57 protein-coding genes, 2 tRNA genes and 1 pseudogene are annotated in these 55,280 nt (G+C 59.2%); 29 read left to right on the plus strand and 31 right to left on the minus strand.

Annotated elements, in window-relative coordinates; all coding sequences use genetic code 11:
• The first annotated feature begins 584 nt into the window (after positions 1–584).
• The 5 genes and pseudogenes from nirB to PMI21_RS30145 all read left to right on the plus strand — a co-directional run bounded on the left by nirB (position 585) and on the right by PMI21_RS30145 (position 5,737).
• Positions 585–3,146 (plus strand): nitrite reductase large subunit NirB, encoded by a 2,562-nt coding sequence (gene nirB / locus PMI21_RS21400; protein WP_007935592.1) that lies wholly within the window; start codon positions 585–587, stop codon positions 3,144–3,146.
• Positions 3,146–3,532: a nitrite reductase small subunit NirD gene (nirD, locus tag PMI21_RS21395; protein WP_007935594.1), complete on the plus strand. Its 387-nt coding sequence runs from the start codon at positions 3,146–3,148 to the stop codon at positions 3,530–3,532. Before nirB ends, nirD begins: the two co-directional genes overlap by 1 nt.
• Before the next feature lie 31 nt (positions 3,533–3,563).
• The gene (locus PMI21_RS21390) at positions 3,564–4,004 is read left to right on the plus strand and encodes a CBS domain-containing protein (protein WP_007935595.1); all 441 of its coding nucleotides are present in this window, start codon (positions 3,564–3,566) and stop codon (positions 4,002–4,004) included.
• A 119-nt stretch (positions 4,005–4,123) separates the two neighbouring features.
• Positions 4,124–4,879 (plus strand): annotated as a pseudogene (locus PMI21_RS30140) (MCP four helix bundle domain-containing protein); the annotation flags it as partial.
• A gap of 132 nt (positions 4,880–5,011) precedes the next feature.
• On the plus strand, positions 5,012–5,737 hold the full coding sequence (locus PMI21_RS30145) for a methyl-accepting chemotaxis protein (RefSeq protein ID WP_443200757.1): 726 nt from the start codon (positions 5,012–5,014) through the stop codon (positions 5,735–5,737).
• Between the two features lie 30 nt (positions 5,738–5,767).
• On the opposite strand, the gene PMI21_RS21380 is transcribed toward PMI21_RS30145, so the two are convergent.
• Positions 5,768–6,541 carry an L-iditol 2-dehydrogenase gene (locus PMI21_RS21380; RefSeq protein ID WP_007935597.1) on the minus strand — a complete coding sequence of 258 codons (774 nt, stop codon included), beginning with the start codon at positions 6,539–6,541 and terminating at the stop codon, positions 5,768–5,770.
• A gap of 170 nt (positions 6,542–6,711) precedes the next feature.
• On the minus strand, positions 6,712–8,022 hold the full coding sequence (locus tag PMI21_RS21375) for an ABC transporter substrate-binding protein (RefSeq protein ID WP_007935598.1): 1,311 nt from the start codon (positions 8,020–8,022) through the stop codon (positions 6,712–6,714).
• 301 nt (positions 8,023–8,323) lie between these two features.
• On the opposite strand from PMI21_RS21375, the gene PMI21_RS21370 reads away from it, so the two are divergent.
• The 4 genes from PMI21_RS21370 to PMI21_RS29450 all read left to right on the plus strand — a co-directional run bounded on the left by PMI21_RS21370 (position 8,324) and on the right by PMI21_RS29450 (position 10,155).
• On the plus strand, positions 8,324–9,226 hold the full coding sequence (locus PMI21_RS21370) for a helix-turn-helix domain-containing protein (RefSeq protein WP_007935599.1): 903 nt from the start codon (positions 8,324–8,326) through the stop codon (positions 9,224–9,226).
• 241 nt (positions 9,227–9,467) lie between these two features.
• Positions 9,468–9,541: transfer RNA gene (locus PMI21_RS21365), tRNA-Cys, on the plus strand.
• A 195-nt stretch (positions 9,542–9,736) separates the two neighbouring features.
• Positions 9,737–9,823: transfer RNA gene (locus PMI21_RS21360), tRNA-Leu, on the plus strand.
• Positions 9,823–10,155: a hypothetical protein gene (locus PMI21_RS29450; RefSeq protein WP_157214294.1), complete on the plus strand. Its 333-nt coding sequence runs from the start codon at positions 9,823–9,825 to the stop codon at positions 10,153–10,155. The genes PMI21_RS21360 and PMI21_RS29450 overlap by 1 nt, the downstream gene beginning before the upstream one ends.
• A 62-nt stretch (positions 10,156–10,217) precedes the next feature.
• Here the strand turns inward: PMI21_RS29450 and PMI21_RS21355 are convergent, their stop codons facing one another.
• The 4 genes from PMI21_RS21355 to PMI21_RS21340 form a co-directional block, all read right to left on the minus strand.
• Positions 10,218–11,216: an NADP-dependent oxidoreductase gene (locus tag PMI21_RS21355; protein WP_007935600.1), complete on the minus strand. Its 999-nt coding sequence runs from the start codon at positions 11,214–11,216 to the stop codon at positions 10,218–10,220.
• Positions 11,217–11,283: 67 nt separating this feature from the next.
• The gene (locus PMI21_RS21350; protein WP_007935604.1) at positions 11,284–12,153 is read right to left on the minus strand and encodes an alpha/beta fold hydrolase; all 870 of its coding nucleotides are present in this window, start codon (positions 12,151–12,153) and stop codon (positions 11,284–11,286) included.
• An 84-nt stretch (positions 12,154–12,237) separates the two neighbouring features.
• Positions 12,238–13,026, minus strand: a complete 789-nt coding sequence (locus PMI21_RS21345) for an SDR family NAD(P)-dependent oxidoreductase (protein ID WP_007935606.1) — start codon at positions 13,024–13,026, stop codon at positions 12,238–12,240.
• Between the two features lie 52 nt (positions 13,027–13,078).
• A complete protein-coding gene (locus PMI21_RS21340) occupies positions 13,079–14,179 on the minus strand; it encodes an alkene reductase (RefSeq protein WP_007935608.1) in 1,101 nt (366 codons plus the stop codon).
• 149 nt (positions 14,180–14,328) lie between these two features.
• On the opposite strand from PMI21_RS21340, the gene PMI21_RS21335 reads away from it, so the two are divergent.
• Positions 14,329–14,916 (plus strand): TetR/AcrR family transcriptional regulator, encoded by a 588-nt coding sequence (locus tag PMI21_RS21335; RefSeq protein WP_007935610.1) that lies wholly within the window; start codon positions 14,329–14,331, stop codon positions 14,914–14,916.
• Positions 14,917–15,104: 188 nt separating this feature from the next.
• On the opposite strand, the gene PMI21_RS21330 is transcribed toward PMI21_RS21335, so the two are convergent.
• On the minus strand, positions 15,105–16,187 hold the full coding sequence (locus PMI21_RS21330; RefSeq protein WP_007935611.1) for an NAD(P)/FAD-dependent oxidoreductase: 1,083 nt from the start codon (positions 16,185–16,187) through the stop codon (positions 15,105–15,107).
• Positions 16,188–16,450: 263 nt separating this feature from the next.
• Here PMI21_RS21330 and PMI21_RS21325 point away from each other — a divergent pair, with 263 nt between their 5' ends.
• Positions 16,451–17,287 (plus strand): AraC family transcriptional regulator, encoded by an 837-nt coding sequence (locus PMI21_RS21325; protein ID WP_007935613.1) that lies wholly within the window; start codon positions 16,451–16,453, stop codon positions 17,285–17,287.
• A gap of 99 nt (positions 17,288–17,386) precedes the next feature.
• A complete protein-coding gene (locus PMI21_RS21320; RefSeq protein ID WP_007935615.1) occupies positions 17,387–17,878 on the plus strand; it encodes a helix-turn-helix domain-containing protein in 492 nt (163 codons plus the stop codon).
• A 93-nt stretch (positions 17,879–17,971) separates the two neighbouring features.
• Here PMI21_RS21320 and PMI21_RS21315 read toward each other — a convergent pair whose 3' ends face one another.
• Positions 17,972–18,658 (minus strand): phytanoyl-CoA dioxygenase family protein, encoded by a 687-nt coding sequence (locus PMI21_RS21315; RefSeq protein ID WP_007935617.1) that lies wholly within the window; start codon positions 18,656–18,658, stop codon positions 17,972–17,974.
• 16 nt (positions 18,659–18,674) lie between these two features.
• Entirely contained in the window at positions 18,675–19,559 is an 885-nt protein-coding gene (locus tag PMI21_RS21310; RefSeq protein WP_007935619.1) for a LysR substrate-binding domain-containing protein, read from the minus strand.
• A gap of 159 nt (positions 19,560–19,718) precedes the next feature.
• On the opposite strand from PMI21_RS21310, the gene ydiJ reads away from it, so the two are divergent.
• Positions 19,719–22,748, plus strand: a complete 3,030-nt coding sequence (ydiJ, locus tag PMI21_RS21305; protein WP_007935620.1) for a D-2-hydroxyglutarate dehydrogenase YdiJ — start codon at positions 19,719–19,721, stop codon at positions 22,746–22,748.
• Between the two features lie 280 nt (positions 22,749–23,028).
• Here the strand turns inward: ydiJ and PMI21_RS21300 are convergent, their stop codons facing one another.
• The 6 genes from PMI21_RS21300 to PMI21_RS21275 form a co-directional block, all read right to left on the minus strand.
• Complete coding sequence (locus PMI21_RS21300; protein WP_007935621.1) at positions 23,029–23,277, minus strand: hypothetical protein; 249 nt, start codon at positions 23,275–23,277, stop codon at positions 23,029–23,031.
• A gap of 131 nt (positions 23,278–23,408) precedes the next feature.
• Entirely contained in the window at positions 23,409–23,669 is a 261-nt protein-coding gene (locus tag PMI21_RS21295; protein ID WP_007935622.1) for a hypothetical protein, read from the minus strand.
• 81 nt (positions 23,670–23,750) lie between these two features.
• Positions 23,751–24,830 carry a molybdenum ABC transporter ATP-binding protein gene (modC, locus tag PMI21_RS21290; protein ID WP_007935623.1) on the minus strand — a complete coding sequence of 360 codons (1,080 nt, stop codon included), beginning with the start codon at positions 24,828–24,830 and terminating at the stop codon, positions 23,751–23,753.
• A 3-nt stretch (positions 24,831–24,833) separates the two neighbouring features.
• Entirely contained in the window at positions 24,834–25,514 is a 681-nt protein-coding gene (gene modB, locus PMI21_RS21285) for a molybdate ABC transporter permease subunit (protein WP_007935624.1), read from the minus strand.
• Entirely contained in the window at positions 25,515–26,273 is a 759-nt protein-coding gene (modA, locus tag PMI21_RS21280; protein WP_007935625.1) for a molybdate ABC transporter substrate-binding protein, read from the minus strand.
• A 249-nt stretch (positions 26,274–26,522) separates the two neighbouring features.
• Positions 26,523–27,587 (minus strand): NAD(P)H-dependent flavin oxidoreductase, encoded by a 1,065-nt coding sequence (locus PMI21_RS21275; RefSeq protein ID WP_007935627.1) that lies wholly within the window; start codon positions 27,585–27,587, stop codon positions 26,523–26,525.
• A gap of 177 nt (positions 27,588–27,764) precedes the next feature.
• Between PMI21_RS21275 and acuI the strand changes: the two genes are divergently transcribed.
• A complete protein-coding gene (gene acuI, locus PMI21_RS21270) occupies positions 27,765–28,748 on the plus strand; it encodes an acrylyl-CoA reductase (NADPH) (protein WP_007935628.1) in 984 nt (327 codons plus the stop codon).
• Between the two features lie 54 nt (positions 28,749–28,802).
• Positions 28,803–29,291: a GyrI-like domain-containing protein gene (locus PMI21_RS21265; protein ID WP_007935629.1), complete on the plus strand. Its 489-nt coding sequence runs from the start codon at positions 28,803–28,805 to the stop codon at positions 29,289–29,291.
• Here PMI21_RS21265 and ada read toward each other — a convergent pair.
• From ada to PMI21_RS21245, 5 genes are all read right to left on the minus strand, one after another.
• A complete protein-coding gene (gene ada / locus PMI21_RS21260; protein ID WP_007935630.1) occupies positions 29,255–30,328 on the minus strand; it encodes a bifunctional DNA-binding transcriptional regulator/O6-methylguanine-DNA methyltransferase Ada in 1,074 nt (357 codons plus the stop codon). The two genes, PMI21_RS21265 and ada, sit on opposite strands and share 37 nt — an antisense overlap.
• Positions 30,329–30,415: 87 nt before the next feature.
• Positions 30,416–31,096, minus strand: a complete 681-nt coding sequence (gene alkB, locus PMI21_RS21255) for a DNA oxidative demethylase AlkB (protein WP_007935633.1) — start codon at positions 31,094–31,096, stop codon at positions 30,416–30,418.
• A complete protein-coding gene (locus tag PMI21_RS21250) occupies positions 31,086–31,796 on the minus strand; it encodes a 2OG-Fe(II) oxygenase (protein ID WP_007935635.1) in 711 nt (236 codons plus the stop codon). Before PMI21_RS21250 ends, alkB begins: the two co-directional genes overlap by 11 nt.
• Positions 31,797–31,923: 127 nt before the next feature.
• A complete protein-coding gene (locus tag PMI21_RS29680; RefSeq protein ID WP_086776256.1) occupies positions 31,924–32,094 on the minus strand; it encodes a hypothetical protein in 171 nt (56 codons plus the stop codon).
• Between the two features lie 28 nt (positions 32,095–32,122).
• Complete coding sequence (locus tag PMI21_RS21245; protein ID WP_007900033.1) at positions 32,123–32,425, minus strand: DUF1883 domain-containing protein; 303 nt, start codon at positions 32,423–32,425, stop codon at positions 32,123–32,125.
• Positions 32,426–32,637: 212 nt separating this feature from the next.
• Here PMI21_RS21245 and PMI21_RS21240 point away from each other — a divergent pair, with 212 nt between their 5' ends.
• The gene (locus PMI21_RS21240; protein WP_007935639.1) at positions 32,638–32,994 is read left to right on the plus strand and encodes a hypothetical protein; all 357 of its coding nucleotides are present in this window, start codon (positions 32,638–32,640) and stop codon (positions 32,992–32,994) included.
• 72 nt (positions 32,995–33,066) lie between these two features.
• Positions 33,067–33,297: a hypothetical protein gene (locus tag PMI21_RS21235; protein ID WP_007935641.1), complete on the plus strand. Its 231-nt coding sequence runs from the start codon at positions 33,067–33,069 to the stop codon at positions 33,295–33,297.
• A gap of 13 nt (positions 33,298–33,310) precedes the next feature.
• On the opposite strand, the gene PMI21_RS21230 is transcribed toward PMI21_RS21235, so the two are convergent.
• Together PMI21_RS21230 and PMI21_RS21225 are read right to left on the minus strand one after the other, a co-directional pair.
• Positions 33,311–33,592, minus strand: coding sequence for a hypothetical protein (locus PMI21_RS21230; RefSeq protein WP_007935644.1), 282 nt, complete (start codon positions 33,590–33,592; stop codon positions 33,311–33,313).
• Positions 33,593–33,732: 140 nt separating this feature from the next.
• Entirely contained in the window at positions 33,733–33,921 is a 189-nt protein-coding gene (locus PMI21_RS21225) for a hypothetical protein (protein ID WP_007935646.1), read from the minus strand.
• 280 nt (positions 33,922–34,201) lie between these two features.
• On the opposite strand from PMI21_RS21225, the gene galU reads away from it, so the two are divergent.
• Together galU and gorA are read left to right on the plus strand one after the other, a co-directional pair.
• A complete protein-coding gene (gene galU, locus PMI21_RS21220; RefSeq protein WP_007935647.1) occupies positions 34,202–35,041 on the plus strand; it encodes a UTP--glucose-1-phosphate uridylyltransferase GalU in 840 nt (279 codons plus the stop codon).
• A 129-nt stretch (positions 35,042–35,170) separates the two neighbouring features.
• Positions 35,171–36,529, plus strand: a complete 1,359-nt coding sequence (gorA, locus tag PMI21_RS21215; RefSeq protein WP_007935649.1) for a glutathione-disulfide reductase — start codon at positions 35,171–35,173, stop codon at positions 36,527–36,529.
• Here gorA and PMI21_RS21210 read toward each other — a convergent pair.
• A complete protein-coding gene (locus PMI21_RS21210) occupies positions 36,526–37,545 on the minus strand; it encodes a DNA-binding protein (RefSeq protein ID WP_007935651.1) in 1,020 nt (339 codons plus the stop codon). The genes gorA and PMI21_RS21210 overlap by 4 nt on opposite strands.
• 178 nt (positions 37,546–37,723) lie before the next feature.
• Here PMI21_RS21210 and PMI21_RS21205 point away from each other — a divergent pair, with 178 nt between their 5' ends.
• The 3 genes from PMI21_RS21205 (at position 37,724) to ahpF (ending at position 41,074) form a co-directional block, all read left to right on the plus strand.
• Positions 37,724–38,662 (plus strand): site-specific integrase, encoded by a 939-nt coding sequence (locus PMI21_RS21205; RefSeq protein WP_007935653.1) that lies wholly within the window; start codon positions 37,724–37,726, stop codon positions 38,660–38,662.
• 138 nt (positions 38,663–38,800) lie between these two features.
• A complete protein-coding gene (gene ahpC / locus PMI21_RS21200; protein ID WP_007935654.1) occupies positions 38,801–39,364 on the plus strand; it encodes an alkyl hydroperoxide reductase subunit C in 564 nt (187 codons plus the stop codon).
• Between the two features lie 147 nt (positions 39,365–39,511).
• Positions 39,512–41,074 carry an alkyl hydroperoxide reductase subunit F gene (ahpF, locus tag PMI21_RS21195; protein WP_007935656.1) on the plus strand — a complete coding sequence of 521 codons (1,563 nt, stop codon included), beginning with the start codon at positions 39,512–39,514 and terminating at the stop codon, positions 41,072–41,074.
• 176 nt (positions 41,075–41,250) lie between these two features.
• Here the strand turns inward: ahpF and gloA are convergent, their stop codons facing one another.
• Positions 41,251–41,772 (minus strand): lactoylglutathione lyase, encoded by a 522-nt coding sequence (gene gloA, locus PMI21_RS21190; RefSeq protein ID WP_007935657.1) that lies wholly within the window; start codon positions 41,770–41,772, stop codon positions 41,251–41,253.
• Positions 41,773–41,906: 134 nt separating this feature from the next.
• Here gloA and PMI21_RS21185 point away from each other — a divergent pair, with 134 nt between their 5' ends.
• Entirely contained in the window at positions 41,907–42,431 is a 525-nt protein-coding gene (locus tag PMI21_RS21185; RefSeq protein ID WP_033063866.1) for a DUF4946 domain-containing protein, read from the plus strand.
• Between the two features lie 173 nt (positions 42,432–42,604).
• Here the strand turns inward: PMI21_RS21185 and PMI21_RS21180 are convergent, their stop codons facing one another.
• The 3 genes from PMI21_RS21180 to PMI21_RS21170 form a co-directional block, all read right to left on the minus strand.
• Positions 42,605–42,970: a histone-like nucleoid-structuring protein, MvaT/MvaU family gene (locus PMI21_RS21180; RefSeq protein WP_007935661.1), complete on the minus strand. Its 366-nt coding sequence runs from the start codon at positions 42,968–42,970 to the stop codon at positions 42,605–42,607.
• 233 nt (positions 42,971–43,203) lie between these two features.
• Positions 43,204–44,739 (minus strand): EAL domain-containing protein, encoded by a 1,536-nt coding sequence (locus PMI21_RS21175; RefSeq protein ID WP_007935663.1) that lies wholly within the window; start codon positions 44,737–44,739, stop codon positions 43,204–43,206.
• 59 nt (positions 44,740–44,798) lie between these two features.
• Complete coding sequence (locus PMI21_RS21170; protein ID WP_007935665.1) at positions 44,799–45,671, minus strand: LysR family transcriptional regulator; 873 nt, start codon at positions 45,669–45,671, stop codon at positions 44,799–44,801.
• A 78-nt stretch (positions 45,672–45,749) separates the two neighbouring features.
• On the opposite strand from PMI21_RS21170, the gene PMI21_RS21165 reads away from it, so the two are divergent.
• A complete protein-coding gene (locus PMI21_RS21165) occupies positions 45,750–46,697 on the plus strand; it encodes a DMT family transporter (protein WP_007935666.1) in 948 nt (315 codons plus the stop codon).
• Between the two features lie 248 nt (positions 46,698–46,945).
• Positions 46,946–48,022: a 4-hydroxyphenylpyruvate dioxygenase gene (gene hppD / locus PMI21_RS21160; RefSeq protein WP_007935668.1), complete on the plus strand. Its 1,077-nt coding sequence runs from the start codon at positions 46,946–46,948 to the stop codon at positions 48,020–48,022.
• Positions 48,023–48,088: 66 nt separating this feature from the next.
• On the opposite strand, the gene rarD is transcribed toward hppD, so the two are convergent.
• Positions 48,089–48,976, minus strand: a complete 888-nt coding sequence (gene rarD / locus PMI21_RS21155; protein WP_033063867.1) for an EamA family transporter RarD — start codon at positions 48,974–48,976, stop codon at positions 48,089–48,091.
• On the opposite strand from rarD, the gene PMI21_RS29630 reads away from it, so the two are divergent.
• Positions 48,924–49,109, plus strand: a complete 186-nt coding sequence (locus PMI21_RS29630) for a hypothetical protein (protein ID WP_162130328.1) — start codon at positions 48,924–48,926, stop codon at positions 49,107–49,109. The two genes, rarD and PMI21_RS29630, sit on opposite strands and share 53 nt — an antisense overlap.
• A gap of 71 nt (positions 49,110–49,180) precedes the next feature.
• Here the strand turns inward: PMI21_RS29630 and PMI21_RS21150 are convergent, their stop codons facing one another.
• Both PMI21_RS21150 and PMI21_RS21145 read right to left on the minus strand, forming a co-directional pair.
• Positions 49,181–50,194, minus strand: a complete 1,014-nt coding sequence (locus PMI21_RS21150) for an aldo/keto reductase (RefSeq protein WP_007935670.1) — start codon at positions 50,192–50,194, stop codon at positions 49,181–49,183.
• A 69-nt stretch (positions 50,195–50,263) separates the two neighbouring features.
• Positions 50,264–51,163, minus strand: coding sequence for a LysR family transcriptional regulator (locus PMI21_RS21145; protein ID WP_007935671.1), 900 nt, complete (start codon positions 51,161–51,163; stop codon positions 50,264–50,266).
• A gap of 113 nt (positions 51,164–51,276) precedes the next feature.
• Here PMI21_RS21145 and PMI21_RS21140 point away from each other — a divergent pair, with 113 nt between their 5' ends.
• A complete protein-coding gene (locus PMI21_RS21140; RefSeq protein WP_007935672.1) occupies positions 51,277–51,651 on the plus strand; it encodes a hypothetical protein in 375 nt (124 codons plus the stop codon).
• 346 nt (positions 51,652–51,997) lie between these two features.
• On the plus strand, positions 51,998–52,357 hold the full coding sequence (locus PMI21_RS21135; protein ID WP_007935673.1) for a DUF6124 family protein: 360 nt from the start codon (positions 51,998–52,000) through the stop codon (positions 52,355–52,357).
• Between the two features lie 149 nt (positions 52,358–52,506).
• On the opposite strand, the gene PMI21_RS21130 is transcribed toward PMI21_RS21135, so the two are convergent.
• Positions 52,507–53,817 carry an MFS transporter gene (locus PMI21_RS21130; RefSeq protein ID WP_007935674.1) on the minus strand — a complete coding sequence of 437 codons (1,311 nt, stop codon included), beginning with the start codon at positions 53,815–53,817 and terminating at the stop codon, positions 52,507–52,509.
• 169 nt (positions 53,818–53,986) lie between these two features.
• Here PMI21_RS21130 and PMI21_RS21125 point away from each other — a divergent pair, with 169 nt between their 5' ends.
• Complete coding sequence (locus tag PMI21_RS21125; protein ID WP_007935675.1) at positions 53,987–55,117, plus strand: sugar diacid recognition domain-containing protein; 1,131 nt, start codon at positions 53,987–53,989, stop codon at positions 55,115–55,117.
• Positions 55,118–55,280 lie beyond the last annotated feature (163 nt).

Genomic DNA, 55,280 nt, shown 5'->3' on the forward strand with positions numbered 1-55,280 from the left:
CGCGGTCTGCCTGACACACCGCAATCACTGGTTTGACGACTGCTACGCAGCCGAACGCAGCCTCGCAGGCTCGACAGCTGCTACAGACCGGCATTGACGCTTGCCTGAATGGCACCGGGAAATGCGCAGCAGGGCGTAGCGCATGCACTTTTAAAGAGCCACGCCTGACAACGTGCACCAGTGCGAAGCGGTTTCCTGAGCTTTTCCTTCCTTCAGCTCCAACGTTCGCCCACCCTCTCTCGGGGGGCTGCAAATCTGACTCGCGCCTGATGAAACCCGCCTGGGTCACGGTGTTTATCACATTCGCCCATCGTTCAGCAGTCGGCTTTCCAGAACCAAAGAAGTCATACGCCGCGGACTGGCACAAAGGCTGCATTCTCCCTTCAGCCTCATCTGAAAAAGAGGGGCAGCCCACTCGATCAACGAAGATCGACCGGCCGGGCAGGTCGTGGGCAACATCGGTGGATCAGGCGAAGACGCCAGGTCGAACACCGCGAGAACAGGCAAAGACGCCTGAAACCGAGAGGTTTCAGGCGTTTTTTTTTGCTTTTTTAACCGTGATTGGCTTTGGCTGGGTGCTTACTATGAATTCCAATGTTGCCGCATTGAACAAACTGCAAACGCTGATCGTGATCGGCAATGGCATGGTCGGACATCATTGTGTCGAGCAGCTCATCGAGCGCGGCGCCCTCGACCACTACCGGCTGCATGTCTTCAGTGAAGAGCCGATGCGCGCCTACGACCGTGTGCATCTGTCCGAGTATTTCGGCGGTCGCGATGCCGAATCGCTGGCTCTGGGCGAAGCCTCCCTGTACCAGACGCCGGGCGTCACCCTGCATCTGGGTGTGCCGGTGCTGGAAATCGACCGCGCCCGGCGTCAGGTGATCACCGCGCAAGGTTGCGTCGCTTACGACAAACTGGTTCTGGCTACCGGGTCTTATCCTTTCGTGCCGCCTATTGAAGGCGCAGAGGGCGACTCGCGCCTGGTGTACCGCACCCTTGAAGACCTCGACGCGATTCGTGCGGCGGCGGCCAATGCCCGGCGTGGCGTGGTGGTCGGCGGTGGCCTGCTCGGCCTGGAAGCCGCCAACGCCCTGAAAAGCCTGGGCCTGGAAGCGCATGTAGTGGAATTCGCCCCGCGCCTGATGCCGGTGCAACTGGACGAGCAGGGTGGCCTGGCGCTGAAGGCGCAAATCGAGCGGCTCGGCGTGGGTGTGCACTTGTCACGTGGCACGCAGTCGATCAGTGTCGGCGAGCAATACCGCTACCGGATGAATTTTGCCAACGACGAATTTCTCGAAGCCGACCTGATCGTGTTCTCCGCCGGCATTCGTGCGCAAGATGCATTGGCCCGCCAATGTGCGCTGGACATCGGCCCCCGTGGCGGGGTGGTAATCGACGACCAGTGCCTGACCAGCGACCCGCACATCTACGCCATCGGCGAATGTGCCGCCTGGAATGGCAGCCTCTTCGGCCTGGTCGCCCCCGGTTACCAGATGGCCCGTGGCGTGGCGTCCCTGCTGTGCAATCAAGCTGCCGAGCCGTTCCAGGGCGCCGACATGTCGACCAAGCTCAAACTGCTCGGCGTTGACGTCGGCTCCATCGGCGATACCCATGCGCAGACGCCGGGTGCGCGCAGTTATCAGTTCATCGATGAAGCGACGGCCAGCTACCGCCGCCTGGTGGTGGATGCTGACAGCAAGCGTGTGCTTGGCGCGGTACTGGTCGGCGACAACAGCTATTACGACACCTTGCTGCAATACATGCAGAACGGCATTGCCTTGCCGTCGGAACCGGCCAGCCTGATTCTGCCATCGTCCGCCGGTGCACCAACCCTGGGCCCGGGCACGTTGCCCGAGTCGGCGACGGTGTGCTCCTGCCACAACGTCACCAAGGGCTCGATCTGCTCGGCCATCGACGGTGGCTGCACCGACCTCGGCCTGCTCAAGTCGCAGACCAAGGCCTGCACCGGTTGCGGCGGTTGCGCGGGGCTGCTCAAGCAAGTGTTCGAGCATGAACTGATTGCCCGTGGCGTCAGTGTTGACAAGAGCCTGTGCGAACACTTCGCCTATACCCGCCAGGAGCTTTATGCGCTGGTGCGGGTAGAAGGGGTGATCACCTTCGAAGAACTGCTGGCCAAGCACGGCCGTGGTCACACCGGTTGCGACGTGTGCAAACCGGCGGTGGGCTCGATCCTCGCCTCGTGCTGGAACCAACCAATCATGGACCCCTCGCTGGTGCCGTTGCAGGACACCAACGATACCTTCATGGCCAACATGCAGAAAAACGGCACCTATTCGGTAGTGCCGCGCATTGCTGGCGGTGAGATTACCGCCGACAAACTGATCGCGATCGGTGTGGTGGCGAAGAAATACGACCTCTACACCAAAATCACCGGCGGCCAGCGGATCGACCTGTTCGGCGCGCAGTTGCATCAGCTGCCGGACATCTGGTCCGAGCTGATCGAAGCCGGTTTCGAAACCGGGCACGCCTACGGCAAATCGACCCGTACCGTGAAGTCTTGCGTGGGCAGCACCTGGTGCCGTTACGGCGTGCAGGACAGCGTGAAAATGGCCCTGACCCTCGAAGATCGCTACAAAGGCCTGCGCTCGCCGCACAAGCTCAAGTTCGCCGTTTCTGGCTGCACCCGTGAATGTGCCGAGGCGCAGAGCAAGGACGTGGGCGTGATTGCCACCGAGAACGGCTGGAACCTCTATGTGGCCGGCAACGGCGGCATGCGCCCGCGCCACGCCGAGCTGTTCGCCACCGACCTGGACGATGCAACCCTGATCCGTTACATCGACCGCTTCCTGATGTTCTACATCCGCACTGCCGATAAATTGCAGCGCACCTCGGTCTGGCGCGAAAGCCTGGAGGGAGGCCTGGATTACCTCAAGGACGTGATCATCAACGACAGCCTGGGGCTTGGCGCCGAACTTGAGTCGCAGATGCAACTGGTGGTCAACCGCTACGAATGCGAATGGGCCAATGCCCTCAAAGACCCGGAAAAACTCAAGCGCTTCCGCACCTTCGTCAACGATCAACGCCCGGACCCGGACATCCATTTTGTCCAGGAACGCGGTCAGCGCCGGCCGATCATGGCCGCCGAACTCAACCTTATCCCTGTCACCGAGGAGAATGCCTGATGAGCCAGTCCACTACCCAGCGTGTCGATGCCCTTGCAACCGCGGTCAATGCCCAGGCCTGGCAGGCGGTGTGCAGCCAGCAGGATCTGGTCAGCAACTCCGGCGTCGTGGTCTGGCTCGACGGCGCCCAGGTGGCGCTGTTCTACCTGCCCCAAGCCGAAGGCCGCACCCTCTACGCCATCGACAACCATGATCCGCAATCCGGCGCGAACGTGATTGGCCGCGGACTGATCGGCAGTCTCAAGGGCGATCTGGTGGTGGCGTCGCCGATCTACAAGCAGCATTTCCGTCTTGAAGACGGCAGCTGCCTGGAGTACCCGGAGCAGCGTCTACGGGTGTGGCCGGTGCGTCTGAACGCCGGCGTCGTGGAAGTCGCGGCGGCTTGACCGTCGCCCTGAACCGTATCGGAGAACGTTGATGAAAACAGCCGCACAGTTGCTGAAACTGAAGGTCGTGCAAAACCAGCAGGTGCACAGCATCGCACCGGATCAGATGGTCCTCGACGCCCTGAAAATGATGGCCGAGAAGAACGTCGGCGCGCTACCCGTGATCGAAGAAGGGCAGGTGGTCGGCGTCATCAGCGAACGCGACTATGCGCGCAAGGTGGTGCTACAGGGGCGTTCTTCGGTCGGCACGCCGGTGCGCGAGATCATGAGCGCGCCGGTGGTGACCGCCGACAGTTTGCAGAGTATCGAGCGCTGCATGGAGGTGATGACCGACAGTCATTTGCGTCATCTGCCGGTGCTGGAGGGTGGGGAACTGATCGGGCTGCTGTCGATCGGCGATCTGGTCAAGGAAGCCATCGTCGAGCAGGCCGATTTGATTCGGCAACTTGAGCACTACATTCGCGGGCATTGAGCCCGCGCGTACCGTAGGTCGTAAATAACGGCTTGAGTGGAAATAAGCCTAAGTAACCGACTGGAACAGTCGATAACCCCAACAGTTGACCACGCAAATGCCGCCAGGGGATTCATCGAGTGTCCATAAAATTACGTTTGATCTTGTTGATCGGCACCAGTTTGCTCACCGCCCTGATCGTGAGTCTGGTCAGCTATGTGGGCAATACACGGATGGCTGAAGCGGTGAGTGACAACGAGGTCAGCATGACCGCGCTGCGCAACCACCTCGAAGCCGACATGATGCACGATGCGCTGCGCGCCGATGTTCTGTCGGCGATGCTGGTAGGGTTGGGCAAGAGCCCCAGCAGTAAGGCCGAGGTGCGCAGTTCACTCAATGAGCATGCCGCGCATTTTCGCGAGATGCTCGGTGACAACCTCAAGCTGCCGGTCAACGACACCCTCAAGGCCGCGCTGGGCAAGATCAAGCCAAGCCTCGATACGTACATCAGTGCCGCCGAGCGCATTGTCGGGCTGGCGCTGGATGATCCGGACTCCGCACAACAGCAACTGGGTACGTTCAATAACGCGTTCAGCCAACTGGAAGACCAGATGGCCACCCTCAGTGAGCTGATCGAAACCAACACCCAACAGACCAGCGCGGGCACTCGGCAAACCATCAGCAGTGCCAACTTCACCCTCGGCGCCGTACTCATCGCCAGCTTGTTGCTGCTGCTCGCCCTGGGACGCTCGGTCATCCTGAGCATCATGGGGCCGTTGCAGATCGCCAGCCGGATTGCCGACAGCATCGCCCATGGCAACCTGAGCGAGCCTATCGTCGAGCCCACCCGCAAGGACGAAGCCAGCACCTTGATTCGCAGCCTGGCAACCATGCAGCGAGACCTGCGCGGCATGATCGAAGTGGTTCGCAGCAATGCCCATGGCGTAAGTGGCATGAGCCAGCAGTTGAGCAGCGGTTGCCATCAGGTCGCGGGCAGCAGCCAGCAGCAAAGCGTTGCCGCCAGCACCATGGCCGCGGCGGCCAGCGAAATGACCGCGAGCATCGAGGAAATCACCCGGCATGCCGAGCGAGCGTTGAACATGGCCAACCAGGCCGAGGAGCTGGCCAAGGACGGCGGCCGGGTGATTCATCAAGTGGTCAGCGACATGGACGGGATTGCCCGTTCGGCGCAGCAGTCGGCCCAGGTGATCCGCACCCTGGACAAGGAGTCCGAGGGGATTTTCAGCATCATTCAGGTGATCAAGGGCATCGCCGATCAAACCAACCTGTTGGCGCTTAACGCCGCCATCGAGGCCGCCCGCGCCGGTGAACAGGGTCGTGGTTTCGCGGTGGTGGCCGACGAGGTGCGCAGCCTGGCAGGCCGCACCAGCGCCTCCACTCAGGAAATCGCCGCGATGGTCGCGCGCATCCAGCAAAGCACCCGCGAGGCGGTCAGCAGCATGGAGGCGGGCGTTGTGCAGGTCGACAAAGGCATGGCGGTGACCGCCGACGTCGAGCGCGCCATCCGCGAAATCCTCCAGGCCACGCTCAATACCACGGAGCTGGTCAATGACATCAGCCGCACGATCGGTGAGCAGAGCCTGGCCAGTAACGAAATCGCGCATCAGGTGGAAATGATTGCCGGCATGTCCGAAGGCAACAGCAAGGTGATCAACCAGACCGCCTCGACCACCGATGAGCTGTCCAGCCTGGCCGGGCAGCTCTCGCAGTCGGTGGATCGGTTTCGCCTTTGAGGCATTGGCTGGCCCTGTTATCAGGGCCAGTCAGCTCATCCAGTTGCCGCCATCGACGTTATAGGTCTGCGCCACGATGTAGTCGCTCTCGGCCGATGCCAGGAAAATCGCCATGCCGACAAGGTCATCCGCCGTGCCCATACGCCCGTAAGGGACTTCCTCACCCGCCAGCCTTTTCTTTTCCCCGAGTGGCCGGTTTTCATAGCGGGCAAACAGCGCATCGACGCCATCCCAATGCTCACCGTCCACCACCCCCGGCGCGATGGCATTCACGTTGATGCGATGGGGAATGAGGTTGAGACCGGCCGATTGCGTGAGGCTGATCACCGCCGCTTTGGTCGCGCAATACACCGCGACCAACGCTTCACCGCGCCGCCCGGCCTGGCTGGCCATGTTGATGATCTTGCCGCCGTGGCCCTGACGGATCATCTGCTTGGCCGCAGCCTGCAGCGTGAACAGGGTGCCGGAAACATTGATCGAGAACAGCCGTTCGTAGCTGTCGCGAGTAATGTCTGTGATCGGCGCGAGATCAAACAGCGCCGCGTTGTTGATCAGGATGTCGAGCTTGCCTGCGGTGGCGATCACCGTGGCGATGGCAGTGTCGATGGATTGCTGATCGGTCACGTCCATCTCGACTGCATAGGCATTGGGGCCCAACTCCACCGCGGTGGCTTGTGCGCGTTCCAGGTTGATGTCGGCGATCGCGACCCTGGCGCCTTCGCGGATATAGGCTTGCGCGAAGGTCCTGCCTATTCCTCTGGCGGAACCGGTAATCAGGGCACTTTTTCCTTCTAGACGTTTCATTGTTTCCATCCAGTCGTTAGAGCTAAAGAGACGCCCGTTGAGGGCAGTAGGAGCGAGGCTTGCCCGCGAAGAACGATGACGCGTAATACCTGAAAAACGGCGGTGCATTCTTCGCGGTCAAGTCGGATCGCCGCACCGCTCGCTCCTACAGGTTCCGCGTCAAGCCGCTGCTATTTTGGATAACCGGCGCGCTTCATCTCGCGTTCGGTGCTTTGCTGTGCGGAGGCCAGGGCCTGTTCCACCGGCATCTGCCCGGTGAGCGCCGCGGATACCAGCTTGCCGACCGACGTGCCAATCGCCTGGAATTCGGGAATGGTCACGTATTGGATACCGACGTAGGGCACGGGCTGGACCGACGGGTGCGCCGGGTCGGCGTTCTGCATCATTTTCAGCGTGACAGCGGCGAAGGGCGCCGCCTGCAAATAGGCGTCGCTGTAGGTCGACATACGGGTGCCCGGTGGTACGTTGCTGATGCCATCCGTCTCGGCAACCAGTTGGATGTATTCCCTGGAGGTGGCCCAGGTCACAAAGGCTTTGGCGGCGTCCTTGTGTTTGGATGTCGCCGGGATGGCCAGTGACCAGGCATAGAGCCAGGACGAGCCCTTGTCGGTGACTTGTGTGGGGGCGGCGACGAAACCAACATCGTCGGCCACCTTGCTTTGTGTTGTGTCGGTGATGAAGGACCCGGCGACGCTGGCATCGACCCAGATTGCGCATTTGCCACTGTTGAACAGGGCCAGCGTCTCGTTGAAGCCATTGCTCGACACCCCCGGTGGGCCGTACTGCTTGAGGGTGTTGACGTAGAAGTTGGCGGCGGCGGTCCATTGCGGCCCGGTGAGTTGCGGCTGCCACTGCTCATTGAACCAGCGCGCGCCAAAGGCGTTGGACATGGTCGTCAGCAGCGCCATGTTCTCACCCCAACCGGCCTTGCCGCGCAGGCACATTCCATACTGTTCTTTATCCGGTTGGTGCAGCTTGCCGGCGAACTCGCCGAGCTGCGTCCATGTCGGGTGCTCGGGCATGCTCAGGCCGGCGTTCTTGAACAGGTCGGTTCGGTAATAGGTGACGGTGCTTTCGCCATAGAACGGCAGGGCATAGAGCGTGTCGTTGACCGATAACCCCTGGCGAACCGCAAGGAAAATATCTTCGAGGTCATAGCTGGCGGGCAGGTCCTTTATCGGCTCCAGCCAATGCTTGGCGCCCCACAAGGGAGTTTCGTAAGTGCCGATAGTGAGCACGTCGAACTGGCCGCCCTGAGTGGCAATGTCGGTGGTCAGGCGCTGACGCAACACGTTCTCCTCAAGCACCACCCAGTTGAGCTTCACGTCGGGGTGCAGCTGTTCGAAAGTTTTGGACAGTCGCTGCATGCGGATCATGTCGCTGTTGTTCACGGTGGCGATGGTCACCGTTTCACCTGCCTGGCAGAGCAGGGCAGAGCACAGGCCGGCGGACAGAAAAAGCGCGCTTGGAATGATCTTCATCGTGTTCTCCGCTCTGCGCCTTGGGCGGCAGAAGCTTTTATTGTTGTTGTAGGCCACGGTGCGGGTCATAGCCGCATCGGGATGACCACAGAATTGCAGCTACCCAAGCAGCGAACAAATGAATGGCATACGCGCCACTGATACTTTTTTGACCGTGGAAAAAAGTATCAGTGGGCGCCATGTAACGCGCTAGGCACCGGGAGTCATTAATGCGAGTCTCATGTCAGCGTCCCGAGACTTCGACTCGTCCCAGGCTTCGCGTTACCTAGATAAAACCAACAAAAACGGAATCGCCAGGGTGATGAACCATCACGCAACCGCAGACAAGCCGCCAGCGCTTGAAGTCATCCTCAACGAGCCCCAGCACAGCTTTCGTTGGTATGAGCACGACTATCCCTTCGACCTGGCGCGCTGGAACCATCATCCGGAATTCGAGATCCACCTGATCCGCGAAGGCAGCGGTCGGCTGTTGGCCGGTGACTACATTGGCGTGTTCGAGGCCGGTCATGTCGCCCTGATCGGGCCTGGCCTGCCTCACGACTGGATCAGTGATCTGGGCAAGGGAGAGGTGATTACCGGCCGTGACGTGGTGTTGCAATTCGATGGCCAGATGCTGATGCAACTGCGCGACAAGGTCCCGGAGCTCAGCGAGTTGCAAAGCCTGTTTCGCCAGGCGGCGCAGGGCATCGAATTTCATGGCAACACCCGCAAGAAGGCGGCCCGACTGCTGGAAGACATCGGCCAATGCCACGGCTTGCAGCGACTGTGCCTGTTCTTGTCGTTGCTGCAACTACTGGCATCGGCCCCCGACAGCGAGAGACAAACGCTTGCCAGCCTGCAATACGCGCCCATGCTCGACGCATTGACGGCCCAGCGCATGAGCATTGTTTTCGACTACATCCTGAACGACCTCGCCGACGAGTTGCGGATGTCGGTCATCGCCCAGCGTCTGGACATGAACGAGCCGGCCTTCTCTAAATTCTTCAAGCGCGCCACCGGCCATACCTTCGTCGACCTGACGCGCAAACTGCGAGTCCAGCGTGCCTGCCGTTTGCTGGCGCAAAGCAGTTTTAGCGTTGCCGATATCTGCTTTGAAGTCGGGTACGCCAACTTGTCGAATTTCAATCGGCACTTCCGCCATGAAATGCACGAGACGCCCAGTGAGTATCGGCAGCGGTTACAGCGCGCATCTTGCGGCGGGTAGCGCTTTCTGTGGCGCTGAAGTGTTAGTCTCGAAAGCAAGCGGGTAGTGGCGTTAGCGCATCTGGAATTATTTTCTTCCAGTTCTTGACATGCCTTTCGAACCAGTCCAGAATTGCGTCCATTCCTGATTCAGGAACACGAAAACCCCTTAGATTTCAAAGGGTTGGAAGCTAGATTAGAATCTTGTTTCCAGATACGAGTTTACACGTTTGATGTTGTGCTACTGAACATCAGATGTTTGAGGCCGAATAGCAAAATGGTTATGCAGTGGATTGCAAATCCACCTACGCCGGTTCGATTCCGACTTCGGCCTCCACTTTAAACGAGCTCCGTAGATCCATGATCTACGGAGCTTTTTTATTTTCGCAGTCCTGCAAGATTTAGTCTTGAAAAGGGGATTTGCGAACTTGCTTCACCGGGGCGGGATGTATATATTTCCCCCTCTGTTGCACAAGCGTCAGAACTGCCAGATCGTTATTTGGACAGTCTTCAGACTGCTTACCGCGCTACCGCCCGAATGGCGAAACTGGTAGACGCATGGGACTTAAAATCCCCCGCTCGTAAGGGCGTGCCGGTTCGATTCCGGCTTCGGGCACCATGAATATCAAGGGCTTGCGTGAGGTTTCTCATGCAAGCCCTTATTTCTTTGCACCGCAAAAATCTATCTCTGCTCCGCAATTCGCTACCACTGGTCATTTTGTGGGCGTGACTTTCATCCCTTTACGCATTCGAATGTACTGCTCTGTCATTCCGACGGTTGCGTTTGCGGTAGTTGGAGCTAGCCATGCCCGCATCCCCATCCATGCAACCCGCTTCGTCCTACTGCTCAAGCATCAAACTGCGCCAAACGATCACTGGCGGTTCAACAGGCACAACATCCGGTTGCAGCTCTCCCTGTTTCTGCAACTCTGGCGAAGTCGCCACGGATGATGGCTGCTGAAGCGGCAAACGTCGCTCGGCCTCTGCGGTCGACTTATCGATAGGCGGCATAGTCATTTGATCGTAACAACGACCTTGCCCTTGGCTCGTCCCTGCTCGACGTACTTCAATGCCTCTGCAGTTGATTCAAAGGTGAAGGAGCGGTCAACCACGGGTTTGATGATTCCGGCCTCAATGAGCGCGGTGATTTGTTGCAGTTGGGCGCCATCGGCCCGCATGAACACGAACGCGTAGCTGACGTCCTGCTTGCGTGCCTTGCGTCGAATACCGAGGCTCAGCAGGCGTATGACTTGCTCCAATGGCCAGGACAACCCTTGCTCCTGCGCGAACTGCGCAGTAGGTGGCCCTGAGATGGAAATGAGTTGGCCGCCGGGCTTGAGGACTTTGAGTGACTTCTCCAGTACGTCCGCGCCGAGGCTGTTCAACACCACGTCGTAGTCGTGCAAGACACTTTCGAAATTCTGCTGTGTGTAGTCGATTACCAGGTCGGCCCCCAGCGCCTTCACCCATTCGACATTCGCGGTGCTGGTGGTGGTCGCGACGAAGGCGCCGAGGTGTTTGGCAAGTTGGATGGCGAGGGTGCCGACACCGCCGGAGCCAGCGTGTATCAGCACTTTCTGGCCCTTTTTCAGTTGGGCGGTTTCGACCAGCACTTGCCAGGCGGTCAGCGCGACCAAGGGGATGGACGCGGCTTGTGCCATGTTGGTATTGGCAGGTTTCAGGGCGATCGCGTTTTCGTTTACGGCGATCAATTGAGCGAACGTCCCGATCCGCGCTTCGGGCGGGCGAGCGTAGACCTCGTCTCCCGGTTTGAAGCGTTTCACTTGCGAGCCAACCTCAACCACGACGCCCGCCAGGTCATTGCCCAGTACCAGCGGAAATGAATAGGGCAGGATCAGTTTGAATTCGCCTTTGCTGATCTTCGAATCCAGCAGGTTGACGCTGCTGGCGTGTACCTCAATCAATACGTCGTGGGCGCCCACCGCGGGGGCGGGGACTTCGCCAATGCGCCCGGTGTTCTTGCCGTAGCGATCAATTAAAAATGCTTTCATCGTGGTGCGGCTCTTGTCGGTTGGAAAGAGGGTGGGCGGTGCGTTTGCGGCGTTGCTGCGCGCGTTGTCAGGCATCAAGGAACGCCAGTGCCTTGGTCGCAAAGTCAACGTAGTGCTGGAAAATGCCACCGTGCCCGGCGTCTTCATAAATAACCAGTTGTGCGTTGGGGATGCGGTTCGCCAGCGCTATCGAGTTAACGCTGGGCACCATGATGTCGTTGTCGCCGTTGACGATCAGCGTCGGCGTCCGCAAGTGCCCGAGGTCTTGCGGCGCCTGTTTGCCCCACGCGGTGATGGCTTTCAACTGCCGTAGGAAAGCGCTGGGCGTCGGGCCTTTATCACGATCTTTTTTGCGTTCTTTCAGGCGTTGCAAATATTGCGAGGCGGCTCGACGGCTATTGGGCGTCGAAGTAAAGAACAGGTAGAACTTGGGATCTCGCAAGTTCAGCAAGCCTTTGATCATCAATGGCCACCTCACCGAGCCGACCTTGTCGATACCGGTGCCGCCGGCCGGTCCGGTGCCCGCGAGAATCAAACGGCGCACCAACGCGGGCGCCTTCAGGGCGATGTCCTGAGCGACGAAGCCGCCGAGCGAGAAACCGAGCACGTCAACTGTCTCAAAACCCAGCGCATGTATCAGTTGGATGGCATCGTCAGCCATTTCGCCGACCGTCAGTGGCGCGATTCCACCAGAGCCGCCGATCCCGCGATAGTCGGTGGCAATGATGCGCCTTGTTTGTGCCAGGCCATCGATGATCCCAGGGTCGTAGTTGTCCAGTACCGCGCCCCAATGATTGAACAGTACGAGGGGAACGTCGGTCTTGGGGCCGATGTCGCGATAGGCGAAGGGAATGCCGTTGACCGTGATCGACTGGTTCGATGCGTTGATGAACGACGTCTGCGAGCCGGCGGGGTCATTTGTATTCGTGGGAGCCATGTCTACTCCGAACAGAGGGCCGCATTCGGCGCAGTACCCTGGGCGCCTGCATCGAATCCGGCATGGGTGTTCGCTACAAAAAGATCACTGTGGGGGTTGGTAGCGCTGGGCAACCGCAGACTGGCGGATTTGCTGCAGCAGGCCCTGACGTGCGGTCTGCAGGCCATCCCAGCGTTCAGCTTCGTGCAGCGGCGGGATAGTCACCGGCTCACGTCGATCAAAACCGACCAGCGCGGCATCCACCAGATCGCTCACTTCCATGATTTCGTTCAAGGTGTTGATGTCGATGCCAGAGCGATCCCAGATCTCCGTGCGGGTTGCGGCCGGCAGCACGGCCTGCACGTAGACGCCCAGAGGCGAAAGTTCCAGGCTCAGACCTTGGGAAAGGAACAGCACAAACGCCTTGGTCGCACCGTAGACCGACATGCCGAACTCCGGCGCAAGACCCACCACCGAACCGATGTTGATGATCGCACCGTCGCCTGCTTTGGCCAGGCGTGGGGCGATGGCGCTGGCGAGCCGCACCAGCGCCGTGGTGTTGAGGGCGACCAGTTGCGCAACACTGTCGGTGCTTTGGTCGATGAAGTTGCCGGACAGAGCGGCGCCAGCGTTATTGACGAGGATGCCGATACGGGCGTCGTCGCGCAGGCGTGCTTCAACGGTTGTCAGATCACTGAGTTGGGTCAGATCCGCCGGGATCACATCGACGGCGACGCCGTGTTCGCTGCGCAAGCGAGCTGCAAGTGCGTCCAGGCGAGCCTGGTCTCGGGCGACCAGTACCAGATCGTGGCCGCGTTGCGCGAAGCGCTCGGCGTAGACGGCGCCAATGCCGGTGGAGGCGCCAGTGATGAAAACAGTAGGGCGAGTGCTCATGGGTTATCTCTCTTTCAGGATGTGTGAAACAGAAAGCGCGATCACTGATTGCTCAGCTTGCGGTGGCGCCCGATTCAACCAACGTCGGGTAGTCGATGTAGCCTGCCGCGCCGCCGCCATAGAGGGTGGCGGGATTGAAGGCGGACAAGGCTGCGCCGGTCTTGAGGCGTTCCACCAGATCCGGGTTGCCAATGAACGGGCGACCGAACGCGATCAGATCAGCCTGGTCTTCGGCGAGCCGCGATGTCGCCAGGTCCAGGTCATAGCCGTTGTTGGCGATGTAGGTGTTTTTGAAACGCTGGCGCAGGGCGCCGAAATCGAATGGCGCCGCGTCACGCGGGCCACCGGTCGCGCCTTCGACCATGTGCAGGTAAACGACGCCGAGGGCGTCGAGTTGATCGACGACGTAATCGAATTGCGCTTGCGGATTGCTGCTGGAAACGCCGTTGGCCGGCGACACCGGCGACAAGCGAACCCCGGTGCGATCCGCGCCGATTTCATTGACGACGGCCGCTGTCACTTCGAGCAATAGACGCGCACGATTTACAATCGAACCGCCGTAAGCATCGGTGCGCAAGTTGGCGCTGTCCTTGAGGAATTGATCCAGCAAATAGCCGTTCGCGCCGTGAATTTCCACGCCATCGAACCCGGCGGCGACGGCGTTTGCCGCGGCCTGGCGGAAATCGGAGACGATCCCCGGCAGTTCGCTGATGTCCAGTGCGCGCGGCTCGGAGACGTCTTCAAAGCGGTTGTTGACGAACACTTTGGTGGCGGCGCGTAGCGCAGAAGGGGCCACGGGAGCGGCGCCGTTTTCTTGCAGATCAACGTGCGACACGCGGCCGACATGCCACAGTTGCAGAAAGATTTTTCCGCCCTTGGCGTGGACGGCATCGGTCACTGTGCGCCAGCCATCTATCTGCGCCTGCGTGTAGATTCCGGGGGTGTCCTGATAGCCCTGACCCTGTTGGGAAATCTGCGTGGCTTCGCTGATAAGCAAGCCTGCGCTTGCTCGTTGGCTGTAATAGGTGGCCGCGAACTCGCTTGGCACAAAGCCTTCGCCTGCGCGGTTGCGTGTCAGTGGTGCGAGGACGACACGGTTCGACAGCGTGAGGGCGCCAAGTCTGTAAGGGGTGAATAGATTCTGGTCGGTCATTTGGTATTCCTTCCATGCCCGTTGATGGAAATCGGTTGTGAGTGCAATTAGGATGATGATCGAAATCTAAGCTGTCAACGGTTTTGATTATGGTCAGCATCTATGTATCATTGAGCGCATGATTTCCCAGTGGATATGAGGTATTGCACGTGAGAGTGACCAAGGCCCAGGCGCAGGCCAATCGGGAGCACATCGTTGAAACGGCCTCTGAGCTGTTCCGTGAGCGCGGCTTCGACGGCGTCGGTGTGTCGGATCTCATGGCGGCTGCCGGCTTCACCCACGGAGGTTTCTACAAGCATTTCGGCTCGAAGGCCGACCTGATGGCCGAAGCCTCTGCCAGCAGCCTTTCCAAATCGCTGACTGGCGCGGAAGCGCTCGATGTTCCGGGCTTCATCGACGTCTATGTGACGAGAGAGCATCGGGACGGACGTGGCAGCGGTTGCACCATGGCCGCGTTGTGCGGCGACGCGGCGCGTCAATCGGACGATGTGAAAGCGACGTTTGCCGAAGGGATCGAACACACTCTGCAAACTCTGGGGGAGAAATATCCGACGGGGCCGGATGCCGCGGAGGGTGAGGGGAGAAAGAAAATGATCGACCTGCTGTCTCGTGCTGTCGGCGCGATTATTTTGTCGCGTGCCTGCCCGGATGATTCCGCGTTGGCGGATGAGATCCTTGAGGTGTGCCGAGCTGAAATGTTTGCTTCATTGCCGGTCGATGAAGTGGAAGCGGTGTAGAAGGGCGGCTCATTCAGAGCGAGGTTTTCGGGAGAACTTCGGATTTTGATGCTCGGACCAGAAAGTCAACTTTGGGCCGACTGCTGCGGTTCACGAATGGCGGCTTTCGGCCAATTCCGGCTTCGGGCACCATGAATATCAAGGGTTTGCATGAGGTTTCTCATGCAGGTCCTTAGTTTTTTCCGCAATCAAAAAATCTTTTCCGCAAAGAATCGGCCGGGACGACATGGGCCAAGGGCAGAAAAGGCCTTGTCGTCGATGATCTCCTCGCTGGCAAGACGGCCCACTATCGCAGCCAGGGCGACTCCGGGATGCATGGTGCAAACGTATACCCCGCCGACAGTGGGTAGATATCCGATGATGGGGATGCCGTCGGCAGCAATCGGCCTGAGTCCGACGCAAGCCAGTTCCGGCTCAATGGAAATAACGCCGTGAAGTTCGTTCTGGATGGCCTTGGCGGTTCTTTGCGCTATTGCTGCTGGCTGGTTTTCCAAAGCGCCTCCCAAATAATCTTCCGCTGCCAGCAATGTACCCTCCGTGCTTTGCCTCACCTCCATTTCAGGGCTGGAGATGATGGTGTTCACGAGATTGGGTTGTGTCTTGTAGCGAATGAACATGGCAGGAGAGGCCTCTATTGGAAGGGGCGCGTTTAGCATCTGTGTCAGTTTGGTGATGCCAGTCCCTGCGGCCAGCACGACAATGTCGGCATCGATGACGCCAGTTGCGGTTTCGACTCCCGTCACCTTCGCGTTCCGGGTGGTAAAGCCGAGCACCCGAGTCTGCGTGAGAACCTTTGCCCCATGAGCCTGGGCGGCCGCGATCAAGGCATGGGTGGCCTCTACAGCATCCAGCGCGCCTTCTTGCGCTGCATACAAGGCATGCTGAGGGGGATTCTTGAGGTTGGGCTCAAGGGTGAGAATCCGGGAGCGGGATACCGGTATTGCCGAAGGCTGGCTGCCTGAGGCTTGCTGCACGCCACCTGAGCTCGCGCCATAAGACAGGGAGCCTGTCCAGCGTATCTTCAGACCAGGCAGCTCCGTTTCGAGTCGGTGATACTCTTCGATTGCTGCACCACGCAACTGTGCAATGGGATCGGGCCCGTTGTGTGAAGTGTTGATCCATGCGAATGAGCTTCCAGTCACGCCGCACGCTATGCCTCCAGCCTCGACCAGAATGACATTCGCGCCCTTGCTGGCCAGGTGATACGCGAGGGACGCACCCACGATGCCCGCGCCAATGACAACAACTCTTTTGTCCGTGCCATCTCTCATATCAGCCTCCGTTCTGTTGACCCAATGACGATACGCCATGCTCGCCCAGTGCCCGCACGGCAAAGCCAGCGCAATACCAATTGGATATGGCCAAGACAGCGGTGAATATCAAGGGGGGAGGAGCGCTTTGGTCTGGTCGTGCCGTGTTGGGAAGGTATATATGATAATGATGCACCCATTGTTACCGACATTCGCCATCCGCCGCTCAGAACTGCCCCGACGAGGCTATTGCAGCGGTGCACTGTTATTAAGGGGGCTGCTTTATGGCCTATATGTCGTCCAAGCTCAGTGGTCAGTCGCCCGAAGTGTTTCACTTGGAGACTAGCGACACCAGTGGCTACGCCGTGGATTGGCACGCCCACGATTGTCATATGCTGCTGTTACCACGCCAGGGAGGGCTATTTCTGTCGACCGAAAGCAGTCAGATAGCTCACGTTTCGCGCCGGTCGTTTTCCTTTGTGCCAGCAGACTTTGCACACGCAACCCACGCGGCTCCGGGACGGGAGAAACATATGACCTTGTATGTCGAACCCTCTTACGTCAAGCGCCAAGGACAGATGGACGGTTACTGCGGTTTCGCCAAACAGGTAAATCGATCGGGGATCTGGCAAGGAACAGAGGCGCTGGAAAGTATCTTGCGCCTGTACGACCAACTGCAAGGCAGCGCATCTGCGGAGGCCTTTCAGCGCCAATTACCCCATCTCAATCATCTGCTCTTCGAGGAGTGCGCGCGGGTTATCGCTTGTCAGCAGACACTGCCGCAGCCGAGTGAACATCAGCAGCAGGCGACGCTGGTTCGCGACATACAGCGCTACGTTCGGGAGAATCTGGAAACCGAGTTGAATATTGAGTCGATTGGGCATGAGTTTCACCTGTCACGGCGTCACCTTACTCGTATCTTCAAAGCCATTACGGGCGAAACCCTGCTGGATTTCACCAACCGCACCCGAGTGGAGACGGCCGCCCGGCTTGTTTCATGCACTTCACTATCGATCCTCGAAGTCAGCCTCGCGGTAGGCCTGGACTCCCCCTCTTACCTTGCTCGACTGTTCAATCGCTACCTGGGTCTAACCCCAAGCGGGCTACGCAAACCCCGCTAACGATCTGGCCTAAACGTGCGCATGTACGGCCCGATCAAGCGCTTTCGCCAAATTGATGCTGGCCACAATAGACCTCGTCTCCAACATTGAGAGGTCACAATGAACGACGTGGACGTTGTAGAAGTATTCAAGTCCAGCCAGGGAGGCGACAAACGGGCATCCATCGCAATCGGTGCCGCCGGGCTTGGCGCTGAGCAGATCATGACGATGGCATGCGCCTATCTGCGACCCATAGCGACCAATAACGAGCCGGGCAGACTGAGTTATTGGCAGGAGCGAAAAGCAAAAGAAGTCATGATGGAAAACCTTGATTACGGCATTCAGATTTCGGCCGTAGCCAAGGAGTGTTCCTTGTCACGAAGTCATTTCTCCCGGGCTTTCAAGAATGCTACGGGCCACTCCCCACGTGATTGGCTTCAGCTTGCAAGATTAACCCGAGCGAAAGAACTCCTCGAGCAAACTGATTTTTCTATTTCTCAAGTGGGCTTGGAGTGCGGGTTTGCTGATCAATCCCATTTCTCCAGAATGTTCTCCAGGAAATTCAGTACGACCCCAGGAAAGTGGCGAGCACAGAAAAAGTCCCAGCTGTAGGGGGCTGGAGAATCCATCAAGGCCACCACACCCGTCCCGGACGGGCGTGGTGCTGCCATTGATGGCAGGCACTCCTTGTTTGTTTCCGGTCCGCTATTTTGGATGGCTTGAGCAGGCAAAATCCGAAGGATCGAACCGATCGGTCGTGTCCATCCGAATACTTCGCAGGTTCACTGTTTCCAGGTGTGACGCGTACAAAGGCTCCGAAAAATAGCTAATCAGGATGGAGCGACGGCGTACGCCGATTGAGTTCAGACTGCCCGCATGCACTAAATCGGCATCAAACACCAGGATGTCACCCGCGGAGCCTGAAAGCTGCACGGACCGGGACTCGTCATTGAAGTCGAATGGCGGCGCTTCCTGGTCAGGGCGATGGCTGCCGGGGACGATACGTGTCGCGCCGTTCTCGGGGCCATAATCGTCGAAATAAGCAATGGCGTTCACAATGTCGCCTGGCCGTTGGGCCGACAAGTCGCGGTGCAGCTGCTGATGACCGCCTCCGGCAAGAGGTTCGCGGCCCTCCACCTGCGAGAGGAAGAACCGTTCTCCAATCAACTCACCAACCACTGCCAGCAGCTCCGGCAGACGACACACCGCCTGAATCTTCGAATCAGAATCCAGCAGCGAATGGCGCCAATCCATGCCGCGCGGCACTGGCCATTGGTCCGCCGGCGTCACGCCCGTATCGAACACGGCACGAAGGTCGCCCAGCCACTCGGCCGGGATCGCTCGACGGAGCAGCGCAAAGCCATCTCGATGGAGTTGCTCGCGGTTAGTCATAGATTCCTCGGTTCGTTCAGATCTGTTCCAGCAACCAGGTACGGAACGCGATGAGCGATGGCAGCATTTCGTTGCGCGGCGGGTAGGTCAGGTAGTAGCTACGCTGGCTGGCGAACGGCTGATCGAGGCTGATCAGCTCTGCGTTGGCCAACTCGTCGGCCACTAGAATGCGTGGCACCAAACCGATGCCGATGCCGGCCCTGACGGCCTGGATCAAGTGTGAGGTGAGTTCGAAACTCGGCCCCAGCCGCATCATTCGATGGGGCAGGCCGTGGTGGCTGAACCACTCGCCCCAGACATTGGCGTTGCTTGCGACGTTGAGCAGTGTCTGTCCGCCAATGCGTTCCGGCGTCCAGGCGTCATGGAGCTCGGCCGCTTCTGGAGAAATGATCACCATCAGTTCTTCTGTGTGCAGGCGATGGCTGATCAGGCCCGGCAAATCGGCATTGCCGACGACGATCGCGGCATCGATACCGCTGGTTTCGAAGTCGATGGCGTCGATCCGGGAATTGATGTGCACCAGCATGCCGGGATGGGTTTTGTAGAAGTCATGAAGGCGCGGCAATAACCACTTCGAGCCAAAGGTCGGCAAGGTGGCCAGGCGCAAGGTGCCGCTGCCGGATTGATAAGCCATGGCTTGCAACGTGGCGCTGCGGATGCGTCCGAGCGCTTCGCTCATTTCCCGCTGGTAGAGACGACCGACATCGGTCAGCTGCACTTGCCGGCCTTCACGGCGAAACAGCGTCAGGCCCAGTTGCTGTTCCAGCGCCTGGACTTGCCGGCTCACGGCGCTTTGGGTCAGAGACAGTTCCATCGCGGCGCGAGTGTAGCTTTCATGGCGGGCGGCGGCCTCAAAGGCCAGCAGCAACGACATCGAGGGCGTGAGGTGACGGTAATTCATTCGTAAAAGTCATCGATAGCGGCAGGATTATCCGTTTGTCCGGCGCCAGAGCCTGCAGGATCATTGGCGCAGCCGACGACCTGAGGCTGCCCCATTAATGCTCAGGCGACAAGTGTTTTGATTTTTCCCATGATTAGACCGACAAGAGAACAGCCTGCGATGATCGCTCAGTTGCCCACCGTTGCACTCGCGGCACACTACCCGGAATTTCTTCAGGCCCTGCGCGCCAGTGGCTTTCGTGGTCAGCTCAGCGCCGACTACGCCACCCGCACCGTGCTGGCGACCGACAACTCGATTTACCAGCGCCTGCCGCAAGCGGCGGTGTTCCCCATGGACGCGGACGACATCGCACGCATCGCGACCTTGATGGCCGAACCGCGCTTTCGCCAGATCAAACTGACCCCGCGGGGCGGCGGCACCGGCACCAACGGCCAGTCATTGACCGATGGCATCGTGGTCGACTTGTCGCGGCACATGAACACCATCCTCGAAATCAACGTCGCCGAGCGTTGGGTGCGGGTGCAGGCGGGCGTGGTCAAGGACCAGCTGAATGCCGCGCTCAAACCCCATGGGCTGTTCTTCGCCCCGGAGCTGTCGACGTCCAACCGCGCCACCGTCGGCGGCATGATCAACACCGACGCCAGCGGCCAGGGGAGCTGCACCTATGGCAAGACCCGCGATCACGTGCTGGAACTGCACAGTGTGCTGCTCGGTGGCGAGCGCCTGCACAGCCGGCCTCTGTCCGACGCGGAGCTGGACGTGGCATGCACGCAACCCGGCCGCATCGGCGAGGTGTACCGGACGGCGCGGCACATTCAGGAAACCCAGGCCGACCTGATCGAGTCGGTGTTCCCCAAACTCAACCGCTGCCTGACCGGTTACGACCTGGCGCACCTGCGCGACGAGCACGGGCGTTTCAACCTCAACAGTGTGCTGTGCGGGGCGGAAGGTTCGTTGGGCTACATCGTCGAAGCCAAGCTCAACGTGCTGCCGATTCCCAAGTATTCGGTGTTGGTGAACGTGCGCTACAGCAGCTTCATGGATGCGTTGCGCGACGCTAATGCGTTATTGGCGCACAAGCCGTTGTCCATCGAAACCGTGGACTCCAAAGTGTTGATGCTGGCGATGAAAGACATCGTGTGGCACAGCGTCGCCGAGTACTTCCCGACGGACGCTGAGCGCGCGACGCTGGGCATCAACCTGGTGGAGTTCAGTGGGGAAGATCTGGCGGACGTGAATGCTCGCGTGGCGTCGTTCGTGGAGCATCTGCAGGCCGACACGACGATCGAGCGACTGGGCCACACCCTGGCCGAAGGGGCCGAAGCCGTGACCCGCGTATACACCATGCGCAAACGCTCGGTCGGGCTGCTGGGCAACGTCGACGGCGAGGTTCGCCCGCAGCCTTTCGTTGAAGACACCGCCGTGCCGCCGGAGAAACTGGCTGACTACATCGCTGAGTTCCGCGCCTTGCTGGATAGCCATGGCCTGGCCTATGGCATGTTCGGTCACGTCGATGCAGGTGTGTTGCATGTACGTCCGGCGCTGGATATGAAAGATCCGGCCCAGGCCGCTCTGATCAAGCCGATTTCCGATGCCGTGGCCGAGCTGACCCAGCGTTATGGTGGGCTGCTGTGGGGCGAGCATGGCAAAGGTTTGCGTTCGGAATATGTCCCTGGGTTTTTTGGCGAGCTGTACCCGGCGCTGCAATCGCTCAAGGGCGCGTTCGACCCGCACAATCAGCTCAATCCCGGCAAAATCTGCACCCCGCCGGATGCCGCCCAAGGCTTGCTCAAGGTCAACGAAGTCACGCTGCGCGGTGATCTGGATCGGCAAATCGACGAGCGCGTCTGGCAAAGCTTTGGCTCCGCCGTGCACTGCAACGGTAACGGCGCCTGCTACAACTACGATCCCAACGATGCGATGTGCCCGTCGTGGAAAGCCACCCGTGAACGCCAGCATTCGCCAAAGGGCAGGGCCTCATTGATCCGCGAGTGGTTGCGTCTGCAAGGCGCGGCCAATATCGATGTACTGCAAGCGGCCCGAGGCAAGTTGTCGTGGCTGAGCGGGTTGCCAACGCGGTTGCGCAATAACCTGGCGCGCTCGCGCGGCGAGGCGGATTTCTCCCATGAAGTCTACGATGCGATGGCGGGGTGTCTGGCCTGTAAATCCTGTGCGGGACAATGCCCGGTCAAGGTCAACGTGCCGGAATTCCGTTCGCGATTTCTAGAGCTGTACCACGGTCGTTATCAACGCCCGCTGCGCGACTATCTGATCGGCTCGCTGGAGTTCACCCTGCCTTACATGGCCTACGCGCCAGGTTTGTACAACGCGGTGATGAGTTCGAAATGGGTGAGTCGTCTGCTTGAGCGACAGGTCGGCATGCTCGACAGTCCGTTGATCAATCGCCATAACTTGCAAGCCACGCTGACTCGCTGCAAGGTCGCTGTCGCCAGTGTGCCAGCCTTGCGCGAGCTCACTGTCGCGCAACGTGAGCGCAGCGTGGTGTTGGTGCAGGACGCCTTCACCCGGTACTTCGAAACCCCGTTGCTGGCGAGCTTTATCCAGTTGGCGCATCAGCTGGGCTATCGGGTGTTTCTGGCGCCCTATAGCGCCAACGGCAAGCCTTTGCATGTACAGGGTTTCCTCGGTGCCTTCGCCAAGGCAGCGATCCGCAACGCCCATCAGCTCAAGGCGCTCGCCGACTGTGGAGTGCCGCTGGTGGGCCTGGACCCGGCGATGACGCTGGTCTACCGCCAGGAATATCAGAAAGTACCGGGGCTCAACGATTGCCCAAAGGTCCTGCTACCCCAGGAATGGCTCTGCGATGCGTTGCCGGAAAATCCGCATCCCGCGACTGATACATTCCGTTTGTTGGCGCACTGCACCGAGAAAACCAATGTCCCGGCCAGCACTTCGCAATGGGAAACCGTTTTTGCCCGGCTCGGGCTCAAGCTGACGACTGAGGCGACCGGCTGCTGCGGCATGTCCGGAACCTACGGTCATGAGGCCCGAAACCAGGACACCTCGCGGACCATTTTCGAGCAGTCGTGGGCCGGCAAGCTGGACAAAAAGGGTGAGGCGCTGGCGACGGGATACTCCTGTCGCAGTCAGGTGAAGCGCTTTGCCAACATGCAATTGCGCCATCCACTGGAGGTTGTGTTGGAGCGCATTATTCAGCAAGTTCGCTGATGCAAACGCTGCGGCTTATTGCACGCAGCATCAGTTCCCTGGCGCGTTACGGCAGGCAAAAAAATGGCCCGCATGCGGGCGGGCCAGGGGATTTATTCAAAGGAGCAAGTGAACTGTAGGAGGTGGCTTGTGAAGGCGGTGTGAAATGGCCGAAGGCACGAATAAAAAATCCCGGCAAACTGGGCCGGGTTGGGATGTAGCGTGAGTCTGGCAGGCAGGCATAGCCACGGTGACGAAAATGTCACCGCTCAGGTGTCCTGAATTGGACTCTGTCCCAGGCTCAAATAGCGCGGTCGGCTGATTTGAACCGAGGCAGTGGCGGCTCGACATGTTTGAGTGCAGACAGCGCGCTGCGAATCTGCGGCGTGTCCTTCTCGATGTCGTTCAGGCGGTCACGAATCCTGAGGGCTGTCGGATGCCCCCCTTGATGATCGACCCAGTCGGCGATCTCCTTGCACGCAGCGGCAAGACGCGCCTGACGGGAATCAAGCAGGGTGAGCAAGGTAGCGATAGACTCTTTCTCTGACATGACAATCACCTCCGTTCAAAGAAATCGGCTAAAGGGCAACAAAAAGCCCGCGGGGAGCGAGCTTTCTGCCGATGGGTCGCTGGTCCTTCAGCTCCTTCAAGTATAGACCCGGAAAATGAAAGGGGCCGGCTTCAAGCCAACCCGTGCGACACCGGCGAACTGGCCGCGTTAAGCCTGCGGCATTCGCGCCTGGCGTCCTCTTCAAGATCGAAGCCGTCACCGATGAAGCCGCGAGTGCGGGTATCGACGATGCGATACCAGACGGCGGCGGCGGGTGGTGGGTGACCGACTTCTCCGGCCCGGCGGCCATGAACGATGATCTTGTTGCAGCGTTTCACAACGAAAATGTCTTCCATGGCGTCACCGAAGCTATTCGTGTTCAGATCAAGCATAGAAGCCCGTTGCGATCATGCAAAAAACTGGTGGGTCGTTCGTCGGTTCAGCGCCCCTTTGAATACGTCTCGGCGACGGATTCAGGCCAGCACCGCCACCGCTTTGATCTGCGCCCAGAGTTGCTGGCCGGGGTGCACGCCCAGTTGATCCCGGGAGTAGCGGGTGATTCGCGCCAGCAGCGGTGTGCCGGCGGCATTCAGGCGGATCAGTACGTGAGCGGCATTGTCGGCGCCGATCTCACTGATCACCGTGACCGGCAGGCGATTGAGGATGCTGCTTTGCTCGGCGCCTTGCAGGCTCAGGCTGACATCCCGCGCCTGGACCTTGCAGCGCAGTGCCTGGCCCTTGGTCATCGGCGAATGGGCGACCCGAATGCTCAAGTCGGTGTCGGGCAGTTGCAAGGTCAACAGCTGGTAGTCGGCGTCATAGGCGCTGACGTGCCCTTCGATCACCACGCCGGCGTCGTCGCCCAGTGCCAGCGGCAGATCGAGCCGGGCCAGGGTTTCGCCGATGGCGCCGCTGGCCAATGCCTTGCCGTCACTGAGCAGGACGAGGTGGTCGGCGAGCCGCGCGACTTCATCCTGGGAATGGCTGACGTACAGCACCGGGATGTCCAGTTCATCGTGCAATCGTTGCAGGTACGGCAGGATTTCGTTTTTACGCTGGGTATCGAGCGCCGCCAGTGGCTCGTCCATCAGCAATAGTTTGGGGCTGGTGAGCAGGGCACGGGCGATGCCGATCCGCTGGCGCTCGCCGCCGGAAAGATTCTGCGGATTGCGGTCGAGTAAATGGCCAATCCCCAGCAGTTCGGTGGCATGCGCCATGTCGACCCGGCGCTGCTGGCGAGGGATGCGCTTGAGGCCGAACTCAAGGTTGGCCTGTACCGACAGATGGGGGAACAGGCTGGCTTCCTGGAAAACATAACCCAGGGCGCGTTTATGCGGCGGGACGAAAATCCGCTTGTCGCTGTCCTGCCAGACTTCATCGTTGACCTGGATAAAACCCTGCTCGGCCTGCTCCAGGCCGGCGATGCAGCGCAGACAGGTGGTTTTGCCCGAACCGGAATGACCATAGAGCGCAGTCACTCCACGGCCGGGCAATTGCAGGTCGACATCCAGGGTGAATCCCGAATAGCTCAGTTTCAAGCGCGTTTGAATCATCGATCAGCTCCATGCCGCTTTGGTTTTACGGCTGGAGTAGAGCGCCAGCAACACTGCAAAGGAGAACACCAGCATCGCCCCGGCCAGCCAATGGGCCTGGGCGTATTCCATGGCTTCGACGTGATCGTAGATCTGCACTGAAACCACGCGGGTTTTGTCGGGAATGTTACCGCCGATCATCAGCACCACACCGAACTCGCCGACGGTGTGGGCGAAACCGAGAATGGCCGCGGTGATGAAACCGGGGCGGGCCAGCGGGACAATCACGCTGAAGAACGTGTCCCAGGGATTGGCGCGCAAGGTGGCGGCCACTTCCAGTGGGCGAGTGCCGATGGCGGAAAATGCATTTTGCAGCGGCTGGACCACGAACGGCATCGAGTACAGCACCGAGCCGATCACCAGCCCCGCAAAACTGAAGGTGAGGGTGCCGAGCCCCAACGATTGGGTGAGGTGGCCGATCCACCCGTTCGGGCCGAGCGCCAACAGCAAATAAAAGCCAATCACCGTGGGTGGCAGCACCAGGGGCAGGGCGACGATCGCCCCGACCGGGCCACGCAACCAGGATTGGGTGCGCGACAGCCATAACGCAATCGGAGTGCCAATAATCAGCAGGATGGCCGTGGTCAGGGACGCCAGTTTCAGGGTCAGCCAGATCGCGGAGTAATCGGCACTCGATAGCGTCATTTAGAGTTGGTAACCATAGGACTTGATGACGGCGGCGGCTTTCGGCCCCTTGAGGTAGTCAACCAATGCCTTGGCGGCCGGGTTGTCCTTGCCCTTGTTGAGGATCACCGCGTCTTGTTTGATCGGATCATGCAGGTTGGCCGGAACGATCCAGGCCGAACCGCTGGTCACTTTGCCGTCTTTGTAGATCTGCGACAAGGCCACAAAGCCGAGTTCGGCGTTGCCAGTGGACACGAATTGGTAAGCCTGGGTTATGTTCTGGCCTTCAACGATCTTGTCTTTGACCTTGTCGGTCAGGCCCTGTTTGGCCAGCACCTGAGTGGCAGCCAGGCCATACGGGGCGGCTTTTGGGTTGGCGATGGAAAGATGCTGATACTGGTTGTCGCTCAGAACCTTGCCCTTGGCGTCGACATAACCTTCCTTGGCCGACCACAGTGCCAGGGTGCCGATGGCGTAGGTGAAGCGCGAACCCTTGACGGTGTCGCCTTCGGTCTCGAGTTTTAGTGGAGTGGTGTCATCCGCCGAGAGGAACACTTCGAACGGCGCGCCGTTCTTGATCTGGGTATAGAACTGGCCGGTTGCACCAAAGGAGGTGACCAGTTTGTGCCCGGTGTCTTTCTCGAAATCGGCAGCGATGGCCTGGATCGGCGCGGTGAAGTTGGCGGCAACGGCGACCTGGACTTCGTCCGCGTGGGCGGACCCGAAAGCGAACACGCTGAACAGGCACACAGGGGCAAAACGTGAGGCACGAATGATCATGAAACGGCTCCGTGGTAGGCGAGTGAAACGCTATATATCAGAATATATAGCGAAATGCCTGTAAACGGAACTTGCTGGATGCGCTCGTTGGAATTCACGCGCGCCCCGTAGCAGCTGGCGCAGCCTGCGTTCGGCTGCGAAGCAGTCGTAAATTCAGCTTCCACGATTGATCTGGAAGACCAAGGTGTCTGGTTTCACGACTGCTTCGCAGCCGAACGCAGGCTGCGCCAGCTGCTACGGGCCCCCGTCCTACCGGCGGATCAATTTGGCCAATCCATCCTCAGCCAAACGCCGGGTCAGTTCTGCCGTGCTCAGTTCAACGCCCAATGTGAACGCCTGCCCGGCCCAAAGGCTGCTGAAATCCGCTTCCCCTTTAGCCCGCAATGGCATCAGCGCACCGCCCGCCAAGGGGAAGGCCGGTGCTTTGGCGCTCATCGGCCCCAGCTCACGCATCACCCGATTGAGAATCCCGCGCGCCGGGCGTCCGGTGAAAATGTTGGTGACCGCTGTCTCGCTTTCCTTGGCCGTGCGCAACGCCTTGTGGTGAGACGCGCTGACCTTGGCCTCCGGCGTGAACAAATAAGCCGTACCCACCTGAACCGCTGATGCGCCGAGCATGAAAGCCGCCGCGACGCCACGCGCATCGCCAATCCCGCCCGCCGCAATGACCGGCACTTTCACCGCATCAACGACCTGTGGCACCAGCGCGAAAGTACCCACCTGGCTGCTCAAGTCATCGCTGAGGAACATGCCCCGGTGGCCGCCAGCCTCGTAACCCATCGCAATGATCGCATCGCAGCCATGCTGCTCCAGCCAGATAGCTTCTTCGACCGTAGTCGCCGAGGAGAGAATTTTCGCTCCGGTGGCTTTTACCCGATCCAGCAGCGACTTTTCCGGCAGGCCGAAGTGAAAACTCACCACTGCGGGACGAAACTCTTCGATCACTTCGCAGGCTGCGTTATCGAACGGCGCGCGATTGGACACCGGCGTCGGTGCGTCGAAATCGACGCCCAATTCCCGGTAGTACGGTTCCAGCAGATTCTTCCAGTCCAGGGCGCGTTGCTCATCGGGCGGCGGAGGTTGATGGCAGAAGAAGTTGACGTTGAACGGGCGCTGGGTGTGTTGGCGAATCGTCTTCAGTTCTTCGCGCAACTGCTCGATGCTCAGCATCGCGGCAGGCATCGAACCCAGGCCGCCAGCGTTACTCGTCGCAATCACCATGGCCGAAGTCGTCGCGCCGGCCAAAGGGCCCTGGATGATCGGCAGTTCGATCCCGAGCAGGTCAAGGATGCGGGTGTCTGGCCATTGGCTCATGTGCAGTGTTCTCCGACGTCGAAACAGGGCAGGGACGGTAGAAGCGAGTTTGTATCAGCAATGGTTGGCGCAAGGCCAGTCGAGATTCGGGGATTGGCTTAAAGTCGGGTACGGTGATGGGATTCCCTGTGCTATTTCAACAGCACGACAACTGAGCGATTCCACCAGGAGGCAGTGATGTTCAAAGGCATTTTGATCGACAAAGACGACAGCGGTTACCGGGCCACACTGCAAGAGATCGCTGACGATCAATTGCCCGAGGGCGATGTGACGGTGCGTGTGGCGTACAGCACATTGAATTTCAAGGATGGCCTGGCGATCACCGGCAGCAGCCCGGTGGTGCGCAAATTCCCGATGGTGCCAGGGATCGATCTGGCGGGCACTGTCGAAGTCAGCAGTCATCCGGACTACAAGGTCGGTGATCAAGTCCTGCTCAATGGCTGGGGCGTCGGCGAAGGACACTGGGGCGGTCTGGCGCAGAAAGCTCGCCTGAATGGCGACTGGCTGATCCCGCTGCCCAAGGCATTCACCGCCGCGCAAGCGATGGCCATTGGCACGGCCGGCTACACGGCGATGCTGAGCATCCTGGCGCTGGAGCACAGCGGCGTGAGTCCCGAGCAGGGCGAGGTGCTGGTGACGGGCGCCAACGGCGGCGTAGGCAGTTTCGCCATCGCGCTGCTGAGCAAGCTCGGCTACCGCGTGGTGGCATCCACTGGCCGCACCTCCGAACACGACTACCTCAAGCACTTGGGCGCCAGTGAAATCATTGATCGCGCCACGTTGTCGGAGCCGGGCAAACCGTTGGCCAAGGAGCGTTGGGCGGCGGTGATCGACTCGGTCGGCAGTCACACACTGGCCAACGCTTGCGCGAGCACCAAGGCCAACGGCACCGTCGCCGCCTGCGGCCTGGCCCAGGGCATGGACTTCCCGGCGTCCGTCGCACCGTTCATATTGCGCGGTGTGACCCTGGCCGGCATCAACAGCGTGACCCAACCCAAAGCCAGGCGGATACTGGCCTGGAATCGCCTGGCCAAGGACCTGGATTTCGCTTTGCTGCCGCTGATCAGCCACGAAATCGGCTTGAGCGAAGCCATCGACGCCGCGCCGCGCTTGCTTGCCGGGCAGTTGCGTGGTCGGGTGGTGGTCGACGTCAATCGTTGAGCGTCTCGGCGCCCATCAAACAGACAAACTGAAGCGACAAGGAAATATCGAGCAATGGATGTAAAACTGCGTGAAGTGCAGCCCTTCAGCGTCTCGGGTTTGCAGGTGCGAACCCTCAATGCCGCAGAGCAGCAGCCGGATACCGCGCGTATCGGCCCTATGTGGGAACGGTTTTTCGTCGAGGATATTTTCGACAAAATCGCCCACAAACAACCGGATTCCTTTATGTACGGCGTCTACTCCAACTACGAGTCCGACGCTTCGGGCCACTTCGATGTGACCGCGGGAGTGGCGGTCACCGCAACCTCCGAGGGTTTTGCGCAGATTCAGGTTGAGGGCGGCGATTACCTGGTGTTCAGCGCCAAAGGGGCGATGCCCGATAGCGTTATTCAGGCCTGGGGCTTTATCTGGGCCTATTTCGAGGACAACCCGCAGGTTCGCCGCAAGTTCGCCACGGACTTCGAGGTCTACACCGGGCCGGAGTCCGTGGCGGTCTATATCGGCATTCAGAACCCGGACGCGTTTTCACGCTCCAGCAACTGACGCTTGCGTTCCACGCCCCAGCGATAACCCGACAGGTTGCCGTCGCTGCGCACCACGCGATGGCAAGGGATTGCCACCGCCAGGTTGTTCGCGCCACAGGCCTGGGCCACGGCGCGCATGGCCTTCGGTGCACCGATGCGCTGAGCGATATCGGCATAACTAGCGGTGCTGCCGGCGGGAATCTCCCGCAGGGCTTGCCACACCCGCTCTTGAAACGCCGTGCCGCGTACATCCAGCGGCAAGTCCAGGCCGAGGGCCGGGGCTTCGATAAAGCCGACGACCTTGGCGATCAACTGCTCGAACTCATGATCGGCGCCAATCAGATTGGCGCGGCGAAATTTGTCCTGCAGGTCGCAGACCAGTTGATGCGGATCGTCCCCCAGTAGAATCGCGCAGACACCGCGTTCACTTTGTGCCACCAGAATCGCTCCCAGAGAGCACTGGCCGACAGCAAAACGAATGTCGTTGTTCTGCCCGGCCGCGCGGTAGTCGCCGGGTGTCATGCCAAGCAATTGATCCGCCGCCTCATAGAAACGACTATTGGAATTGAATCCGGCGTCATACAGCGCGTCGGTAACCGTGCCGCCGTCGGTCAGGCGCTCGCGAACCTTGCGTGAGCGATGGGCGGTGGCGTAGCCCTTGGGCGTCAGGCCGGTGATGGCCTTGAACACGCGATGGAAGTGGAAACTGCTCAAACCGGCTGCGTCTGCCAGTTCATTCAACGCCGGCAACGTTTCGGCGGATTCGATTTGACGGCACGCGGCGGCCACGGTCGCGGCATGTTGGGCGGCGACGTCGCTGTGATCTTTCGCGGCCCGTTTGCTGGGGCGATAACCCGCTGCCTGAGCTTGCTCGGCCGTGTCGAAGAATTCGACGTTCTGCGGTTTTGGCAGGCGTGCCAGGCTGCTGGGGCGGCAGTAGATACCGGTGGTTTTCACGGCATACACAAACTGCCCGTCGGCACGGGGATCGCGCGCGACCACGGCGGCCCAGCGAGGATCGTTTTCGGTGGCGATTGTTGGCGATTGAGTTGTCATGGCTTCATGTCCGTTGACCCGTTTCATGCAGATTAACCAGCCGGCACCGACGCCACACTCCGGGTCTTGCGGTCGAATTCGACCGTTTCATCCCGCGGTACGAAAGGTGAAGTTGATTCGCTGTTCGCCCAGCCGCGGATGCTGGCCGTCCTTGATCGGCAAGACGCCGTGGTAACGCAAACGGTCCACGCCGCCCCAAACCACGATATCACCGTGAAACAGCGGCACCCGCCGGGTTTTCGCGCTGCGTTCGAAACCGCCGAACAGGAACGTCGCCGGCAATCCCAAAGACACCGACACGATGGGGGCTGTGTAGGCGTTTTCGTTTTTGTCCTGATGCAACGACATCCTGGCCCCGGGAACATAGCGGTTGATCAGACAGGAATCCGGTACGAACGCCATAAACCCTGCTTCGCGCGCGGCCGCCTGGGCCAGTTCGAAAAACACCTCGGGCATTTCAGGCCAGGGTGCACCGGTCTGCGGATCGTTGCGGGTGTATTGGTAGCCGCTGCGGTCGGTGGTCCAGCCCCAGATGCCGCAACTGCTCAGGGCCACCGACATGGTAAAGCCGCCGGGCGTGACCATCTGCCGAAACGGCGCCGCTGTCAGAATCGCCTCCAGCGCTGGCAGCAGCCGGTCGAGCCAGGGCAGGGCGAAGCCTCTGAGAACGCAGGATTGTTCGCCGATCTGCTCGCGCCTGGGTTGCTGCTCGGGTTCGGCGTCGGCAAACAGATCGAAGGTGATCGGGCTCATGGGCTCATAACGCATCGTGAAAGATGATTCCAAGGGTATGCCGTTTTCCACTGTGCAGGCGACTCACCCCATGACGCAGGGTCACTCGGTAATAGCCGCGAACACCTTTTACCGGGCGCTGATTCACGGCAAAAATCAACGCGTCGCCTTTCTTCAGGTCGATGACCTGCGGGCGCGACTGCATCCGTGGACGTTGTTCGGTCAGCACAAACTCGCCACCGGTGAAGTCCTCTCCCGGTTCTGACAGCAGAATCGCCACTTGCAGCGGGAACACGTGTTCGCCGTACAGATCCTGATGCAAGCAGTTGTAGTCCTGCGGGCCGTATTGCAGCAATAAAGGTGTCGGGCGTTCCTGACCGGCGGCATGGCAGCGTTGCAGAAACGCTTTATGGGATTCGGGGAAGCGGGTCGGCAGGTCCATGCATTCGTACCAGCGATTGGCGATGGGAACCAGCCGAGGGTAGAGCGCGCTGCGCAACCGGGTCACCGGATCCGGCAGCGGGTATCTGAAGTATTTGTACTCGCCACGGCCAAAACCCTGGCGCGCCATCACCACTTTCGAGCGAAAGGGCTCGGGGCGGTCGTACAGGGCGCTTATTTCATCGCAGGTCTTATGGCTTAAAAGCGATGTGATGATCGCGCAGCCATCCTGGTCGAGTTGCTGCGTAAGCCTGCCCCAGTCGAGGGCATCGTGGTGAATCGGATCGGTAAACAAGGGTTCTGACTCCTTGACCAAAAGGTCGAGGCGGCCAGTTTAGTGAGCGTTGCGAGAGCGGGCACTCCGGCGCTTGCGGTCGAATTCACGAGGGGAGCAGACGTCCATGTTGTCGCTCCAGATCGCGTTACAGCGCTTTGCTGACGCTGATCTCGCTGATGACGTCATCAGTCTGGCCATGAATGGCTTCCAGCGCGGCCTTGGCTTCTTCTGCGGTGCCATTTTCAAGCTGGGCGAATTCGAACCGACGCTCGCCGTTGAGTTTGTATTTGATGACGTATTTGGTCGTCTGGGCCACGGTCATACCTGCCTGTTCTGGTGTGGGTTCAGCTCAGCTTCGAGCTGGAGCGGCGGATGATCTTGATCGAGTGCGTCAGGGTCGGCTTGCGGGTCACGCTGATCGGCCGGCGGTTGACCGTGTCGATGGTGATGTTCCAGAAACCGGTGCTCGGCGCGGTGATTCGGGCCGGGAAGGTGTCGAATGCGCCGCCGTGATAAGTGTGACGGCCGCCGTTCTTGAAGCTGCGGAAGTTGGCGTCGTTCATCAAACGGATGTTGCACATTTGGGAGCACTGAATGACGACGATGTCGTCTTCGTTGAGGTGCTCGCGCTGGTGGATAAATTTCATGAGGCGCCTCCAGAAGGGCTTTTTCTACAAAATCAAAACGATAGCATGGGCGATTGGCGCAGTTTATCAGCCCGAACAGGTTATTATCTGGCTGTCGGGGTCCGCTTTGACAATTAAAAACAGTTATTTGGAAATCTATGAGCGATAAAAGCAGGGAGCCTAGGAGAAAAACAGCATTTGGGCTGTCGGAGGGTCTTTATCGGAGGTTTCCTATGAAATGGGGTGTTCTGGTCGTGCCGTTTGCATTGGCAGTGGGTGGATGTGCGACGGTCTCGGACATCACTGCGTCGCTGCCTACCATGAACGTGATTTCAGGCAAGAAGCCCCATGAGTACGCCCAGTGCCTGGTCGAGAAGTTGGCCAATAGCCGTGGGGCCCTGCAAGTCGAGCCGCAAAAGGATGGCATGCGGGTTATTGTGCCGCAGAAGTTCTCCTCGGGGCCGGCAGCGGTGTTTGACATTGAAGAGCGCTCCGGTGGCAGCAGCATCAAACTGCATGAGCGCATCTCCAATGTGCCGTTGCGCCCATGGGATGTGCGCAATGCAGCGACCGCGTGCATTTCCGGCTGATAAACTACCCCCGGTCAGCATCGATGCCGTCAAAGTCGCACTTTGACGGCATTGTCATTTCTGGAGTCGAGCATGAAACGAGAGCAGGTGCGGGAGCGCCATGCAGAGGGTCATATCTCTGCCACCCATGTGATTCAGAACCCGGCGAATCCGGGGGAGTGGATCGTATTTTTCAAGAAAAGCGCCGGGCGCAGTTTTTTCCTGGTGGATGACAACGATGAAGTCGAGTCCTTCAGCCGCCTCGACGATTTGATCGAGACCGTACGCGGGCTCGGAATCAAGTTCGCCGAAATCCATATGTAGGGCATTGGACACCCTACTTGCAGACCACCACCACGCTACGGCTTTTGTAGTTGCCGACGTCGACACCCAGGGTTTTGTCGCTTTCCTTGGTCGAAGGTGTGCCGTCGGTACCGACAATCCGATAGCCGGTGCCGGCGCAAGAGGCATCGGCTTTTTCGTAGCAACTGGCCCAGGCGTTGGCCTCTCCTGAGCAGTCGATGGTCAGGCCTTGCTCGCCATTTTTCAGGTAAGTCGTTTCGGACGTGGCGCAGCCGCTCAGGGCCAGTACCGCAATCAGTGGCAAAAATTTTTTCATGTCGTGGTCATCGTCAATGATGGGGGCTAAACGCTATGACAGCGGCTGCAACAAAAGGTTATAGCGATTGGCCACTTCGTTGCAGGCATTCACAAAAAAGCCCTGTGCAAAGACAGGGCTGCGGTTACGCCAGGTTCAGCTCAAGGCTTGTCCTTGCCGCGCCGCTTGGGGGCTGCGGGTTGATCTTGCAACACCGATGCCACTTCAATCGCCAACGCTTCTGTAGGGAACGGTCCGGCAATATTCTCGCCGCCGACGCTGTCTATCCACCACTGGCCGTCTTTCGCCTGATTGATCAGGTACCCGTTGACGCTTTTTGCTGCCGACATCTATCTGCCTCGTTGGCTGGTTCAGGTGCGCAATAATAGCGCCAAATGCCCTCAACGGGTGCCGATGGGTGTAGGGTGGGGCAGATTATTGCTCGGCTGATGGTCACGCAGATCGTCGATCTCTGCTATCTATAAGAGGTTGTGCAGCTTATCTGCGGAACTATCCATCAGAATATTTCTCTATGATGGCGTCGGTTAGCCAGTGCGGGGCATTGTAAGGTGCACGCCGCCTGATTAGACTGCGCCGAAACTCGTACACACAGCCCTTTCAAGGACTTATATGATCAAGAAATGCTTGTTCCCAGCAGCCGGTTACGGTACTCGCTTCCTGCCAGCGACTAAAGCCATGCCCAAAGAAATGCTGCCGGTGGTAAACAAGCCACTGATCCAGTACGGCGTCGAAGAAGCACTGGATGCCGGGTTGACCGAAATCTCCATCGTCACCGGTCGCGGCAAGCGCGCGCTGGAAGACCACTTCGACATCAGCTACGAGCTGGAAAACCAGATCAAGGGCACTGACAAGGAGAAATACCTGGTCGGCATCCGTAAGCTGCTCGACGAGTGCTCGTTCTCCTACACTCGCCAGACCGAAATGAAAGGCCTGGGCCACGCGATCCTGACTGGTCGTCCGCTGATCGGCGACGAACCTTTCGCCGTGGTGCTGGCGGACGACTTGTGCGTCAACCTCGAAGGCGACGGCGTACTGACCCAGATGGTCAAGCTGTACAAGCAGTTCCGCTGCTCGATCGTGGCCATCCAGGAAGTCGATCCTCAAGAAACCAACAAGTACGGCGTGATTGCCGGCGAGATGATTCGCGACGATATCTATCGCGTTCACAGCATGGTCGAGAAGCCAAAACCTGAAGATGCACCGTCGAACCTGGCGATCATCGGCCGTTATATCCTGACCCCGGACATCTTCGACCTGATCGAACAGACCGAGCCAGGCAAGGGCGGCGAAATCCAGATCACCGACGCCCTGATGAAGCAAGCGCAAAACGGCTGCGTCATGGCCTACAAGTTCAAAGGCACGCGTTTCGACTGCGGTGGCGCCGAAGGCTACATCGACGCGACCAACTTCTGCTTCGAAAACTTCTACAAGACTGGCAAGGCTTACTGATAGCGCCTGACCTGCTTGTATTGAAAAGCCACCTTCGGGTGGCTTTTTCATTTTTCGGCCCCAAATAGTTTGCAACGCTTGCCCAAAGGGCGCCCGCAGGTATGCTGGTGACCTGCCGAGGAGATAGTAATGGCCTACGATTTTGACCTCTATGTAATTGGTGCCGGTTCCGGCGGTGTGCGGGCTGCGCGGTTCGCGGCCGGTTTTGGTGCGAAAGTCGCCGTGGCCGAAAGCCGCTACCTGGGCGGTACGTGCGTGAACGTCGGCTGTGTGCCGAAAAAACTGCTGGTCTACGGCGCGCACTTCGCCGAAGACTTCGAGCAGTCGCAAGGTTTCGGCTGGACCCCGGGCGAAGCGACGTTCGACTGGGCGGCGCTGATCGCCAACAAGGATCGCGAGATCAATCGACTGAACGGCATTTATCGCAATTTGCTGGTCAACAGTGGCGTGACCTTGCATGAAGGCCACGCGAAGATCGTCGACCCGCATCAGGTCGAGATCAATGGCGAGCGTTACACCGCCAAAAACATCCTGATTGCGACCGGTGGCTGGCCGCAGATTCCGGAGATCCCGGGGCACGAGCATGCGATCAGTTCCAACCAGGCATTCTTCCTTAAAGAGCTGCCCAAGCGCGTTCTGGTGGTTGGTGGTGGTTACATTGCGGTGGAGTTCGCCGGGATTTTCCACGGGCTGGGTGCTGAGACCACGCTGCTGTATCGCGGTGATCTGTTCCTGCGCGGCTTCGACGGTGCGGTGCGCAAACATTTGCAGGAAGAGCTGACCAAGCGCGGCATGAACCTGCAATTCAATGCCGACATCGAACGTATCGACAAACAGGCCGATGGCAGCCTGAAGGCGACGCTCAAGGATGGTCGCGAGCTGGTGGCGGACTGCGTGTTCTACGCCACCGGTCGGCGTCCGATGGTCGACAACCTGGGGCTGGAAAACACCGGCGTCAAACTCGACAAGAAAGGTTTTGTCGAGGTCGATGAGCAGTATCAAACTGCTGAACCGTCGATCCTGGCTCTTGGCGATGTGATTGGTCGGGTACAACTCACGCCGGTTGCGCTGGCCGAAGGCATGGCCGTGGCGCGGCGTTTGTTCAAGTCTGAGCAGTATCGCCCGGTGGATTACAAGATGATCCCGACCGCCGTGTTCAGCTTGCCGAACATCGGCACTGTCGGCCTGACTGAAGAGGAGGCGCGAGAAGCCGGGCACGATGTGGTGATCTTCGAAAGCCGTTTCCGGCCGATGAAGCTGACCCTGACCGAATGCCAGGAGCGCACCTTGATGAAACTGGTGGTAGACGCCAAGACCGACAAGGTTCTGGGCTGCCACATGGTCGGCCCGGACGCCGGCGAGATCGTGCAAGGGTTGGCGATTGCCCTGAAAGCGGGCGCGACCAAGCGCGACTTCGACGAAACCATCGGCGTGCATCCGACAGCCGCCGAAGAGTTTGTCACCATGCGCACGCCGGTCGCGGGTTAATCGATCTTCTGTGGTGCTGATGTGTCTGGCCCTGTTGCAACGACAGCGGCCAGGCGCACGCTTTCATCCAGGCTTGCCTGCAACTTGATCAGTTCAACTTCCAGCGCTTTGTTGATGTGCGACTGCTCGTCGATGTTCTGCTTGAGCGACTGGCTTTCCAGCAAGGCAATGCGCAAGCGTTCCTGGAGGAGGGTGCGTTCGCTGTCGATGCGGTTGACCTGTTCCAGCAGCTGATCCTGTCGGCTGTTGGTGTGCTTGAGTTGCTCCTGCAACAGGCTCAGTTCCCGCAGCGTGCCGCGGTTTTCGGTCAGCAGGCGCTCGTTGTCGCGATGCAGCTGGGTGATTTCATCCTGGCGTACCAGTGCGCTTTGCTGGGCCTGGCGCAATTCCATCTGAATCTGCTGCACCTGACCTTCGTGGCGTCGCTGTTCCTGCTCGCGCTGGTCTTTGACGGCGTTGCGGTAGTGCTCCAGTGCTTCGCGGGCGTGCAGGTGTTTTTCTTCCAGTGAGCGGATCTGCTCGTCCTTGTCCTGCAAGCGCAATTCGAAATCGGCCAGTGCCTGATTCAGCCCGGCGTTGCGGGTTTGCTCGGTTTGCAGCATCGAGCGGGTGTCGTGCAGTTCCGCCGATTCCTGGGTCAGCGCCAGGCTTTGAATTTCGTATTGCTGCTGCAATTCGGTATTGGCCTCGCGGGCCTCGTGCAGCTGGGTTTCCAGCTCTTTTCGTTGTTGCTCGAACTGCGCGCGTGCCTGGTCGATGGGTTCTTGCGCCTGTTCTTTCAGGCGTTGCGCGAGCCGCGCCACCAACGCTGCCAGCTCATCATCGATCGGTTCGGAAGGTGCTGGCGCGGGTTCGGCGCCGTCGTCGAGCTCTTTCAGATAGCGATGGATCGTGGTTTTCGAGCCGGTATTGCCCATTTCGATCCGCACTGCGTCGATGCTCGGGTGTTCGCCCCGGGCGAGGATCGCCGAGCGTGCCGCTTGCACCAGTGCCTTGTTTACGCCGCCACGTGCCATGTGTTCTCCTACGATTTGATACTGTGGTACGTACTATTGATATGCGCAATGTACCACGGCGCCAATAAAGTTAAAATCCTCTGATGTATCATGCGGGATATACTGGTATTACCCCGTGTGATGAGCTGTAGACCGGGTTTTCAATCGCCAACGCGGTACGTTTTCGAGCACTGAGCCCATGACCGATCTGGATCGCTATCTGCAAGCCGCGACCCGCGACAACACCCGTCGCAGCTATCGTGCGGCCATCGAGCACTTCGAAGTCAGCTGGGGCGGGTTCTTGCCGGCGACCGGCGATAGCGTGGCGCGATACTTGGTTGCATATGCGGGAGTGCTGTCGATCAATACCTTGAAGTTGCGCCTGTCCGCGTTGGCGCAGTGGCACAACAGCCAGGGTTTCGCCGATCCCACCAAGGCACCCGTGGTACGCAAAGTGTTCAAGGGCATTCGCGCGTTGCACCCGGCCCAGGAAAAACAGGCCGAGCCGTTGCAGTTGCAACATCTGGAGCAAGTGGTTGCCTGGCTGGAGCAGGAAGCGCAAACCGCCAGGGCGCAGGGCGATCGAGCTGGATTGCTGAGAGCCAGGCGCGACACCGCGTTGATCCTGCTGGGCTTCTGGCGTGGTTTTCGTAGCGATGAGCTGTGCCGCCTGCAGATTGAGCATGTACAAGCCAGCGCCGGCTCAGGCATCACCCTCTACTTGCCACGCAGCAAGAGCGATCGAGAGAACCTAGGCCAGACCTACCAGACGCCGGCCTTGCAGCGCCTGTGTCCGGTGCAGGCCTACATCGAATGGATGACCGAAGCCGCGTTGGTCCGTGGCCCCGTGTTTCGTGGCATCGATCGCTGGGGCCATTTGAGCGAGGAGGGCTTGCACGCCAATAGCGTGATCCCGTTGCTGCGCCAGGCACTGGAGCGCGCCGGCATTGCGGCCGAGCACTACACCAGTCACTCCCTGCGTCGTGGCTTCGCCACCTGGGCCCATCAGAGCGGTTGGGATTTGAAGTCGTTGATGAATTACGTGGGCTGGAAGGATGTGAAGTCAGCCATGCGCTATGTTGAAGCCAGCCCGTTTCTCGGGATGACCCGAATCGCTGAAAAGCCGTTGGCGCTGTAGATCACGTTTTCTTCTATTAATACGCTCGGCTAATAGCGAAAACAAATCAGCAGCATCAGGTTTGCCAATGAGCCAACCGGCGATCGGGTGGGTAGGATTCACCACATCAACTTCATAACCCCTGACGGAGAGTCACCGATGCCTATCATCAACAGCCAAGTTAAACCGTTCAAAGCTAACGCCTTCAAAAATGGCGACTTCGTACACGTGTCGGACGCTGACCTGAAAGGCAAGTGGTCTGTCGTTTTCTTCTACCCAGCTGACTTCACCTTTGTTTGCCCGACCGAACTGGAAGACCTGGCTGACAACTACGCCGAGTTCCAAAAACTGGGCGTCGAGATCTACAGCGTTTCCACTGATACCCACTTTGCCCACGCTGCCTGGCACAACACTTCGCCAGCCATCGGCAAAATCCAGTACACCATGATCGGCGACCCGACTCATGTCATCTCCCGCAACTTCGACGTGCTGATCGAAGAAGCTGGCCTGGCAGACCGTGGCACTTTCGTGATCAACCCTGAAGGCCAGATCAAAATCGTTGAACTCAACGATGGCGGTGTAGGCCGTGACGCTTCCGAGCTGCTGCGCAAAATCAAGGCCGCTCAATACGTCGCTGCTCACCCGGGCGAAGTGTGCCCAGCCAAGTGGAAAGAAGGCGAGGCCACTCTGGCTCCGTCCCTGGACCTGGTCGGCAAGATCTAAGTCTGTGACGCGCTTCATCAGGGCGGAACTCCGCACCTCCTAAGTAAGCTGCACCGCCCAATAAAAACGCCCGGGCGAGATTCGCTCGGGCGTTTTTTTATGTCTGATAGCTCTCTAAATCAAAAAGCATGAAAGGAAATCGCCCGTATGTTGGACGCCAATCTTAAAGCCCAGTTGAAATCGTACCTGGAACGGGTCACCCAGCCGATCGAGATCGTCGCCTCCCTCGACGACGGTGCGAAATCCCAGGAAATGCTCGCATTACTCAAAGACGTTGCCAGTCTTTCCACCCAGATTACTTTGCTCGACAACGGTAACGATGCGCGTAAACCATCGTTCTCGATCAACCGCCCGGGAGCCGATATCAGCCTGCGTTTCGCCGGCATCCCGATGGGCCACGAATTCACCTCGCTGGTGCTGGCCTTGCTGCAAGTCGGCGGCCACCCATCGAAAGCCAGTGCCGAAGTCATCGAACAGATCCGCTCGCTAAAAGGCGAGTTCAACTTCGAGACTTACTTCTCGCTGTCCTGTCAGAACTGCCCGGATGTGGTTCAGGCGCTGAACCTGATGGCCGTGCTTAACCCGAACATCCGCCATGTCGCCATCGACGGCGCGCTGTTTCAGGCCGAAGTTGACGAACGCCAGATCATGGCCGTGCCAAGCGTTTACCTGAACGGCGTGAACTTCGGCCAGGGCCGCATGGGCCTGGAAGAAATCCTCGCCAAGATCGACACCAGCGGCATTGAGCGTCAGGCCGAGAAGATCAGCGCCAAGCAAGCCTTTGACGTACTGGTTGTCGGCGGTGGCCCGGCCGGTGCCTCAGCGGCAATTTACGCCGCTCGTAAAGGCATTCGCACCGGCGTGGCAGCTGAACGTTTTGGTGGCCAGGTGCTCGACACCATGGCCATCGAGAACTTCATCTCCGTACAGGAAACCGAAGGGCCGAAACTGGCCGTGGCGCTGGAAGAACACGTCAAACAGTACGACGTGGACATCATGAACCTGCAACGCGCCGACAAACTGGTGCCGGGTAAAAACGGCGAGCTGCACGAAATCCATTTCGCCAGCGGCGCGTCCTTGAAAGCCAGGACCGTGATCCTCGCCACCGGCGCGCGCTGGCGTGAAATGAACGTTCCGGGTGAGCAGCAATACCGCAACAAGGGCGTGGCGTACTGCCCGCACTGTGACGGTCCGCTGTTCAAGGGCAAGCGTGTGGCGGTGATCGGTGGTGGCAACTCCGGCGTCGAAGCGGCCATCGACCTGGCCGGGATCGTGTCCCACGTAACGCTGCTGGAGTTCGACGTACAACTGCGCGCCGATGCGGTGTTGCAGCGCAAGTTGCACAGCCTGTCGAACGTCACCGTGATCACCAGTGCGCAAACCACTGAAGTGACCGGCGACGGCCAGAAGGTCAACGGCCTGCGCTACAAGGATCGTCAGTCGGACGAGTTGCGCGCTGTCGAGCTGGAAGGGATCTTCGTGCAGATCGGTCTGTTGCCTAATACCGATTGGCTTAAAGGCACTATCGAGCTGTCGCCGCGCGGCGAGATCATTGTCGATGCCCGTGGTGAGACGTCGATCCCCGGCGTGTTCGCGGCAGGCGACGTGACCACCGTGCCGTACAAGCAGATCGTGATTGCGGTGGGCGAGGGCGCCAAGGCTTCCCTGAGCGCATTCGATCACTTGATCCGTACCTCGGCGCCGGCATAAACGCCGACCCTGAAAACACAAAACCCCATGAACGATCATGGGGTTTTTTTGTTGATCGTTCCCACGCTCTGCGTGGGAATGCAGCCCGGGACGCTCCGCGTTCCAAAAGCGTGACGCAGAGCGTCACAGGAGGCGTTACCACGCAGAGCGTGGGAACGATCAAGGCTGCGATCTTTTTACAACGGCGCCGGCTGAATGATTTCGACCCAGTAACCATCCGGGTCCTTGATGAAGGCCAGGCTCTTCATGCGTCCGTCATTCAGGCGTTTCTGGAAGTCGCAGCCCAGCGCTTCAAAACGTTCACACGCGGCGCGGATGTCCGGCACCGAGATGCAGATATGGCCGAAGCCACGCGGGTCGGTGTTGCCGTTGTGGTAGGCGAAATCCGCGTCGTTCTCGGTGCCGTGGTTGTGGGTCAGTTCGAGAATGCCGGGGATCGACTTCATCCACTCGGTGCGGGCAGCGGCATCGGCCGGGATCTGGTTTTTATCGACCAGCGCCAGGAAATACAGGCTGAACTCGGCTTCCGGGAAATCGCGTTTTTCCACCAGCGAGAAACCCAGGACGCGGGTGTAGAAGTCCAGCGACCGGGTGATGTCCTTGACCCGCAGCATGGTGTGGTTGAAGACGAACTTCTGGGTGGCGGTGTCAGGTTGGGCGGTCACACCAGGAAATGTATTGAGTTCGTGCAGGCTCATGGGCCCTCCGGAAATTCCAAGAATGGTCACAATGATACGCAAGGGCCCTGGCATCGCCAAACCAAAACCGCAGGCTTGCCTGACGGGCGGGTGAAGCTCAGACTTTGCGCCTCAATCCGTGAGTGTTCATTGCAATGATCCGACCCTGTCAATTGATGTTCGTCCTGATGTGTCTGCTTTCAGGTGTTACCCGTGCTCATGCAGAGGCACCTGTCGTGACCTGGCCCAATGGATGGACTGTCGAGACCATCCCGCAAGACGATGCCAGGCCACAGGTTTCCCGGCAACGCGCGGTAAAAAATGACCAGGACGGTACACCGGTGATGGTGATGGAGTTGACCATGACTCAAGTGGAAAGCGGTCATCAGGTGAATCTGGAAGGTGTGTTACTGGAAATGCGCAAGTCCGTGCAGAAGGACTTTTTTCAAGGTGGCTATCAGAGCGTCTGCAACAAAATTCATCCGGCTGCCTTGAGCCGGTTATCGGCGCTGGAAACTACCTGCACCATTACCCAGAACGGTCGACATGTGTTGTCTCAAACATTGGTCGCCGCAGTGGACGGCGATAAAGCCTATGTTCTTTCCTACGCGGGGCAGGCTGAGGTTTATAAGGCAAGTCAGGGCGACATAGAGGCGGCTCGAAACAGCTTGAAACTTTAGTTTAAGGTTTCTGTGCCCACGTTTTTGAGCATGGCCCGCATTTTTAGATAGCCAAACGGATTAAGCACAAAGTTAGTCAGTCTATAGCGAGTTGATCGGCGACTATCGTCGCATTTAGACGGTATCCATGAAAAAGCCCTGCATTGGCAGGGCTTTTTTATTACCGTGAGCGCTTAGGCACGCAGCCAGGAGTCAACGGTGGCTGCACCGTATTGTTCCTTCCAGGCTTTCAGGCCACGGTGGTTGCCGCCCTTGGTTTCAATCAGCTCACCGGTGTGTGGGTTCTGATAAACCTTGACCACGCGAGCGCGGCGGGTTTTAGGCGCTGTTGCCTGCTGCAGGCCGGATTTCGCCGGGTGCGGGTCGAGGATGGCGATGATGTCGCGCAGGCTCTTGCCGTAGGTTTTCATCAGCCCCTGGAGCTTTTCTTCGAATTCGATTTCTTTCTTGAGCCCGGCATCGTTCTTCAGCGATTCCAACTGCTTGAGCTGTTCTTGAAGGGCCTTTTCAGCTGCACGGAATTCAGCGAGTCTGGACAATATCTTTACTCCAATAGTGTGTTTGGCTGATACCAACCGCAAGCAAAGCTATAAGCCAAGAGCCTTGAAGCGACTCGGTGATAATGACACGCCTGCCGATTTTGCACAGGTATGAAAAATTGTAGTAGTTAATTGGTCAAGAGTAAATCCTGACTTTTTCTTCATGTAACAAGAGTAGTCTTTTGATTCAATTTGGTGCGCATCATCATGAGCCCGGCGCTTAACGTGGTTAGTTAATGATCACTTAATGCATTAATGAATTCTGCTCCGGGCATCGGCCGGCCGAACAGATAACCTTGTAAAAAGTTCACGCCATGGGCGGTCAGATAGTCACTTTGCTCCTCGGTTTCCACCCCTTCGGCGACGATGCCCAGATCGAGTTTGACCGAGAGTTCGATAATGCTGTCCAGAATGTGCCGGGAGAGGGCGTCGACACCAATCATGGCGACAAAGCTCTGGTCGATTTTCAGGAAGTCCACATTGAACTGGCGTAAGTAGCCGAGGCTTGAATGGCCGGTGCCGAAGTCGTCGATGGCGATCATCACACCCAGCGCGCGAAGCTGTTGGAACAACTGCAACGTGATGGCTGTCGGTTCGATGAGTTCGCGCTCGGTCAACTCCAGCACCAGGTGGACACTGCCCGGTGCGAAAGCGCCGAGGAATTCACGGCAGTCCTCGACCAGCGCCAGGTCCCGGCAATGACTGGCGGTGATGTTGATGCCAATGTGAAACGGCCCGTCAAAAGAGGATGAAAGGGGCGCGAGCAGTTCAGCGGTCTGATGCATCAACAAGCGGGTCATCGGCACGATCAGCCCGGAATGTTCGGCAAACGGGATGAACAGATCCGGGCGTACCAAACCTTCTTTGGGGTGTTTCCAGCGCATCAAGACTTCGGCGCCGGACCACTGTTTGCTGTTGCCGTGCACCACCGGCTGAAAATACGGAACGAACTCTGCGGCCTCCAGCGCGCGCTGCATTTCACGGCTGGGCGATGCTGCGCGCTGCTGCAGGACATGCCCGATCGAGCCTGAGACCACACCGAAGAACATCAGCAGGCTGAACAGCGGCGGGTACTCGCTGCGCATGTAACGCCAGGTTTCACCTTCGGGGAAACCGGCGGCCACCGTAAAGGCATAACGCGAGGACGTCAGCGTACTTTGTGCCACCGGCAAGGCGGGAAGGGCAATGTCGTGGACTTTGCCGTCGGCGGACAGCCAATGAGGGCCGACTTGCAGCAGCAATAATGCTTTACGGCCGATCAGGCGCAACACGTTGCTCAAGTGATAACCGTCCAGTGTGGTCAATGCCCCTTGTTTTCCTTCACTGAGTCGATACACCAACAATGCGGTATTGGGCGTGACGGGATTGCCATTCATGAGCCACAACTTACCTTGGGTGTAGTCGCCGGGATTGACCGCTTCCTGATAGTCACCGAACAACGAACTGCAATAGAGGTTGTTGTTCGACACAAGGTTGGTCGAGCGCACAAAGGGCCGGCGGGTGACTTGTTCGCGCAGGGCGAGTTTGACGTCGTTGCAGTTTTGGCCGGCCAGCGGCAGTAGTTCTTGCGCAGCTTGGGCGGTGTTGTCGAGCATCAGTTCGAATTGGCGGATGGCTTCTTCGGCAGTCAGTTCAGTGCTTTGCCTGAGCGCACGTTCAGCCTGCAGATAGAGAATGACCAGCCCCAGCAAAACCGGGAGCAATCCGCTCAGAACAGTGACAATGATCCGGGTACCACGTTTACGGCGGCTTTTGACGTTCAGTGGCATTCGCGAAGCTTCCCCGGAAGAGTTCAGCCATGATAGTTGGCCATTGGCGCTTATGCCCCTCAACGAGCATTCAGGCTCGAAGCCAGTTTGATAAAGGCCAGCGTCGCAGGAGACGACTGACGCTGATCGAGCACCGCCAGACCGACCTGGCGGCTGATGGGTGGAGACAGCGGTTTTTTCACGTAGCGGCTGTCGTTGTCGTCGGGCAGTGAGCCTTCGGCGACCACGGTCAGGGCGTCGCCACGAGCTACCGTGTCCAGCGTGCTGAGCAGCTGCGAGCAGCGATACCGAATGTTCGGCTTCAATCGCGCCGCATTGAACAAGCGCGACACCAGCTCCGAAGACCCGGCTTCGGTCAGCACAAAAGGGTCGTGGCACAAGTCGCTCAAACTCACGCTGTCGCGACCGGCCAGTGCATGATCGGCAGGCAGCAGCGCGACCATCTGATCTTCGATCAGTGCAATCGTGTCAAAACGTTCCTGGGGCAACACCACGAAACCAATATCGATACGCCGCTCTTCCAGCCATTGGATCACTTGGCGGTCCGGACCTTCGTCGATGTGAACCTCAATGCCCGGGTGTGCGGTGCGGTAGTGCTGCAAGATCCTCGGCAGCAGCTTGATCGATGAGGTCGGGCCGAACGAGCCGATACGCAGAGTGCCGCGTTTCATGCCGCGGGCATCGGCCGCTTCCTGGCGCAAGGTATTGGCCAACCCGAGCATCGCCCGAGCGCGCAGTAATAGCTGCTGACCGATGTCACTCAACTCGACCTGGGACTGATGCCGGCGCAGCAGTTCGACACCCAACTCCTGCTCCAGCGACTTGAGTGCGTGGGAGACCGCGGATTGGGAAATCTCCAAACGATGGGCGGCCGCCGTGAAGCCGCGCAGTTCGGCCACCAGCGAGAAAATCTCGAGTTGAGTGAGGGTCATGAGCTTTTACTCATTTTACGATGATCGATCATTAGTCGAATGATACGCCACATGCCCGATTTCTGGCGGTGGAGACTTATGACTACGTGTGAACAGACCCTTGCGAACCCTTCGGATGTGCCGGTTTATCTGAAACTGGCGGCGGTCACCATGATCTGGGGCGGGACGTTCGTTGCCGGGCGGTTTCTGGCCGACAGCCTCAGTCCGTTATTCGCTGCGAGTCTGCGGTTCCTGCTGGCGAGCGTGGCGTTGCTGGTGTTCCTGCTGCTGGCACGGGTGCCCTTGGTGCGGCCCAGCCCCAGGCAATGGTTGCAATTGGCGCTGTTGGGATTCTTCGGGATTTTCTTCTACAACCTGTGCTTCTTTTACGGGCTGCATTACATCAACGCGTCTCGGGCATCATTGATTGTTGCGTTGAACCCGGCCGTGATCGGCCTGGCTTCGTGGCTGCTGTTCAAGGAGCGGCTGAGTCGGGCGAAAGTGGCCGGTATCGCGATCTGCATTGCCGGCGCCAGCCTGGTGATTGTCAGTCGCAATCCGCAGTTACTGGCCGGCAATGCCGATGCCTGGATTGGCGACTTGTTGATCTTCGGCTGCGTGCTCGGCTGGGGCATTTACTCGCTATTTTCCAAAGGCCTGAATCAAACACTGGGGCCGGTGCAGACGGTGACGTACTCGATTTTGCTCGGCACGCTGATGCTCTGGGTGACCAGTGCCGTGCGGGGCGAGTTGAGTGTCGCGGTGCTCACCGGACTTGGCACGCAACAATGGTTGAGCCTGATGTACCTGGGCGTGTTGGGTTCGGCATTGGCCTACATTGGTTATTACGATGGCATCCGCAAAATCGGCGCGACGCGCTCGGGCGTGTTTATCGCCTTAAACCCGCTGACTGCTGTTCTTCTCGGCGCGTTGTTGCTGGGTGAGCAGCTGACACTGGCGATGTGCCTGGGCGGCGGGCTGATCCTGGCGGGGATTTTCCTGTGCAACAAACCGCTTGCGCAGGCCACGAAAAAGGGGATTGTATAAGAAGGCGGACAAACTGATTTACGCTGTGTAGAATCCGGTTACGCATATAAGAATAATCGTCTTCTGGCAGCAGAAGCCTCGCCCGCAAGAGCCTTGGGTCGACAATGAAGATATTTGGGTTTCAATTGATCTACGGTGACTTCCTCGCCCGCAGCGTGCGGGGCATCTCCTGCGCACCACCCGCCGTTCTCAGCATTGCTAGCAACTAACGATCCGTTAATTGACAAGAAAATGATGAGGCGCCAACCATGGCAGATTTATACGAAAACCCAATGGGCCTGATGGGCTTTGAGTTCATCGAATTCGCATCGCCGACCCCGAACACCCTGGAGCCGATCTTCGAGATCATGGGCTTCACCAAGGTCGCGACCCACCGCTCCAAAGACGTGCACCTGTATCGCCAGGGCTCGATCAACCTGATCCTCAACAACGAACCCCACAGCGTGGCCTCGTACTTCGCGGCCGAGCACGGCCCGTCGGTGTGCGGCATGGCGTTCCGCGTCAAGGATTCGCAAAAAGCCTACAAGCGCGCTCTGGAACTCGGCGCCCAGCCGATCCACATTGAAACCGGCCCGATGGAACTGCACCTGCCGGCGATCAAAGGCATCGGCGGCGCGCCGTTGTACCTGATCGACCGTTTTGGCGAAGGCAGCTCGATCTACGACATCGACTTCGTGTTCATCGAAGGCGTTGACCGCAACCCGGTCGGGGCTGGTCTGAAGATCATCGATCACCTGACCCACAACGTGTATCGCGGTCGCATGGCCTACTGGGCCAACTTCTACGAGAAGCTGTTCAACTTCCGCGAAATCCGTTACTTCGACATCAAAGGCGAATACACCGGCCTGACATCCAAAGCGATGACCGCACCGGACGGCATGATCCGCATCCCGTTGAACGAAGAGTCGTCCAAGGGCGCCGGGCAGATCGAAGAGTTCCTGATGCAGTTCAACGGCGAGGGCATCCAGCATGTGGCGTTCCTCACCGATAACCTGATCGACACCTGGGACCGCCTGAAAAAAATCGGCATGCGCTTCATGACGCCGCCGCCGGACACCTACTACGAAATGCTCGAAGGCCGTTTGCCGAACCACGGCGAGCCGGTCGATCAACTGCAAGCGCGGGGTATCTTGCTGGACGGTTCGTCCGAGCCGGGCGACAAGCGTCTACTGCTGCAGATTTTCTCGGAAACCCTGATGGGGCCGGTGTTCTTCGAGTTCATCCAGCGTAAAGGCGACGACGGTTTCGGCGAAGGCAACTTCAAGGCGCTGTTCGAATCCATCGAGCGTGACCAGGTTCGTCGCGGTGTGCTCTCTACCGATTAAGCCGTTCCTGATGTGAAAAAGCCCGGTCAGCAGCAATGCTGGCCGGGCTTTTTTTGAATCATGCAATTACATAGGCCGGCGTCGTTGCCGGACCAGATGCTTGAACCCCTCAAACACCAACACCACCACCGCCAGCCAGATCGGAATGTAGGTCAGCCATTCGCCGGCCTTGATGCTTTCCCCCAACAGCAACGCAACGCCCAGCAACAGCACGGGCTCGACGTAACTCAACAACCCGAACAGGCTGAACGGCAGCAGCCGGCTGGCAATGATGTAGACCACCAGCGCCGAAGCGCTGATCACCCCGAGCAGCGGAATCAACAGCGACAGCCATGGATGTTGATCGAACACGCCAAAACCTTGTTCACCTCCCTGCACGAACCAGAACGCCACCGGCAGCATCAACGCCATGTCCAGCCAGAGCCCGCCAAGGTTGTCCGTTGCCAGGCGTTTGCGCAGGATGAAATAGATCGGATAGCCGATCACCACCAGCAGGGTCGCCCAGGAAAAACCGCCGACCTGATACAACTCGTTGAGCACGCCGAGGCTGGCGAAGAACACGGCTATTTTCTGCAGGTAGGAAAGGCGCTCGCCATAGACGATTCGCCCGGTCAGGACCATGGACAGCGGCAACAGGAAATACCCCAGCGACACGTCAAGGCTATAGCCGTTGAGTGGCGCCCACATGAACAACCAGAGTTGCAGGCCCAGCAGCACTGCCGAGCCGATCAGGGCGATGAGCAACTTCGGCTTAGCGGCCAGCCGCCGAAAAATCTCGACCACGCGTTTCCATTCACCGGACACCACCATGAACACAGTCATGCATGGCGCGGTCAGCAGCATCCGCCAACCGAAGATTTCCACGCCGCTCAAGGGGGAGAGCAGTGAGGTGTAGTAATACATGACGGCAAACAGCATCGAAGCTGTGACCGATAGAGCGATACCTTTAGACAAACTGTCCTCGCGGGTTGAAGGTCAAACGGGGCGCGCAGGATACGTGGTTTTTGTGCTGAATATTGGCCGGGTGATCAATATTTACAACATGGCTGACCCCATGCAGGCGCTGCCGCAGGCTGCGATCTTTTGATCTTGCCCTTCAACAATCAAAAGATCGCAGCCTTCGGCAGCTCCTACACGACCGGGATGCCCAGATGAATCTCAAGCCGTGCGCGGTTTGCGTCCCGAGACAAAATGGCTCACATCATTGAACCCCGGTGTCGACGCGTGCCCCGGTGTCACCAGCGAATCGATAAAGGCTTCATCTTCCGCTGTGATTTTCACTGCCTGCGCCTTGGTGTATCCGTCCCACTGTTCTTCGGTGCGCGGGCCGACGATGGCCGAGGTGACGGCGCTGTTGTTCAGCACCCAGGCGATGGCGAACTCGACGATGCCCACGCCACGGTCCCGGGTGTATTGCTGGATCTGCTGGGCAATGCGCAAAGACTCAACCCGCCATTCGGTTTCCAGGATGCGTTTGTCCTGGCGACCGGCGCGGCTGTTGGCGTCCGGTGTCACGTCCGGCGCGTACTTGCCGCTGAGCACACCGCGCGCCAGCGGACTGTAAGGCACTACGCCGAGGCCATAGTTTTGCGCGGCGGTGATCTGCTCGGTTTCCGCCTGACGGTTGACGATGTTGTACAGCGGCTGGCTGATCACCGGCCTGTCGACGCCCAGTTGGTCGGCGATGCGGATGACTTCGACGATACGCCAGCCCCGGTAGTTCGACAGGCCCCAGTAGCGGATCTTGCCTTGGCGGATCAGATCGCCGATGGCCGAAATCGTGACTTCCAGCGGCGTGTTGTGGTCTTCGCGGTGCAGGTAATAGATGTCCAGATAATCGGTGCCCAACCGCGTCAGGCTGGCGTCGATGCCATTGAACAGGTGCTTGCGGCTCAGGCCGCTGCGGTTCGGCACACCGTCCACCGGGCCGAAACCGACTTTGGTAGCCAGCACCCATTCCTGGCGGCGACTGGCGATCGCTTCGCCGACGATCTCTTCGGAGCGACCGTTGGTGTACACGTCCGCGGTGTCGATGAAGTTAATGCCCTGGTCCCAGGCCTTGCCGATGATCCGCAGGGAATCTTCGGGGCTGGTCTGTTCGCCGAACATCATGGTGCCCAATGTGAGGGTCGACACCTGTAAACCCGAATGACCCAGCGTGCGATAGCTCATGATGAAATCCTTTTACCGGTGAGAAAGCTTCAATCAAATACCAAGAACCGCAGCGCGGAGCAATCTGAATTATCGACGCAGTGCCTCACAACGTTCCTGCAAAAATGCTTGCAGCACCTTGACCCGCTCCGACACCTGCACCCGATGCGGGCACAGCAAATTGAAGGGCACACTTTCCCCTTGCCAGTCATCGAACAGCGTCACCAGGCGCCCGGCCCGCACATCGGCGGCGACATCGAGCCAGGCTTTGTAGGCGATGCCATGCCCGGCCAGCGCCCAGCGGCGGGCGACTTCGCCGTCATCGCTCAGATAGTCGCCACGCACATCGACCTCCAGCACCTCATCGCCACGGCTGAAACGCCATTGGTTGTAGGGCCGGCCATCGCGCAGGTAGAGCAGGGCGCTGTGTTCGCTCAGTTCCGCCGGGGTTAGCGGCACGCCGCACCGGGCCAGATACTCGGGGCTGGCACAGGCCACGCGGCGATGCTGCGGCAGGATCGGCAACGCCACCAGCGTCGAGTCACTCGGCACGCCAAAACGCAGGGCCACATCGACCGTCTCGCGGAACAGATCGGCATGCCGGTCGTTGAGCAGCAATTGCAGTTGGATATGCGGGTGCGCGCGTTTGAAATCATCCAGCCACGGCAACAGCAAATTACGCCCGAAGTCCGACGGCGCCGCCAATTGCAGCACGCCGCTCAAGCCTTGGGTCTGTTGCTTGAGCGCTTGCTCACCTTCGGCCAGCGCGGCGAGCGCCAGTCGCACACTTTCCAGATAACGCCGGCCTTCTTCGGTCAGGCGCATGCTTCGCGTGGAACGGGCCAGCAAGCGAATGCCGAGGCGGGTTTCCAGGCGTTTGAGCGCGATGCTGGCCGCCGCCGGGGTCAGCTCCAGGGCGCGGGCGGCAGCGGAAATGCTGCCGGAGTCAGCGGTGCGGACGAAGATCTCCAGGTCGAGAATCGAGCTCATTGGTAAAAATCCTTTAAAGATCCTTCTTTAATACCGGGATTTTTTCGTGATTGGCAAGCGTGGATACTCTAATCAATGAACCTCGAATCAATGAACAACCGCAGGAGACGACCATGACGTGGACCTTCGATCATCTGGCATTCAACACCGCCGCCGGCCAGACGCTGCAAGACACCTTCCAGGCCGTGCTGGGATTGGCGCCGGGACGTCGCCCGCCATTCCCGTTCCCCGGACGCTGGTTGTATCAGGATGCGCAGGCGCTGGTGCATGTGATCGAACAGCCGACGTTCGATGAGACGGCGTTGAGCCACATTGCCTTTCGCACTGACGAAGATGCCTCCACGGTGTTGCAGCGGGTTCAGGCTAGCGGTTTGCCGTATCAGGTGGCGCAGGTGCCGGAGGACGGGATCTGGCAGATTTTTGTGCAGATGCCAGGTGGGCTGGTGATTGAGCTGGATGCCAAAGCAGGAAATCTGGAGAGCGTTTAACGGCGATGTTTAAAAGACATTTCCAGATACTCACTCAGGCTACATATTCTTGCGCCACTGCCTACGACTGCGCCAGAATCCGCCGGCTAGTGCGCCTTTGCACCGGGTTGTATCGTTTCCTTGTCGCTGAAAAACAGCGATCGGGTTTGGTAGCCCGTATATGCAAGGTGCATAAGCATCATGATTTGCAGCGTTTGTTCGACTCTGCTTTATGGTGGTCATGCACAGGGCGCTTTCGGGCGCGCCGGTCTCCTTGCATCCCGGTCTACCAACCTGCGCATGGCCGCCACCCTACGTTTGGTAGCGAGGGTGATGGCTCCTTTTTACGATGCAAGGAGTTTCATCCATGTTCAAACCAACGCCAAATCCGCCGGAAAGCGACGACGTTTCCCCCTACGAATCCCTCGATTCAAAAAAACTCCACGAAGCCGCCGACCGCGCCCTCGATCACTACCTCAAACCGCCCACCCCCAAAGACACCAGGCGCAAACCCAGCACCATTTACCATGTCGGTACGAAAGTCGATAACGAAACCCTGCTGGTCAACGCCTGTGAATCCCTGGCGTCAGCGAGCGTGATGCTCAGTGAGTTCGCCGGGTTGGTGGACATGCCGCATCGCAACATGATGTTGGGGATTCAATCGGTGGTCATGCTCGGTGAGCTGGCCGTCAACCGGGTGCTGGATAACCTCGATCCACAAGGCTAGCGAGGATTGATCGTTCCCACGCTCTGCGTGGGAATGCCTCAAGGGACGCTCCGCGTTCCAGCTCGCGAAAGGGACGCAGAGCGTCCCGGGCTGCATTCCCACGCAGAGCGTGGGAACGATCAAGCGTGGGAACGATCAGTCTCCGCAGATCAGGCCCGCAACGTCCGCGTCATGCGCAATGCCAGCAAACTCCCGCAAACAATCACACCCGCCAACAGGTACAACGCCGCATTGGTCGACCCGGTGCTGTCCTTGACCCAACCCACCAGATACGGGCTAAGGAAACCCGCCATCTGCCCCATGGAGTTGATCAACGCCAACCCACCGGCCGCCGCGCCAGCGCTGAGCATCGCCGTTGGCACTGGCCAGAACATCGGCAGGCCGGTGAGGGCGCCCATGGTGGCGAGGGTCAAACCGAGAATGGCAATGGCCGGGTTGGCGGCGAAGTTGACCGCGATCAGCAGGCCGACGGCGCCCATCAGCATCGGCACCACCAGGTGCCAGCGACGTTCTTTGCGCAGGTCGGCCGAGCGGCCCACCATCAACATGAACACCGCCGCCAACAGGTAGGGAATCGCACTGAGCCAGCCGATCACCAGGTTATCGCTGAAACCCAGGTTCTTGATGATCGACGGCAACCAGAAGTTGATCGCATAGACACCGCTCTGGATACAGAAATAGATCAGGCCGAAAGCCCAGATCGCCGGGTTCTTGAACACCGCCCGCAAGGAGTCGGTGGTGGTTTTCGGTTTGCTGGCCAGGTCTTCAGCGTGGTCGGCCTCAAGCACCGAACGCTCGTACGGGGTCAGCCACTTGGCGTTGGCGTAACTGTCGCTGAGCAGGAAGTAGGCGAGGGCGCCGAGAATCACGGTCGGAATGCCTTGCAGCAGGAACATCCACTGCCAGCCGGCCAAACCGGCCTGGCCTGCGCCGAAGTGGTTGAGGATCCAGCCGGAAAACGGGCTGCCCAGCAGGCCCGACACCGGGATTGCCGACATGAACAGCGCCATGATGCGGCCACGGCGGAAGGTCGGGAACCACTGCGAGAGGTAAAGCACCACGCCCGGGAAGAACCCGGCTTCGGCGGCACCGGTGAACAGGCGCAGGGTGTAGAACTCGGTCGGGGTGGTGACGAACAGCAGGCACGTCGAGAGCGTGCCCCAAGTCATCATCATCAACGCGATCCAGCGTCGCGGACCGAACTTGGTCAGGGCCAGGTTGCTCGGTACGCCGCACAACACGTAGCCGATGAAGAAAATCCCGGCACCGAGGCCGTACACGGTTTCGCTGAAATTCAGCGCGTCGAGCATCTGCAGTTTGGCAAACCCGACGTTCACCCGGTCGAGGTAGTTGAACAGGTAGCAGATGAAGATGAAGGGGATCAAACGCAGGGTAATGCGTTTGTAGACGGCGTTCTTGTCGTCAGCGTTGGCCAGGGTAGCTGTGGCGCTCTGTGACATGGCGGGCTCTCTCTTTATTATGATTTTTTGCGACGCAAGGGTAACGTTGGTCGCCCGGTGAGTCTCGGCCACCCCTTGGGTAATTGTCTTTGTGCCTGAGCACAGGCTTTGCAACCAACGCCTGTGCGGCTGAACAACCCGTCCCATCACGTTTTCAAGGATCCGCGCTATGTTCGAACTCGATCACGACCTGGCCCAGGACATCGTCGACCGGGCGATGGCCATCCTGCCCTACAACGTCAATGTCATGGACAGTCAGGGGCTGATTCTCGGCAGCGGCGAGCCGGAGCGCATCAACACCCGTCACGAAGGCGCGCAACTGGTGCTGGCCAACGGGCGCGTAGTGGAGATCGACGCGCAAACGGCGATTCATCTCAAAGGCGTGCAACCGGGCATCAACCTGCCGCTGTTGCTCGATCAGCGTTTGATTGGTGTGCTGGGCATCACCGGCGAGCCTGAGCAATTGCGCACTTACGCAGAACTGGTGCGCATGACCGCCGAGATGCTGGTAGGCCAGCGTAATCAGCAGGCCGAGCAGCAATGGCGGCGTCAGCGTTGCGACGACCTGTTGGCGCTGCTGCTGAGCGAAGCGGGGGATTCGCCGCGGTTGTTGGACGAAGCGCAGCAACTGGGGCTCAAGCCACAGCTGACGCGAGTGCCGTATCTGTTCGAGTTGGGCATGGAACACGGCCCGAGCCAGACCGTCGAGGCGCTCAGCGCCTGGTTGATGTCGCGCTACCCGGACAGTTGGTGCGTGAGCTCGGCCAAATCTTCGTTGCTCTGGTGTCGCCCGGCGCTGCCTGCGGTCGATAACGAACGGCTGCTGGAAAAACTCGACGGCCTGGGCTGGAACATTTTGCGCATCGCCGTGGGCGGGCAGGCCGATGGCTTGTCGGGGTTGCGCCGCTGCTATCGGCGGGTCGGTGATTTGCTGGCGTACGGGCGTGATGTGTTGCCGCATTCGCGCTTGTTGATCTTGAACCGTTATCGGCTACCGGTGATGCTCTGGCGGCACCGCGACGACGATGCACTGGATGAGCTGCTGCGGCCGCTGCGCAAAGTCATCGCCAAGGATGGCAACGGCCAACTGCTGGCGACCCTGCGCAGTTGGTGCGAACACGACGGCCAGAGCCAGGCCTGCGCCGATGCGTTGGGCATCCACCGCAACAGTTTGCGTTATCGCATGGAGCGGATCGCCGAACTCAGCGGCGTCGACCCGCTGAAGCTGGACGGAATGCTCGCGCTGTACCTTGGCGTCCAGCTCCTGCCCCAAACCGAACTGCCGACCACCGTCCCGTAGCACCGTAGCAGCTGCCGAGCCTGCGAGGCTGCGTTCGGCGGCGAAGCCGTCGTAATTCCTGCAAGCACGGTTTACCTGACACACCGCATCGCATGATTTCACGACGGCTTCGCCGCCGAACGCAGCCTCGCAGGCTCGGCAGCTGCTACGACGAACCGGGTAG

The organism is Pseudomonas sp. GM18 (genome assembly GCF_000282195.1).
Classification (GTDB): Bacteria; Pseudomonadota; Gammaproteobacteria; order Pseudomonadales; family Pseudomonadaceae; genus Aquipseudomonas.

Excerpts from the sequence above, each read along its gene's own strand:
- nirB (WP_007935592.1), top strand. The coding sequence starts at position 585 with ATGAATTCCAATGTTGCCGCATTGAACAAACTGCAAACGCTGATCGTG.
- nirD (WP_007935594.1), top strand. The coding sequence starts at position 3,146 with ATGAGCCAGTCCACTACCCAGCGTGTCGATGCCCTTGCAACCGCGGTC.
- PMI21_RS21390 (WP_007935595.1), top strand. The coding sequence starts at position 3,564 with ATGAAAACAGCCGCACAGTTGCTGAAACTGAAGGTCGTGCAAAACCAG.
- PMI21_RS30145 (WP_443200757.1), top strand. The coding sequence starts at position 5,012 with ATGGCCGCGGCGGCCAGCGAAATGACCGCGAGCATCGAGGAAATCACC.
- PMI21_RS21380 (WP_007935597.1), bottom strand. The coding sequence starts at position 6,541 with ATGAAACGTCTAGAAGGAAAAAGTGCCCTGATTACCGGTTCCGCCAGA.
- PMI21_RS21375 (WP_007935598.1), bottom strand. The coding sequence starts at position 8,022 with ATGAAGATCATTCCAAGCGCGCTTTTTCTGTCCGCCGGCCTGTGCTCT.
- PMI21_RS21370 (WP_007935599.1), top strand. The coding sequence starts at position 8,324 with ATGAACCATCACGCAACCGCAGACAAGCCGCCAGCGCTTGAAGTCATC.
- PMI21_RS29450 (WP_157214294.1), top strand. The coding sequence starts at position 9,823 with ATGAATATCAAGGGCTTGCGTGAGGTTTCTCATGCAAGCCCTTATTTC.
- PMI21_RS21355 (WP_007935600.1), bottom strand. The coding sequence starts at position 11,216 with ATGAAAGCATTTTTAATTGATCGCTACGGCAAGAACACCGGGCGCATT.
- PMI21_RS21350 (WP_007935604.1), bottom strand. The coding sequence starts at position 12,153 with ATGGCTCCCACGAATACAAATGACCCCGCCGGCTCGCAGACGTCGTTC.
- PMI21_RS21345 (WP_007935606.1), bottom strand. The coding sequence starts at position 13,026 with ATGAGCACTCGCCCTACTGTTTTCATCACTGGCGCCTCCACCGGCATT.
- PMI21_RS21340 (WP_007935608.1), bottom strand. The coding sequence starts at position 14,179 with ATGACCGACCAGAATCTATTCACCCCTTACAGACTTGGCGCCCTCACG.
- PMI21_RS21330 (WP_007935611.1), bottom strand. The coding sequence starts at position 16,187 with ATGAGAGATGGCACGGACAAAAGAGTTGTTGTCATTGGCGCGGGCATC.
- PMI21_RS21325 (WP_007935613.1), top strand. The coding sequence starts at position 16,451 with ATGGCCTATATGTCGTCCAAGCTCAGTGGTCAGTCGCCCGAAGTGTTT.
- PMI21_RS21320 (WP_007935615.1), top strand. The coding sequence starts at position 17,387 with ATGAACGACGTGGACGTTGTAGAAGTATTCAAGTCCAGCCAGGGAGGC.
- PMI21_RS21315 (WP_007935617.1), bottom strand. The coding sequence starts at position 18,658 with ATGACTAACCGCGAGCAACTCCATCGAGATGGCTTTGCGCTGCTCCGT.
- PMI21_RS21310 (WP_007935619.1), bottom strand. The coding sequence starts at position 19,559 with ATGAATTACCGTCACCTCACGCCCTCGATGTCGTTGCTGCTGGCCTTT.
- ydiJ (WP_007935620.1), top strand. The coding sequence starts at position 19,719 with ATGATCGCTCAGTTGCCCACCGTTGCACTCGCGGCACACTACCCGGAA.
- PMI21_RS21300 (WP_007935621.1), bottom strand. The coding sequence starts at position 23,277 with ATGTCAGAGAAAGAGTCTATCGCTACCTTGCTCACCCTGCTTGATTCC.
- PMI21_RS21295 (WP_007935622.1), bottom strand. The coding sequence starts at position 23,669 with ATGCTTGATCTGAACACGAATAGCTTCGGTGACGCCATGGAAGACATT.
- modC (WP_007935623.1), bottom strand. The coding sequence starts at position 24,830 with ATGATTCAAACGCGCTTGAAACTGAGCTATTCGGGATTCACCCTGGAT.
- modB (WP_007935624.1), bottom strand. The coding sequence starts at position 25,514 with ATGACGCTATCGAGTGCCGATTACTCCGCGATCTGGCTGACCCTGAAA.
- modA (WP_007935625.1), bottom strand. The coding sequence starts at position 26,273 with ATGATCATTCGTGCCTCACGTTTTGCCCCTGTGTGCCTGTTCAGCGTG.
- PMI21_RS21275 (WP_007935627.1), bottom strand. The coding sequence starts at position 27,587 with ATGAGCCAATGGCCAGACACCCGCATCCTTGACCTGCTCGGGATCGAA.
- acuI (WP_007935628.1), top strand. The coding sequence starts at position 27,765 with ATGTTCAAAGGCATTTTGATCGACAAAGACGACAGCGGTTACCGGGCC.
- PMI21_RS21265 (WP_007935629.1), top strand. The coding sequence starts at position 28,803 with ATGGATGTAAAACTGCGTGAAGTGCAGCCCTTCAGCGTCTCGGGTTTG.
- ada (WP_007935630.1), bottom strand. The coding sequence starts at position 30,328 with ATGACAACTCAATCGCCAACAATCGCCACCGAAAACGATCCTCGCTGG.
- alkB (WP_007935633.1), bottom strand. The coding sequence starts at position 31,096 with ATGCGTTATGAGCCCATGAGCCCGATCACCTTCGATCTGTTTGCCGAC.
- PMI21_RS21245 (WP_007900033.1), bottom strand. The coding sequence starts at position 32,425 with ATGAAATTTATCCACCAGCGCGAGCACCTCAACGAAGACGACATCGTC.
- PMI21_RS21240 (WP_007935639.1), top strand. The coding sequence starts at position 32,638 with ATGAAATGGGGTGTTCTGGTCGTGCCGTTTGCATTGGCAGTGGGTGGA.
- PMI21_RS21235 (WP_007935641.1), top strand. The coding sequence starts at position 33,067 with ATGAAACGAGAGCAGGTGCGGGAGCGCCATGCAGAGGGTCATATCTCT.
- PMI21_RS21230 (WP_007935644.1), bottom strand. The coding sequence starts at position 33,592 with ATGAAAAAATTTTTGCCACTGATTGCGGTACTGGCCCTGAGCGGCTGC.
- PMI21_RS21225 (WP_007935646.1), bottom strand. The coding sequence starts at position 33,921 with ATGTCGGCAGCAAAAAGCGTCAACGGGTACCTGATCAATCAGGCGAAA.
- galU (WP_007935647.1), top strand. The coding sequence starts at position 34,202 with ATGATCAAGAAATGCTTGTTCCCAGCAGCCGGTTACGGTACTCGCTTC.
- gorA (WP_007935649.1), top strand. The coding sequence starts at position 35,171 with ATGGCCTACGATTTTGACCTCTATGTAATTGGTGCCGGTTCCGGCGGT.
- PMI21_RS21210 (WP_007935651.1), bottom strand. The coding sequence starts at position 37,545 with ATGGCACGTGGCGGCGTAAACAAGGCACTGGTGCAAGCGGCACGCTCG.
- PMI21_RS21205 (WP_007935653.1), top strand. The coding sequence starts at position 37,724 with ATGACCGATCTGGATCGCTATCTGCAAGCCGCGACCCGCGACAACACC.
- ahpC (WP_007935654.1), top strand. The coding sequence starts at position 38,801 with ATGCCTATCATCAACAGCCAAGTTAAACCGTTCAAAGCTAACGCCTTC.
- ahpF (WP_007935656.1), top strand. The coding sequence starts at position 39,512 with ATGTTGGACGCCAATCTTAAAGCCCAGTTGAAATCGTACCTGGAACGG.
- gloA (WP_007935657.1), bottom strand. The coding sequence starts at position 41,772 with ATGAGCCTGCACGAACTCAATACATTTCCTGGTGTGACCGCCCAACCT.
- PMI21_RS21185 (WP_033063866.1), top strand. The coding sequence starts at position 41,907 with ATGATCCGACCCTGTCAATTGATGTTCGTCCTGATGTGTCTGCTTTCA.
- PMI21_RS21175 (WP_007935663.1), bottom strand. The coding sequence starts at position 44,739 with ATGCCACTGAACGTCAAAAGCCGCCGTAAACGTGGTACCCGGATCATT.
- PMI21_RS21170 (WP_007935665.1), bottom strand. The coding sequence starts at position 45,671 with ATGACCCTCACTCAACTCGAGATTTTCTCGCTGGTGGCCGAACTGCGC.
- PMI21_RS21165 (WP_007935666.1), top strand. The coding sequence starts at position 45,750 with ATGACTACGTGTGAACAGACCCTTGCGAACCCTTCGGATGTGCCGGTT.
- hppD (WP_007935668.1), top strand. The coding sequence starts at position 46,946 with ATGGCAGATTTATACGAAAACCCAATGGGCCTGATGGGCTTTGAGTTC.
- PMI21_RS29630 (WP_162130328.1), top strand. The coding sequence starts at position 48,924 with ATGACGGCAAACAGCATCGAAGCTGTGACCGATAGAGCGATACCTTTA.
- PMI21_RS21150 (WP_007935670.1), bottom strand. The coding sequence starts at position 50,194 with ATGAGCTATCGCACGCTGGGTCATTCGGGTTTACAGGTGTCGACCCTC.
- PMI21_RS21145 (WP_007935671.1), bottom strand. The coding sequence starts at position 51,163 with ATGAGCTCGATTCTCGACCTGGAGATCTTCGTCCGCACCGCTGACTCC.
- PMI21_RS21140 (WP_007935672.1), top strand. The coding sequence starts at position 51,277 with ATGACGTGGACCTTCGATCATCTGGCATTCAACACCGCCGCCGGCCAG.
- PMI21_RS21135 (WP_007935673.1), top strand. The coding sequence starts at position 51,998 with ATGTTCAAACCAACGCCAAATCCGCCGGAAAGCGACGACGTTTCCCCC.
- PMI21_RS21130 (WP_007935674.1), bottom strand. The coding sequence starts at position 53,817 with ATGTCACAGAGCGCCACAGCTACCCTGGCCAACGCTGACGACAAGAAC.
- PMI21_RS21125 (WP_007935675.1), top strand. The coding sequence starts at position 53,987 with ATGTTCGAACTCGATCACGACCTGGCCCAGGACATCGTCGACCGGGCG.